This is a genomic window from Pseudomonas sp. NPDC086278, from assembly GCF_050280905.1.
Classification (GTDB): Bacteria; Pseudomonadota; Gammaproteobacteria; order Pseudomonadales; family Pseudomonadaceae; genus Aquipseudomonas.
Window position 1 is genome coordinate 1 of record NZ_JBNNWE010000049.1, and the last position, 44,789, is coordinate 44,789.

The window sequence follows — 44,789 nt, forward strand, 5'->3', positions numbered from 1 at the left end:
ACCTCGGTTACGCCGGGCCGGCAGATCGTCTTCGAACGGGTCAAGGATTACTGGGGCAAGGACCTCGCGGTCAATCGCGGGTGCAGTTATGCTGTGGTGAAGGAGGGTGCGAATACCCAGTCGTTGCCGAAAGGTTATGACGTGCTGGAACTGGGCGAAGATCCATTGGATCTGCAGTCACTGATCGAGGAGGAGCTTCTGCTCGCCTTGCCCATTGTGCCTGCTCATCATCCGGAAGAATGCCAGCAGCCGGCGGGTCTCGATGAGCCCGAACCGAGCGAGGACGAGTCAACGCGGTCCAACCCGTTCAGTGTATTGGCGCAGTTAAAGCGTGACCCAAACGTTTAGGAGTTAATCAATTATGGCTGTTCAGCAGAACAAAAAATCCCGCTCTGCCCGTGACATGCGTCGTTCGCACGACGCCCTGACGGCAAGCACTCTGTCTGTAGAAAAAACCACCGGTGAAATTCACCTGCGTCACCACGTATCGCCAGAAGGCGTATACCGTGGCCGTAAAGTGATCGACAAGGGCGCTGACGAGTAATCACTTGTCTGCTCAAGTCATCGCGATTGACGCAATGGGCGGGGACTTCGGTCCCCGCAGCATTGTTCAGGCCAGCCTTGCTTGCCTGTTGGCTACACCCTCGCTGCACCTGACCCTCGTCGGTCAACCTGCCCTCCTTGAAGAATTGCTCTCTGGCCAATCGGCTATGGATCGCTCGCGCCTGTCGATTACCCCAGCGTCTGAAATCATCACCATGGACGAGAAACCTGCGCAGGCATTGCGCGGCAAGCCCGACTCGTCGATGCGCGTGGCGCTTGAATTGTTGCGTGACGGCAAGGTTCAGGCCTGTGTCAGTGCTGGCAACACCGGCGCACTGATGGCGTTGTCGCGGTATGTGCTAAAGACTTTGCCGGGCATTGATCGTCCGGCGATGGTGGCGGCGATTCCGACGCAAAAGGGTTATTGCCAGTTGCTCGACCTGGGGGCCAACGTCGATTGCAGTGCCGAACATTTGCTGCAGTTTGCGGTGATGGGTTCGGTCGCGGCGCAAACCCTGGGCATCGTTCGCCCGCGGGTTGCCTTGCTGAACATCGGCACCGAAGACATCAAGGGCAATCAGCAGGTCAAGCTGGCGGCCACCTTGCTGCAAGCCGCTCGCGGCATCAACTACATCGGTTTTGTCGAAGGTGACGGTCTGTACCGGGGCGAAGCGGATGTGGTGGTGTGTGACGGTTTTGTCGGCAATATCCTGCTCAAGTCCAGTGAAGGTCTGGCGACCATGATTGCCGGGCGTATCGAGGCCTTGTTCAGGAAAAACCTCGCGTCGAAAATGGTCGGTGCGTTGGCGCTGCCGTTGATGAAGCGTCTTCAGGCCGATTTGGCACCTGCGCGACATAACGGCGCGAGTTTCCTCGGCTTGCAGGGGATTGTGGTGAAAAGTCACGGTTCGGCCGGGGTTCAGGGGTTTCAGAGCGCCATTCAGCGTGCCGTGATCGAGATTCAGGAAAATCTCCCGGAGCGGATTCGCGGTCGTCTGGAGGAATTGTTGCTTTAGGCGTTTTCGTCGGACAATGCTTAAATGTGACCGCTCAGTTCAATTGGCCATCCAACTGTCAGTTTCTTGAGTCCCCCAAGCGGGACGTCATTTCTCCGACGACAAGATCATTAGGGGCTTGTTACATGTCTGCTTCCCTCGCATTCGTCTTTCCGGGACAGGGTTCGCAGTCCCTCGGCATGCTGGCCGAGTTGGGCGCGCAACATCCGGTTGTCCTCGACACTTTCAAAGAAGCTTCCGATGCTCTGGGTTACGACCTGTGGGCGCTGACCCAGCAAGGGCCGGTAGAGCAACTCAATCAAACCGATAAAACCCAACCGGCCATTCTGACCGCCTCGATCGCCTTGTGGCGTCTGTGGCTGGCAGAAGGCGGTGCGCGCCCGGCTTATGTCGCCGGCCACAGCCTGGGCGAATACAGCGCCTTGGTCGCGGCGGGCAGCCTGAGCCTGGGTGATGCGGTGAAACTGGTCGAGCGTCGTGGCCAGTTGATGCAGGAAGCCGTTCCGGCCGGGCAGGGCGGCATGGCCGCGATCCTCGGTCTGGACGATGCTGACGTGCTGGCAGCCTGCGCTGAAGCGGCGCACGGCGAAGTGGTCAGCGCGGTGAACTTCAACTCCCCGGGCCAAGTAGTTATCGCGGGTGCCAAGGACGCGGTCGAACGCGCCATTGAAGGCTGCAAGGCCCGTGGCGCCAAACGCGCCATGCCATTGCCCGTCAGCGTGCCGTCGCACTGTGAGCTGATGCGTCCGGCCGCCGAGCGTTTCGCCGAGTCGATTGCCGCCATCGACTGGCAGGCTCCGCAAATCCCGGTGGTGCAGAACGTCAGCGCCAGCGTGCCGGCCGATCTGCAAACCCTCAAACGCGATCTGCTTGAGCAGCTCTACAAGCCTGTGCGCTGGGTTGAATCGGTCCAGGCATTGGCGGCCAAGGGTGCGACCGAATTGGTCGAATGCGGCCCTGGCAAAGTGCTGGCCGGCCTGAACAAACGCTGCGCCGAAGGCGTGTCGACATCCAACCTCAATACCCCAGACGCTTTCGCTGCCGCTCGTGCAGCGCTGGCCTGAATCAGGAGAAACTTGCATGAGTCTGCAAGGTAAAGTTGCACTGGTCACCGGCGCAAGCCGTGGTATCGGCCAGGCCATCGCCCTTGAGCTGGGTCGTCAGGGCGCCATCGTGATTGGCACCGCGACCTCTGCTTCCGGAGCCGAGCGCATCGCTGCGACCCTGAAAGAAAACGGTATCCAGGGCACTGGCCTTGAGCTCAACGTCACCAGCGATGAATCCGTCGCGGCGGTGCTGGCGAGCATCGCGGCTCAGTTCGGTGCGCCGGCGATCCTGGTCAATAACGCCGGTATCACCCGCGATAACTTGATGATGCGCATGAAAGATGACGAATGGCATGACGTCGTCGATACCAATTTGAACAGTCTGTTCCGCCTGTCCAAGGGTGTTTTGCGCGGCATGACCAAGGCCCGTTGGGGACGAATTATCAGTATTGGCTCGGTTGTGGGTGCCATGGGCAACGCAGGCCAAGTAAACTACGCAGCCGCCAAGGCCGGTCTGGAAGGTTTCAGCCGTGCGCTGGCGCGTGAAGTCGGTTCGCGTTCGATTACGGTAAACTCGGTGGCCCCAGGGTTCATCGACACCGATATGACCCGCGAGCTGCCTGAGGCACAGCGTGAAGCCTTGCAGACGCAGATTCCGCTGGGTCGTCTGGGGCAAGCTCAAGAGATCGCGTCTGTGGTCGCTTTTCTTGCATCCGACGGTGCGGCTTACGTTACTGGGGCTACAATCCCGGTGAACGGCGGGATGTACATGAGTTAAATGTGACGGACTGCTTCAAAAAAATGTCATACGAGCTGTCTAAAATCCGTTATAAAGCTGCAATCTATTTATAGGCAGAGGGCTGTCGGGTTTGAGGAGTGAAGCTTTCAGTTGAAAAGCTGAAAAGTCTTTCTATACACTTACCCACTGGCCAGCTGCCTGAATTTATCCATTAGGAGTGAAAACAAGGTATGAGCACCATCGAATTGCGCGTCAAGAAAATCGTTGCTGAGCAACTGGGCGTTAAAGAAGAAGAAGTGGTCAACACTGCTTCCTTCGTTGAAGACCTGGGTGCCGACTCCCTTGACACCGTTGAGCTGGTGATGGCTCTGGAAGAGGAATTCGAGACCGAAATCCCTGACGAAGAAGCTGAGAAGATCACTACTGTACAAGCCGCAATCGATTACGTTACTAACCATCAGGGTTAATAGCTTGTAAACGTTGCTTGCTGTCATGGAAAAACCGCACTGCTATCACGGCGTGCGGTTTTTTCTTTAGGCCTGATGCAAAAGTCGTCATTTGAAAAAGGAGAGTGCTGTGTCGCGTAGACGCGTCGTAGTCACCGGTATGGGTATGTTGTCGCCACTGGGCACGGATGTGCCGAGCAGTTGGCAGGGCATTCTGGCTGGCCGCAGTGGCATTGGTCTGATCGAGCACACTGACCTTTCTGCCTACTCCACCCGCTTTGGCGGCTCGGTGAAGGGCTTCAATGTCGAGGAATACCTGTCAGTCAAGGAAGCGCGCAAGCTCGACCTGTTCATTCAGTACGGTCTGGCCGCAGGGTTTCAGGCGGTGCGCAACGCAGGTCTGGAAGTCACTGACGCCAACCGCGAGCGCATCGGCGTGGCCATGGGTTCGGGTATTGGTGGTTTGACCAATATCGAAGAAACCAGCCGCACCTTGCATGATTCCGGCCCACGGCGGATCTCTCCGTTTTTCGTGCCTGGCTCGATCATCAATATGATTTCCGGTTTCCTGTCCATCCACTTGGGCGCACAGGGACCTAACTACGCCATCGCCACTGCATGTACCACCGGTACGCACTGCATTGGCATGGCGGCTCGCAACATCATGTACGACGAAGCCGACGTGATGATTGCCGGTGGCGCCGAGATGGCGGCGTGCGGTCTGGGCATGGGTGGCTTCGGTGCCTCTCGTGCGCTGTCGACCCGCAACGACGAACCGACCCGCGCCAGCCGTCCCTGGGACAAGGGTCGTGATGGCTTTGTATTGTCCGACGGTGCCGGTGCGCTGGTGCTGGAAGAGCTGGAGCACGCCAAGGCTCGTGGCGCGACCATTTATGCCGAGCTGATCGGTTTCGGCACCAGTGGCGATGCGTACCACATGACGTCGCCTCCCGCCGATGGCGCCGGTGCCGCACGTTGCATCACCAACGCCCTGCGTGACGCCAAGGTCAACGTCGATCAGGTTCAGTACGTCAACGCCCACGGCACTTCGACCTCGGCCGGCGACCTCGCCGAAGCCTGCGCGATCAAATCGGTGTTTGGCGATCACGCCTACAAACTGGCGGTCAGTTCGACCAAGTCCATGACGGGTCACCTGCTGGGTGCCGCCGGCGCGGTCGAGGCGATCTTCAGCGTGCTGGCGATCAACAGCCAGGTGGCGCCGCCAACCATCAACCTCGATGAGCCGGACGAAGGCTGCGACCTCGATTTCGTGCCGCATACGGCGCGTAACATGGACATCGATGTGGTGCTCTCCAACTCCTTCGGGTTCGGTGGCACCAATGGCTCGCTGGTGTTCCGCCGGTTTGCCGACTGATGGACAGCTGGGTCGACGGTCAGCCGGCTGACACTCTGTCGCTGAAGGATCGCGGCCTGGCTTACGGTGATGGGCTGTTCGAGACCATCGCCGTGCGGGACGGCCAGCCGCTGTTGCTGGATCGGCATCTGCTGCGTTTGGCGCAAGGCTGCACGCGCCTTGCGATTGCTTCCGACCACGAACTGATCCGCAGCGAATTGCTGGCCTACGCCACAGCGCTCGGTGAAGGCGTGCTGAAACTCATCGTCACGCGTGGCGATGGTTTGCGCGGTTATGCCGCCGATCCTTCAGCGACAGGCCGGCGCATTCTGCAAGGCAATCCTCCTGTCGCTTATCCCGCCGTGCATGGCGAGCAGGGCATCCGACTGTTTCCCTGCGCCACACGACTTTCACGCCAACCTATGCTGGCCGGGCTCAAACACCTGAACCGCCTGGAGCAAGTGATCGCCCGCGCCGAATGGCACGACACCGAGCATGCCGAAGGCTTGATGCTCGATCAGGCTGGTCGCGTGATCGAAGGCGTCTTCAGCAATCTGTTCCTGGTGCGTGATGGGGTGCTGATCACCGCCGATCTGAAACGCTGCGGCGTGGCTGGCGTGATGCGCGCCGAATTATTGTTTCAAGCCGAGTCATTGGCGATCCCCACACAAATCACCGACATCACCCTCGATCAGCTGCAATGGGCTGATGAAGTCTTTGTCTGCAACAGCGTGTATGGCATTTGGCCGGTGCGCGCCTATGCTGCGCTGAGCTGGCCGGTTGGGCCGCTCACCCGTAAACTCCAAACCATTGCTCGTGCGCTATTGGATGCTTGATACGTGAGACGTAAATTCTTGCTGCTGCTGGAAACCGGGCTGGTTCTGGCAGGCCTGCTGTTAGGCGCTTCTGCCTGGAAAATCCATTCGGCGCTGGAACAGCCGCTGAACATCACCCAGGAAGCCTTGCTGGACGTGCCCAAAGGCACGACACCCACCCGCACTTTTTATCGACTCGAAGCCGATGGCGTCATCAAGGATGCGTTCTGGCTGCGGGTATATTGGCGTTTCAATCTCCCCAAACAACCGCTGCACAGCGGCGAGTACCGCATGCAACCGGGCATGACGGTCGAAGGCTTGATCGAGCTGTGGAAGCGCGGGGAAATGGTTCAGTACAGCCTGACGTTGGTCGAGGGCTGGAATTTCCATCAAGTCCGCGCAGCGTTGGCCAAGGCTGAAAAACTTGACCAGACCCTGAGCGGTTTGAGCGACAGCGAAGTGATGGACAAACTTGGTCACGCCGGCGTATTCCCGGAAGGGCGATTCTTCCCTGACACCTACCGCTACGTGCGTGGCATGTCCGATGTCGAGCTGCTGAAAAAAGCCTACGAGCGCCTCGACGAGGTGCTTGCCAAGGAATGGGAGCAACGCGCTGCCGACGCGCCGTACACCGACCCCTATCAGGCGCTGATCATGGCCTCGCTGGTGGAAAAGGAAACCGGCGTGCCGCAAGAGCGCGGGCAGATCGCCGGCGTTTTTGTTCGGCGAATGGCGATCGGCATGCTGCTGCAGACCGATCCGACCGTGATCTACGGTTTGGGCGATCGGTACAGCGGCAAGTTGACTCGCGCCCACCTCAAGGAAGCGACGCCTTACAACACCTACGTCATTTCCGGATTGCCGCCGACCCCGATTGCCATGGTTGGTCGCGAAGCGATTCATGCGGCATTGAACCCCGTGGCCGGCAACAGTCTGTATTTTGTTGCGCGCGGTGATGGCAGCCACGTGTTCTCGGATGATCTGGACGCGCACAACACCGCCGTGCGTGAGTTCCAGCTCAAGCGCCGCGCCGACTACCGGTCCAGCCCCGCGCCTGCGACGGCACCCGAGGCGGCGCCGTCCGGTGAAGCGATTCCGGCGGCTTCGCCTGATACGGCGCCCGAAGAGGCATCACCGGTACCGGTAGCGCCGCAAGAATCCGCGCCCGCACCGCAAACAACCACGCCGCAAAGCCCGCAATGACTCTGATTAAGGACTGCCTGTGACTGGCTTGTTTATTACTCTGGAAGGCCCGGAAGGCGCCTTACATCGCTATTAGCCTTCATGTCAACCTTGACAGTTACATCGCTCCCTTCCAATATGTAAACCATTAGGAGTACTAAGAAAAGTACCCAAAAGCTGATGGGGAGTGGTGTGATGGGCAAGGGCTGCATGATCGTGTGTGACGGGAACAATGGCGCAGGTAAGACCACCGTCATCCGAGAGATCGAGAAACAGTTGTTGGCAGCCGGGAAAAAGGTTTTAGTTACCCGCGAACCCGGCGGTACCCCGATCGGCGAAAAAATTCGGGAAGTGGTGCTTAGTCCCGAGACCCCAGAGCTTTGTCCAACCACCGAACTGATGCTGTTCGCAGCTGCCCGCGCGCAGCACCTCAAAGAGAAGATCTGTCCTGCGATCGAAGCGGGGACGATCGTCGTCTGTGATCGCTTCACTCCAGCCACCATTGCGTTCCAGCACTATGGTCGTGGCATCCCCCTTGATCTGGTGCGCACGATCAACGATCTGGCGTTGGACGGATTTTCTCCTGATCTGAACATCATCCTGGACGTCGACCCTGTTATTGGCATGGCACGAGTCACTTCGAGGGGAGAGGGGCTTGACCGTATGGAACAGGAAAAACTCGATTTCTTGGTGCGGGCACGAGACGGATTTCTTGTTCAAGCCCAAGAGAGTCCAGAGAATTTTACGGTTGTGGACTCCTCACAGCCTCTTGAGGACGTGATCGCTCAGGTAAGCCTGGCAGTGCAGGCGTTATTGAATAGAATCGGCTGAGGCGGCTCTGATGCGTTATCTGCAGATGAACCATGAAATCACTGCCGTGACTTCGTTAGATGGCACCTCGATCCCTTGTAGCTATCTGGAACACGCGCTGTTTTCGTTCTCCAATCACCTCTGTGCTGGATTTCACTACGTATTCACGAAGTATGCTCCCGAGCGATCATATTCCAAGGGCTACGGCATCAGGACGGCAATCAATCGGTTTCTTGATTTCGTCGTCGAGCACAGCGGTCAAAGTCATCCGGAATTGCATATTGTTTCGTTTGAGCGGATGGGAGCAGAGGAATACCGTTCGTTTGAACAATACCTCCAACGCAACAACCTCTCTACTGATCTTGCGGTTCGTCTAAAAGGCGCGTTGGTCAATACGGCTAAATCCTTCAATGATGGCATGCCGCTGCTGACATTGCCGCTCATTGCAGCCCCCGCGTCAGTTCCAAGAGAACCATTGAGCGAGCCGGCTTACGAGCAGTTGACGGCGTTTTTGAAAGACTACATCGACAAGCTACGGGTCAAGCTCGAATTCAGAAAGACGGTCGAGCAAGGCGTGCCTTACGAAAAGTATGAGGTGCGAGAGTTTTGCAGGGAGCTTGCTGAACCTCCCACCGAAAAGAACACGAATCAGGAGCGCACTAAAGTCGCCCATCGCCCAATCGCTTGGACAATTGATCCTGTGCGAGCGTTGGCGACATTGCTGCAGTACGGCCATCCGTTTTACGTACCACTTAAGTATTTTACTGCGCGTTACGACGATGCGCTGAACAAAACCTTGAGCTCTACCGGCCGGGAGCCAATGGATTTTGTGTATTCGGTGTGTCGAGAAGGAGGATTACTCAGACGATATTCGCCCGACTCCATCGAGTTTGAAGAGCTCTTGGGCCTCTACTATCCGACACTGACCGATCAAGTGGCGATTGCCATTTTTTTAACGCTGCAAACAGGTTGGAACAAAGAAACGGTTTTGGCTTTAAACAAGGATAACCATCAGCACGTCCTGACCACTTCGATTACGAGTAAAAAGCTACTCATCGTTTCTGAGAAGCAAAAATCGCAAAGTAGTAAGCTTCCTTATTTTAATCCCAAACAATTTTCTGCATTTACTGATAAGGCTGATAAGTATTCAAGTTATAACTTGATTCAATTAGCCAAGGCTCTATCCGAACCTCTTGGTAAACAACCTCGTGACGCACATGCCCCCAATCCAACAAAGATGCCAAACCCTCTCTTTCTGGGTATTCGAGGTGTACGCGGATGGTTGAATGTATCGGAAAAACACCCCGGTAGAATAGTTTCGCTTACATCCCAGACAGGCTGGAATGACGCTGTCAGAGAGTTGTTAAACGCAGCAAATATTATTGATTCGGGTAATCGCCTGGAGTCGGCTGAGGATATTGACGGAAGGCTGCGGGTCACCTGGATTCAATACGTCCGGAACAAACGTGGCCACCCTCTGAGCTTGATTGCACTAGCGCAAGGCCATAGCGAAGTCGAAACGACAGATGTCAGTTATGACAGTTCAGGAGCTGCAATGGCCCGTCGTCGTGTGAGATTGCGAGCTGCTCAAGAAGAGCTGATGGATATGTTTCGCAATGGTGAGTTCCAAGGCTTGCTCGCTAATCATAACTTCGACGCAGTCAAAGTGTCTCAGTTTCGACTCTTTACGATTCCAGGTCATGAGAAGCCGCTGTGGGCTTGCATGGATTCGTATAATCCAACATACCCAGGGGTTATTCCGATAAAAGATGCGCGCTGCTCTAGGATTGAAAAGTGCCTTTTTTGCAGCCAAATCTATATTTTGGAAGATTCGCTGCCCTATCTAATGGAGCGGCTAGCTCTGTTGCAGCGCAATGCAGAGCGCAATCCTGACTTCGATCCGGATGCCATTGCAGAGATGACGATCATTCAATATGTGCTGGACAGCTGGGGTGATCAGGAAGCATTGGATATCGCTCGAAGCTACTTGCGCCATTACGATGCGCTTTTACCTGTAGACATGCGTTCCTTGCGTATTTTTTTCGAAGATTAATGAGGGTTGAAGGATGAAAGAAAAAGACGAATCCTTTGATGCGCTCATCGAAGAAATTGAAAGCCAAGCGCGTGATGCAGCTAAGGCATACTTCGCAGAGCTGAACGAAGTCGCTCAAGGTACCAAGGTTCAGGTTATCAGTGGGCTGCTATCCAAGCTGAAGTTGAATCCTGGGGGCGATTTTCCGGTATCACAGTATGCGCAATACCATGAGGATCGCTGGGTTTTGTTGCGCCGACCCGGTCAGACTATTGTTCAAGTACTGTTCAATAGCGCCATGGCTGGCAGTAATGATCTCAAAAAAGTCATGGTCTATCATCTGATCCCTAACTTTCATCCATTTGGGACTGTTCGTAGTTTTATTTCGACGCAAACATATGCGACATCTCATGGCTATCTTGAGCAATTTCTATTGCGCGAAAACGATCTCAGTGCCAGGCCTGAAGACCTGCAAGTGATTACGACTCAGATGGTCAATCTTGCGTTGGACGATGCGCGAGATAAAGGGGCTGGGCGCGCCTATTGGTTGTTGTTTTTTTATATTAACTTTTGGATCTCCTTGTCAGAGCAGAAGTTGATTCCGCAAGAATATCGTTTGCAGGTCAAGGCTGTGGACGTGAATACTAAGGAGAGACAGCAGGATGTGTACGCGAGAATTGAATCGCAAAGTACTGGCTGGACTCCCTTTTCTGAAGATGACTTAAAGTCTTTACTGACATACGCGTTTCATTGGACTGAAAAAGCCATTCCAGTGGTAGAGCAAGCTCGCGAGTTTCTCGAAGGGTGGGGAGCACTAGAAAGAGTCTCGGCGACAAATCGAGCGCATATTGATGAAGAGTTTGAGGCAGCTTTAAGCAAAACCATTGACGGAGAGTCACCAGTCGTAGGTTATTCCAGGACTCAAAGTGCTACAGGCTACTACACTTACTTCTGGCGGGCATCATATGGCTTAGCGTTGGATAAAATACGGAATGGTATTTTTATATTGTTTTCCCTGATGACAGGGCTGCGTGTTAGTGAGCTTTCATTAATTGAGTTTGATGACGTTTTCCAAAAGGCGGATGGTCTTTGGTATGTCAGTATTACCCGGTTCAAAACCGCATCGGATCCGAACTACTTTGGAGAAGTGGATGAAATATCCATTCCCGATTTTTTAGGGGAGCAAATTTTTTCGTACCGTGCTCTTCGGGAGTTTGGCGGGTTCTTACGCAAAGGATATTTGTTTCAACCAGTCAGTAAGCCCAAAGAAGTTAATTTTGTTGACCGTATGATTAAGAATTTGGCGTCGAATCTCAGTGCGGAGGTTGGTGTCGATTCGATCCATCCTCACAGGTTCAGGAAAACGATTGCAGAAATGCTCATCAACCGTTCTGAGCGCAATATTGATCTGATCCGCATGTTGTTTGGACACAAGTCTTACAAAATGTCGTTAAGGTACATTGCGCGCAACCCGTACCTGGTGGCTTCGATCGTTGAGGCTATGAAAGAGCATTACACGGCCGATTTTGTGAATGTCGTTCGGGAGATCCAAGCGGGAAGGTATTCAGGGAATTCGGTTGATAAGCTCGCAACGGACGTACTGTCCCGCCCTGAACTGTTCACAGGCAAGATGCTGCGTTTGACGGTACTGGATTACGTCTCCCACATCCTGGACGGGGGTGGAGCATTTTTCATTCAGCGTACAGTACTCAATACGTTCTGCTTGACAGGGGACTCGCTCGATGAAGGGCCAATGCCTCCTTGCTTGGAAGGCAAGGTTGACTTGATTTACCCGTTAAAACCGGATGTTTCCAACTGTAAAGTTTATTGTCAGTACGTCGTAGCGACGGGCGAGTCCGAAGAATCCCTTCAGCACAACATTAAATTTTACCGATCTGTAAAGGCCAGTCAGTCAAAGCTATCCAATGCTGCCGCTTTTGAGTTAGAGAAAAAAATCGAGGCCAATGAGCGTCTGTTGGCAGACTACGAGCGACATAAACAATTGAACCAAATGGCTACTAATAAAGGCGTTGAATATGGCCGTTAGTGACACTGAAGCGAAGATCGTGCAGATCATTACCGATCATTATTTGGGCGGGGCTCAGGAACGGCTGACCATACAGGTCGTGTCCGAGCGAGCGAAAATATCTCGGCAGGCATTTCATAAAAACTACCTTCATCTGAAGCCTTACATTACCGGTGAAAAGCCGGTTGATGAGCTTTTGGTAAGAGAAACGTTGCCGGCAGAGCACGTGATTTTTCAAAGTCAGCAATTGATACGTAGTTTACAAGAGACGATAACCAAACTTCGCTCTGGCATGCAAGCGGAGGTGGAAAAGATAAAGCAGAGTTACATCACCACTTTAATGAATCGCGACCTCAGCATAAAATACTCTGATTTGTTACGTGAAGAGTTAAAGAAGAAGGCCCTGCAAGTCGAGATTCTTAAAGGGGAGAAAGATGAGCTCAAGAACCAGCTATCATTGGTATCCAGTGGTGTCCACCTGAACGATGCTAGAAAACAGGGTGAGGTCATCGCTGATATTGTTTTGACGTACGAGGCCGATTTGAGTGGTGCGAAAGCACTTTATGCCAAAGATCAAGATATTGAAAATTATCTTGAACTCAAGAGAGTTGCAATACAGAGCACGCAGGAAAAAATTAACAAATTTCTTCGAAAAGAATCCATGCCAGTGGTTATTTTTCAGGAGCGATATCTAAATCGATTCGATAAGTTTGTAGGTGGTGAGTTTGCGCGCGCGACCAGTCCTAGGGTTGTAGCGTGCATTCCGTTATTTTCTAGAAGTGAAATGAAAGTGTTCGTGGCCGGTCTAAAAGGAGCGACGACGATAGAGGTTTACGCGCCGCACAATGATAGCGATATTATTATGAAGGCTCAGCGCAAATTTTTATTTCATGATGTTCCGGAATTTGAATTTAAGACTGCCGATAAGGAGCCGTACCCTACGGTGTACGATGGTTTTAGCCGTGTAACTATTTTTAAAGTGGAGCAGGGTGATTAAATGCTCCAGATTTCACGCGAACTGATTTCGTACAAAACGGTTAGGGGTAAGGAGGTCTCTCATTACGTATTGATCGCTCATGAAGGTAAGAATAGGGTTTTAATTAGTCACGTAAATTTGTATTTGTACGAGAATACGCGCGCCTCAAACGCCACGTCGAACAAATACTCAAGCGTGCTCTCCGGCTTTTATTCTTACTTGTCTACGCTTGATAAATTCAAACTTGTACCTGTGGGTAGTTATCACACTCTTGCTGATAATGAGGATATCAAGAGTTGGCAGGAGGCTAGGCAAACCGCCCGCGTTAAAACACAAAAAGCCTTTCCAACGTCTGAAACCATATTCAACGACGCGCAACGTGTAGTCAATTTTTTCGCGTGGTTAAAGAAAGAGCATTTTGAGATATGTGTTGATGTGCAGTTCAGAACTTGGATAGCCAATTTCAAAAGTGACCAGTTGTTGAGTCATATTCAACGCAAAGCAGAAGTTACCATTGATTTTAAAAATATCACCGTGCTCGATCGTGAAAGACGGCAACAACAGTCGTATTCGCTTATCACGAATGACGAAATCAAGACACTGATTCGGAGTTATCCAGATCCGGTATACGCGGCGCTATTCAAATTATCCTTGGGCACGGCTATGCGCCCCTCAGAGCTTTGCAAGTTTCCATACATAGGTAACGGGGCGAATAGCCATATCCAACCTTATGAGAATATGGTCAAAGAAGGCGCGACTGTCCCCTATCTCATAAGTCTCAGTAAAGGATTCAAGTCCCGTACCATACGGGTCAATTTGGCCGATTTAAAAGCTTTGGAAGAGCATTATATCAAGCCGCATTATCACGAGCGTGCCAGGTTGTACAAGGAGCGGTACGGAAAAAAGTGTCCACCGTCCATATTATTTCTGACGGCGCAAGGAGTACCCATTACATCTAAAATGATTTCAGATCGAACTCTTGCGGCGAAAAAACTCGCGATGGCTACTAACAGCCAATTTAGGGAGTCCGTGGTTTTTTATGATGCCAGGCATTGGTGGCCAACAATGTTTTTGATCAAGCGGTTCAAGCAAGGCCTGCTTGAGGACTCTACCGTTGTGAGGGATATGGCTGCTATTCAAGCTATCACTCAACAGATGGGGCACGATAATTTTAGTACAACCTATAACCATTACATCGACCAAGCCAGGCTGCTTCTATTGGCCCAAGAAGGTTACGTAAACGACCTGGTAACGAATCCCGACCAAAGTGTGGAAGAATTTATTGAGTGTTCTTCGTGATGGTGTGACGTAGGCGCCGTCCACCCAGCTATCATTTGTCCGTGCTCCGTGCTCCGTGCTCCGTGCTCCGTGCTGCGTGCACTGGAGAGTTGGGGCGTTTTTTATTTTTTGTGTCCTGTGCACCTGTAGCGCAGACGCTGATGATTCGAAACGTCGCAATCAGCGACGCCTGCTGCCATGCATACAGGAGTTACCCTATGACCAAGCAATCCCCCAAACGAAGTAACCACAACGCCGACATCAGCAATCGCAACAAAGGTACGCCCGGTACGAATGTTACCGTGGACAAAAACCAGGGCAATCGCAGCAAACAACTGACTGAAAATCGAATTAGAAATTAATCAGCGAGGGGAGGCGGGCACGAACTGCCCGCCGTTATGAAAGTGGCTTTCCGAGGAGAGCCCGCGCCTTTCGAAACTCGTCAGCGTAAGTATCAAACACCTCCTGAATGTGCCAGCAGGGCAAATCCTTCTGCATCATTTCTCGAAGCAGCACCGCGTTGAGCCAAGCAAATTTGAATTTTCTGTTGTGTGCTGAGGCGCTGCTCCACAGACCGCCATGCTGATCGAGCAGGGGTTGCACAGCCTCCAGCAGAGTCTCCAACACTGAATCGCGAGGTTTGCCAGGGTGCGCTTCTTCCCAACGCCTCAGCGTCCGTTGCTTATCGGAAATGTCTAGATAGCGGCCGGCTAAAACCTCCCCCAAAAACGCGCTCGCCCTCCCGTTACTACTAAAGCCGCTGTCCTGCGCTAAGCCACGCAACTGCTCGGCAATGGGGCGGCTCCAATGGCCTGATTGCTCATTAAACTGAGGCACTAGATTCTTCAGTAGAATTTCGTTTGATAGCCCGGCGTCAATAACGGCCGCCCAGTCCCGCACGCTGATTTCCGCGACTACCCATGCACAGAATCGGATAACGACGGCAAACATGTCAGCGATTCTGTTGTGCTCAAACAAAGGTGAGTCGAGCAGACCCGGCTCCTTATTTCTCCAATCGTAAGCCGACATCCTGGATACGCTACCCAAGCACCCCAGCTCCCGAGTCAACCTGGAGAAAACGACCGTGCGAACCTTCTCGCCAGTGGTAATGCAGGCCGGAAGTAGCTCGCATCCGAACTTTCTATCGAGCTCTATCCAAGTCCTCCAATAAGCATTTGATCGTGGATCTCGTAGAAGCTGTGCGTGAAGAAGGCCTTTCCATTCATGCTCTGATTGCCAAAGAGCGTCCGCGTCGGCCGGGAGATCAAGCGCCGCGTTGTCCTCTATCATCGAGTTGATAGACGCAATGCTCGAAGGTCTCACGGGAGGCTGTGCGTCCGAGGAGAGAAACCATTTGTCCAGGCTCTTCCAACTGGGCCATTCCGGCTTTTTTAGGTCTGAGTTTTCATAGGTGCTTTCAAGCGCCGTAGTCCCGTACACCAGTGTGATCAGGGTGGACACGGGGATAAAAAACAGAAAGCCAGGGACATGGGGAAGCTGTCGATCAAGCGATTTATTGGCGTCCATATTATTCCGCATCCGTGAGTGTGATCAGCGGCAGGAGTGAGCTCCCGACCAGGATAGGTGACGGTGCTTTCCAACAGCTGGCGGCGGGAATACGATGGCTTTTGGATATCCCAAAGCCAAGGATAGCGTCATGATAAAAAACATCATCCTACGAGGTGTGTCGAGCTATTCACCTGACAAGAACTCAACCATTGGCCCGTTGACGAAAGTCAATGTGTTCTACGGACACAACGGCACTGGTAAGACCACCATTGGTAACTACCTCCAAGATCCTGCAGATCTGGTCTACCACCAATGCAGCGCATTGCCTTCAGATGCAGAACGTGAGGTGCTGGTATACAACCACATCTTTACGGAAAGCAATTTTCACGCTAGCTCTCAACCAGGCGTTTTTACACTGAACGAAGGCAACATCGAAGCAGGGAAGGCCCTAGAAGCTGCCGAGTCTGCACTCAAGAAGCTCACAGAAGAACGCCAGGCTGTGGTGGTGTCAGGAAATTCGCTTGGTGAGGCTCAGAAGGTCAACAAGGGTGAATTACAAGACCGCATCTGGGCATTGAAAAAGACTTTTGACAACGCGCCCTTGAAGTACTGTTTTGCCTCCCTGAACACCAAGGAAAAACTGACAGAGAAAGTGGTCGCGCTCAATCTGGTTCCGACTTCCGATACATATGAGTCACTCACGGCAGAGGCTGAGCAACTGCAACTAGCCAGTGATGCTGTGCTGCCGGGGATACCCGTACTGAGCTTTGCTGAGGGTGAAATAGAAGGCCACGTCTTACTCATGGAGACCATTACCGGGTCAGGTGACTCGTATTTGTCGGCCCTGATAAGCGAATTAGGCAACTCCGATTGGGTCAAGCAAGCCTTGGGTTTTGTACCCAAAGGGGAGGAGCGCTGTCCCTTTTGCCAGCAACAACTGCCTGTCCAGTTTTATGATGAAGTCAGAAGGGTTTTCGATAAAACGTATGAGCAACGAATTGGACAACTCACTTCGCTAAAAAGCCGATACGAAGCTGGCGTAGCTCGCCTGCAGTCCCAGTATCGTCGCACTGAATACCAGCTGCCTGCATTCCAACCGCACATCGCGAACCTGGAAGCGAAACTGCGTCTGAACATTCAGAGCCTCTCAGCTAAAGTTGCCAGCCCATCTGTCCCGATCATGCTGACATCAACTGCAGATGCCCTTGCAGACCTCAATGCCCTGATAAGGATTGAGCAAGCAAAAATCGATGTGATCAACCTCAAGGTAAGGGACAAGAAAACACATTTGGAGCAGATCAAAACGCGCTTCTGGAACTACTTTCGCTCGAACTGCGATGCGTTGATAACCTCGGCAAGAAAGGTACACAACGACTATTCATCGCAGCGGGAAGAAAAACGCAACGCATTGGAAGCCATTCGCGCGCAGGAACAACTCCATCAGGACATCATCAACGACAGCAGATCAAAAATCACGAACATCGATCAGTCCATCGATAGCATCAATGCTTCCCTCCACATGCTTGGACTGAAAGGTTTTACGGTGGTGAGGGAGGAGGGCGAGCTTCCTCGGTATCGACTCCAACGACCGGGTCAGCAGGCGGGTGTTTTCAAGACGCTCAGTGAGGGTGAGAAAACCCTCATCTCCTTCCTCTACTTTCTGGAGGTCTGTAACGGTGAGTTGGACGGCAAGGGCGGCAAGCTTAAAAGCCACCGCATCATCGTCATCGACGATCCCATATCTAGCCTTTCCCACAACTACATCTACGATATCGCTTCGATGATTTATCGTCGCGTGCTCAGCCCTAAGGAACGTTTCAAGCAGGTATTCATCCTTACCCACAACCTGTTCTTCTTCCACGAAATGCTAAAGCACCTGAGGAAGTCAGACGAGTTTTCCCTGTTCAGGATTACCAAGGCGGTGTACAGCTCGATCACGCCGATGAAGTCCACCGACGTGCAAAACGACTACCAGTCTTTTTGGCAGACAATCAAAGATGCGCAGGAAGGTCGCACCTCCGTGACAGTCATTCCGAACATGATGCGCAACATCCTTGAGTATTACTTCGCCTTCGTGCACCGCCAAGATGTATTACAGAGCGCATTGCTGGAGCTTGCTGACGAGGACGCAGAATTTAGAGCCTTGTACCGTTACGTTAACCGGGAGTCTCATTCTGACGCTGTCAATATCACTGACTTCGGCGAAATTGCTCCTGAGCATTTTATAGAGAGATTTAAGCAGGTTTTCATCAAAACAGGCTTCGCTGAACACTACGAAAAGATGATGGGCTAATTGTGTGCCCGATCCTCCTCCTTGGCCTTCTTGGGGGATCTACCGCTGTTTGCAGGGCTGACAGCCAGTGACCGATAGAAAAGTCATTTTAGTGATCTGTATATATTTTCCAATAAAGATTGTACGAGTGATCTTCTGGCATTTTTATTAATATGTCTGGAGGAGGGTTGTCATTATATTATCTATGTTGAATACCGCAATTTTCTGTAAGTATGACAATATATTAAAATGTTCTTGGCTGGTTGTCGGGTAACTTTTTTTGAGTATTGTCATGAGGAATTGTCAATTGATTGATATTATCTAGTGAGCAAGATTCGGTAGACTTTTTTTATTTTAGAAAGTTGTTGACATTACTTTTTCGACCTAACATTCTCCCGCCCAGATTACCAAAAAAATTCATCTCGATTCATCGAGTGAGAACGTGTTCGCCCAAAAAAAAGGTACTGGAAGTTGAAGAAGCGCATCGTGATAGTGATCCTGTTGCTCTCCCTCTGGCCCACCTCCTTGGATGAGCTAGCCGTCTGTAAAAGTTATACGGAGAGTTCTGTTGAACACTGCAAGCCTGAGATTGAGCGCTTGGGACAGTTGAATCACTTGAGTTGGAAGTTGCCCTAGCTTGCTACTGCACGTGATATGAGAGGCATTAACTCATCGGTTCACTCGGCCAACCCAATTCTTCCTAGGGCTGAATTTCCTTCTAGGGCAAGCGGCAGCAAAAGCCTTTATCAGCGTTCGATAGTGCGCGGCCTTGGTGCTGCGAATACTCTCCGCTTTCGGCACGCCGCGATTTTCGCCTAGACGGGCCACAGTAGAAAACGCGAAGTCCAAGCTTCCACTGTCCGCATGTTCCTGGCACACCAGGAATATGGCATCCAGGGTTCGCTGCGTTCGTGCTGTGGCGTTTTTCTTTAGGTGTTCCAGGGTAGCCTTCGGACTCATCAGAAAGCGCTCAATTCAAGTGCGTATAACATGGCTTGGTTATTTGGTCGTTACGACGCATACCAGCTCTCGATCAACCCAAGGCGCGGTCTGCGGAGTGGGAGAAGGGCGAATCCGTGAGACTGAATTCGCGAAAAGCCCAACGAGTAGGGGCAGTTATTGTCCCGCTACACGTTGGGCTCAATTCGCTCCTGACGAAATCACCTCATCAGGAAAACGCCGGCCTATCAGCGAAGGCTTGCGAACGCTGCACGGACTTCAGCAACGAACAGTGCAGGTTGCTCGAAGGCTGCGAAATGGCCGCCTTTTGATACCTTGTTCCAGTAGATCAGGTTGCTGTAAGCCTGCTCGGCCCAAGCCTTCGGCGGTGTGTAGATTTCACCGGGGAATACCGATACGGCGACCGGCAAATCAAGTGGAACCGCACCAAAGTTGAGACCGGGATGTTCGGCATACATACGAGCCGAGGAAGCACCGCTATTGGTCAGCCAATACAACATGACGTTGTCCAGGATCTGGTCATACGAGAAAACATTCTCGGCCTGGCCATCGCTGTCGCTCCACGAAGCGAGTTTTTCATAGATCCAGGCGGCTTGGCCCACCGGCGAATCGGCCAGCGAAAAGCCGATGGTTTCCGGCCGTGTAGTCTGCAAGTCGTGGTAAGCAATGCCGTCAGAGGCGAACAGCATGCACTGGTCGATTGCTGTCTGCTCTTCTGCGCTCAGTTCTGCTGGAAGATCCGCAGGCAGAATGAACGGCAGGTTCACATGAATGGCCGCCAGACCATCGAGCTTCAGGCGCCCCATTTCGGTGGTCACCACGCTGCCCCAATCGCCGCCCTGAGCGACGTAGCGGGAGTATCCGAGACGGTTCATCAACTCGTGCCAGGCAGTACTGATGCGAGTCCGATTCCAGCCTTTAGTGGTCGGCTTGTCGCTAAACCCGTATCCCGGGATCGATGGCAGTACCAGGTGGAAAGCATCTTCGGCTTTTCCACCGTGAGCGGTCGGGTTCACCAGTGGATCAATAGTGTCCAGGAACTCGACAATTGATCCTGGCCAACCGTGGGTCATGATCAGTGGCATCGCATCGGCATGAGGCGATTTAATGTGCAGGAAGTGGATCCCCAAGCCGTCAATTTCGGTCTTGAACTGAGGGTAACCGTTCAAGCGAGATTCCAGACGACGCCAGTCGTACTGGGTACGCCAATATTCGACCAGGTCTTGTACCTTGGCCAGCTGTGCACCTTGAGACTGATCAGCGACGGTTTCGCGATCTGGCCAGCGGGTACCGTCTAGACGACGCTGTAAATCGTCGAGTTCAGCCTGCGAAATCTCAATTCGGAAGGGATTCAATTGGGTGCTATCGGACATGATCAGTTCCTGCTCTCATCGCTACATCAACAGCAAATGCGCCGTCGATTCATGTGAGGTCACTATGCCGAAGCCCTCCACGAAAATAAGCCAGCATAAGGGCAACGCTCTGTCTCCGTGACGGCGACAAAGTTGACGAGGTCGGACACTTCACTCGCACATGTCGCATGCTGTTTTGTAGTTGATGTACATCTCCCCTGAAGCGCTATGAGCATCATGGATGTGAGCGGGGTGATAGTGACCTTTGATGCATTCAGGTGGGATGTTCTGACCAATGACGTAGCAAGGCGCTGATCCCATACTGAGCGCTCGTCTCGTCTGCAATTGTCCCCACGCAGCCAGGATAGTTTTGGCGAGCGACAACTGTTGGCGGTGAGTAAGGTAAGACACGGGAATATCAACTTCCAAGACGGTCGGGATACCAAGGGTGCGCAAGCGCTGCCTGTAATCTTCATCCGGGTTGGAGCGAGTAAGCTTTGTAGCGAGGCCTAACAGGTACTCACTTCCATGGATGACATAGTGGCCAAATCCATTGATCATTTTGCCGTCGTCGGCAGTGAGAAAGATTTTTCCGGGTTCACCTCCAGATTGACTCTGCTCGATAGCGCGGTCGATTTCAGCAGGACTAACATCAGCGAAAATCTCCCTGAATTTACTAGCAATGCGCTTACTGTCTTGCCCTAGAAGCCCATGCGAATAATAAAGCGTGAGGCTTTCAGGGCGACAGCCGTGGAAAGCTTTCACGTGGGTGTAATACTTGGACATCCGTTCACAAAACGCTGGTACGAGAACTTCATGATTTGGCAACCAGGCCGGATCGTCAGCCCAACAGTTTGGTCGTTCGCGTTGCAAGTATTCGCGGGTTTGTTCCGGCAGTAGATCGTGAGCGTAAAAGCGAATCGAGTTGAGCCAACTGCGCCGATTGCGCCAGTCGAGTATTCGTTCCTTCATTCATCGAGTCCTAGAAAATTGCTGTACACAGGGCGCTGAGTATTTCCGGAAAGCTGTGAGAGTAGAGCGCGGTTTCGTGATGACCCAGAAAGTGGCCGGTCTCGGAGGCAGGTGTCAGTACAGGGAGTTTTTGAGGCAGCGCGACGCGGCTTAATCCTGACGATGCCAATGGCGCCGAACCGTCGATTCCGCCATCACCAATTCGCGTGCGATATCCGCTTGCGAGAAGCCTTTTTCCTTCAATGCTTGGACTTTCTCTCGGGTCTTTGCCGCTGCAGCGACACCCGGATGCGGTTTTGCTTCAACCTCCAATGGAATGGCGACCTTGAGCAGCGAGATTGACTGGAGATCTTTTTTGGCTAGCTCCAGGACGTCGCTGGCCGTCAGCTCATCTTGCGCCGCGCACACGAGGGCCATCAGCGCGACGGGGCTTAGCTCCATCGTTCTGGCGAGCTCAATGATGGCTTCAAGGCTGGGCGAGGTTTTTCCATTTTCGATTTGGCTCACATGTGACTGAGTGATATTTCCACTCAATGCTTCCTGCGTGAGTCCTCGCTTTTTTCGCAAGACCTTTAGCGCTGTGGCGAATGCGGTGCGCACAGACATTTTTCCGTTCCGTTAAAACAGAGTTGTATGCCCCGTTTGCCATCCGCCACTCAAATCTATATATTTATATTGATGGCGGTATCGGTTCGGTGTGCCCGTTGATGGCTCGCGAAAACCGACCATACCTCTGGGTTCGCTCTTTCAATTTAGCTGTAAATCGAGATCAGGCCATTGATCAAGCTTCATGTGCTCTCAGATCTGCACAACGAGTTTTCGCCCTATGTGCCCACATCCAGTACTTTTGACCTGGTGATTTTGGGTGGGGACATCGATGTCAAGGCGAGGGGCGTGACGTGGGCAAATGAAGTCTTTCAGTGCCCCGTCATCTACATTTGCGGGAATCACGAGTTCTATGGCGGTCACATTGATCACACACTGCGCAATATGAAGGAGGCCGCCTTACCGAACGTCCATGTCCTGGAAAACGAGACCTTTGTTTGGAATCAAACACGGTTCCTTTGTGCCACCGGGTGGACTGATTTTTCGTCGAGTGGAAACGTCGTTGCGGCAACCCAAACAGCATGGGATTGGATGAATGATTTTCGCGTGATCCGAATCGATAACAACTTTCGCCGGCTGCGCCCATCCGACCTCATCAGTCGAAACCACGCGTCGCTTGCTTGGTTGTCCAAGGCGCTCGATGAGCCATTCGATGGCAAAACTGTGGTCGTTACGCATCACGCACCCATACCCGAGGTTGCGGGTGATAAACATGAAGGGGATTTGAGTGCTGCTTACTCAAACCGTTGGCACGAGCTTCTGGATAAAGCGGATCTTTGGATTTTTGGACATACCCATCGTGCAGTTGATATCACGCTGGAGGGCTGTCGTGTGGTCTCGAACCCGAAGGGTTACCCAGGTGAGCAAACGGGCTTCGATCCCGGCTTTGTGATTGACCTCCCCTAAGGGCGCGCGTACCCATGCGTTGTGAGAAGGGCAGTTTCTATATTGATCGTTACGAGGGCTGAAGAATGTGTGAAGTAGGCAACGAAATGCGTGCCCCGGCTGACCTTGCAGCTGTGCTGCTTGATGACTGAGCAACAGCTTGCATCGTCCATTCCGGCAGCGGTTGCCGTGGCAATGGGAAAGGATTTCGGTATGCACGTTACCGCGTTCCTGTTCGCAGCCGTCGACAGTCCACCCGTCATCATGGGAACGATTTATGGCGATACCACAGGTCGTTTTCGAGAGGGTGCGAGTATGCGAACGTCCCGGATAATGGGCGTCACCTTTATCGACGGTTATTCATTATTTCAAACTGTGGGAGGCAGCCAATATCTCGTCGTGAGTTGGGCGATTGGCGGCGGCAATCTCTACATGAACCGCATTTATCACTGAGGGATCTGCAAACGCGGCGCGAAAAGGCTTTCGGGTTATCTAGGTATCAACGGGGATAGGGAAAATAATTCCTGTCTGATACTCGCGGGAAGAGCAGGTTAAAGCGAGATTATGAATACAAGCGTTACCGATACAGACCTGCTAGGCGATTTGCTTTTTGGGCCTGCGCAATCTCTTGGGGGGTCAAAGCTTGGCGATGATGAGTTGATCAAACTGGCCGCTGATAACTTCACAGAAAAACCATTTTGCATCGTTCGGCGGTGGCTGTTGTTGGATGTCATGCTCCCGGATATTCAAGAGAGGCAACTCAAAGCTAAAGGCCTTGAGGCGACTGTCTTGTATGCCCAAGCGGCGGTGTTTGACAGCCAGAGCAAACATCAACCTGGCGATAGTATCGTAACCGGTCACCTGCGCGACTTTGACGGATGCATATTCGAGACCGACGACAAAGTCTTCATCTTGGCCGGCCGTGGTGCGAGAAAGCACGTCAGTGCGCCTGCTTTTGAAGCGTTACGTGCTTTTAAAGATGCTGATGTTAATGAACGAGAGGCGTGAGCAGCCTGCATGGAAATTCGCCAGGGCTCCCCGTGTAGGCTTGCGGGAGATTGGAAAAAACACTTTGCAGTGGCAATGCCTTACTCGCGCTTGGATTGAATCGGGACGCTGATCGAAAAACTACTCCCCACTGTCCAGGAGTACCGACAGCACGCCAGAAACTCTGCGCACTCATATAAATCAAGGCACAGTGAGGCTTCGGTAATTTGCCGAGAGGTATGGAATCCATAACGCTTCAAATTCACTCGGATGGCCGTTGGCGCGATGCACTGGTACTCAGCTTCGACTCGCCTAGAGATAGCCTGCGAAGCCGATGCACAATCAACTACCAGCCCGAATACCTTGTGGATCAGTACATCCAACTGGGTACGGTTAAAGCGCCGGCCATCAGCGCGAACCTCCCGCTGGAATGGGATATTCGGCGTGAGCCTGCCCCAGCTTTTCTGCGAGATATTATCCCGGCCGGAGCTGGACGTCGGCACCTGTTGTCGAGAGCGGTAGTACCACCAGGGATGTCGATTGATCTCTTTCTGCTGCAGCAATTCGCTGCTGCTCCCATTGGCCATATGCGTATAAAAAGTGCCGCTGGAACGCTGTGTTCCGCACAGAAATTGACTGGTGGGTTTAACCGAGACGAGGTTATTCAGGAAGGCATGGGCATTCTCGACCAGGCCATGGAATCGGGAATGGTGATAAGGGGTGCCCTTGGCGCCGGCGGCGAAGCTAAAAAAATGCTGCTGGTCGAAGATGCTTGGGGGCAGCTTTATCCTGAAGGAGCGCTACGCGACGTTGATGTGTGTCGGCATTGGTTTGTTAAGTTCCCGCGTAACACTGCCACTCAATTAGATCGAGACATCCTGCATAGCGAATACTGCTTTTACCGCGCGCTGGACGAGTTGGGGATCGACACGATCGCCGCCGAGGGGCTGGCATACGAAGCAGCGAAGATACCTTGCATTTGGATGCAAAGATTTGACCGCAAGGTCTCTCCGGAAGGAGTGGAGCGAATCGCAGTGGAGTCGATGTATTCATTATGTGACGTCAGCGACCGAGGCAGTTGTTTGAATCATTTCGACGTCGTGGATCGGCTAGCAGAAACATGGATTGCTGCCGGCCAAGAGTCTGAAATACCGGACATGATTAGCGAATACTTGCGACGGGATTTGATCAATCAGGTCACCGGGAACACCGACAACCACGGCGGAAATCTATCGATCCTTCGGGGCAAGGAGCGAGTGAGCTTTGCACCGGTTTACGATCTTGCACCCATGGTGCTAGATGTTGAAGGCATAGTGCGGATCACCCGGTGGTCAGCACAGATAGAACGATTAGGTTCGGTCGATTGGGGGGCTGTGTGTGCTCGCTTCGTTCATAGGGCAGATCCGCAATGGATGTTCGATCGCTTGCAGGCGGATGCTAGGTTGCTGCTGGCGTTGCCGGATTTGCTACAGGATCTGGGGTTGCCCCAGGAAGTTTGGCGCTCGCCGATGATTCCGTTGAATCGTCTGGAGCATACGTTTCGTCGTTGGAAGTTGATGTGATTGATCCACTTCCAGTTACGAGATATTGAGCTCAAGCCAATGATCACGCCCGACGCAGTCAGTGTTCAGGGCGGATGAAAATGCCTGTTGAGCGCGAACGCAAAAGGGCGGTCAAGTCAGTGCAATTGCCTTGGTTGAGCACTTGTCCACGTTGCATCAACTCCACGACACAAGCCGCTCAAATTAAGGGAGGAGAAGAAACCTATGGTTGAAAATTTATTGCCTATCTTGCGTGAACGCTACCCGGAGTTTTTCTCCAGCGCTCCGCTTCGTGAAATTGGGTGTTTGCCAGGCTGGCTGAATTTAATCGATGAGCTCTGCCGCACGTTGAAGGCTCACTTGGACGCGCACCCGGAGGTACCTCAGATCAAGGTGCGTCAGGCGAAGGAAAAGTTTGGCGGTTTGCGCTTCTACTATTCTGGCGGTGATTCGGCATGCCGTGAAATGGTTGCCGCTGCAGAACAACGGTCGATGTCGACCTGCGAGGTGTGTGGGCAGACAGGGACTTTAGGGGGCGAACATTGGCTGAGTGTGCGTTGTTCCGACCATCTGGATTGGTCACCCTCAGACGAGGGTAAGTGAACTCGTAGGTAGCAAACCGTGAGAACAGACATCTGGGCCGTTTTGCATGTGCCTTTGCCAGGTTCTGAACATCACGACTTCCTTCGTCGGCAAATTCCTCATTCTTCATTTCAAGCGTTGGCAGACCTGCTGTGTATGGATCAAAAAGCGCTTGGAACGTACTTGGGGATATCGGATGAAACGTTGATTAAGAGGGCGAAGAAAGGTTTTTTTTCAGTACGCGAAAGCAAACGCCTTGAAGCGTTGATTGCTGTTGTACAGTCATCCGTTGAGCTGTTTGAGGGCGATGTCCAGGCGGCAGCTGCATTCTTGCGTTCGCCATCGCGCGCTTTCAATTCGAAGGCACCGCTGGAGATGCTTGATGCAGGGGGCGACGCTGGTGCCATTATTGATTTGATCGGCCGGCTTGAGCACGGGATCGTCGTCTGAATGCATCGCTTTTTAATGGGTGAAGATCACGGGGTAGCGACGCGAAGCGCCTCCTTGGACGAAGATCAAGACGTTATCCAGATGCTGGGATTTTTGGCGGCTGACATTCGACGCCGTCCCGACTCAAAGCTGCCGCTCGCGAAAGGGGACCCTAGCCTGCCGATATAAACCTGCGCCACTGAACCGCGCCATGGGACGGCCTGTCCTTTTGCCATGCATTAGAACCGGCAGCGGTTTATCTCCATCGTTATCTTCCTCATGGGTTGCTCGACCGAGTTTTCGGCGCGCGTCGAAATAGTGCGAAATGAAAAAATAGATGGCAATTGAAAAAACAGGCTCACTCAAAGAGCGTAAAAGAGAAATTGTGTGCGCCAAAAGGAAATTTCTTGGTGTTTTTACACCTTAAGACTGAGCTTATTGCTATTTCACAAGGGGCTACCCGCATTGATAGAAAATTTATTGAGTCAAAGAACGTTAAGTGCGCGGAGACAATTAGCAGTGCCTAAAAACTGTATAGATGCACTATGCGGGCCCAGTAAAATTTGATACCTGCCTAAAGAGCTGTATATGGCCGGGTAAGTTTTGAATTATAAATTAATGGCTCGACGTAAGCCTCAAATCCGAATGTTAAATAACTTTCAGTTACCAGATGATTTTATCGTGAAGTCATCTACGAAATTGACAACGTTGCCGCCAACACTAGAGTCTATGTCTTACATATCTATCGATAGTGAATCGAAGTTTCTAAGCTGACAGACGGCAATTTTGTCGCATTCGAATGTTTTACTTGAAAATCACCTTGCAGGGGAGCGGGCAATGTATCTACGAAGGTTAAATATAGCTAAGCGCATGCTGGCATGTTTTGCAATTATGGCCCTGCTGGTTCTAATACTAGGTGGCTTCAGCTTAATACAGCTTTCAAGTATTCGCGATGAGGGTTTGAACATTGAGCGTCATGCACTGCCTGGCATCATTTACGGCGATCAGATTGCACTAGCATTTTCTAATACTCAAAATGATGTGCTGAGAATGTTTTCCGCCCGAGACTCTGCTCAGCTATCCCAGGCCTACACTAAATTGCTGAATGGCGAGAGCACATTCGCTAAATCATTGGAGGCCTATGAACCCCTGGTATCGTCACCAAGCGAGCGGGATTTGGTCGATAGCTTTAAAAGTAGTTACAAAAGCTATAGCAGCTACGCAGAAAAGGTTCATGATCTATTAAAAAATGGGCAAGGTGACGCAGCTGTTCAGTTTGTATGGATAGAGATGGCAGCAATCGTAAAGACAATGACAGATAACTTGAATGCCCTCAAGAAACTGAATGACGACACCACAGTGATATCGAGCACGACCGCAACTGCCGTTTACGAAAATGCAAAGGTGATCACTTGGCTGAGTATGATTCTAAGTTTGTTGCTCACGCTGTTAACGGCTTGGCGTTTAACTACTAGCGTAGCGGGTCCGATCGGTCAGGCCTTAGCCGCAACGAAAGCTGTTGCCGCCGGCGATCTACGCCCCACACATGTCGAAACCAAAGGCACAGACGAGGCGGCTCTTTTGCTGCAGTCCATAGAGAGCATGCGAGGCAGCCTGCATGACACCCTTAATCATGTCGCTGACGCCTCGAAACAGCTATTCCAAGCCACGGAAGAAATGAGCTCTCTAATGCAGCGTAGTAACACTGATTTACAGACTCAAAATAGCGAAATAGAAATGGCAGCAACGGCTGTTACCGAGATGAGCCAGGCAGTGGATGACGTTACTCGTAATGCGGTGACTACATCCGAAGAGTCGAAGGCGTCATTGCGAGCTGCACAGCAGGGCCAATTAGAACTCAGTCAGACGGTGAGCTCGATTGTCGAACTGACAGAGAGCGTTGACAACGCATCGCAGCAAGCCCAATTGCTCGCCACACACACACTGGAGATCACCAAGGTGCTTGATGTGATTCGTTCGGTGTCCGAGCAGACTAATTTGTTAGCCCTCAATGCTGCTATTGAAGCGGCCAGAGCGGGTGAGGCTGGACGTGGCTTTGCTGTAGTCGCTGATGAAGTGCGAGCACTTGCACATCGTACGAGCGAGTCCACCAATGAGATCGAAGCCATGGTTGGACTGGTACAGCAGGGAAGTCGGCAAACTGTTAGCGCTCTTGCGGTAAGCAGCCAGCGTGCGCAGCGCACCAAAAATGAAGCAGAGTCCGCCAGCGCGGCATTGGCATTGATCGGCAATTCAGTTTTGGTCATTGATGACCGCAACACGGTTATTGCCAGCGCATGTGAGCAACAGGCTCAAGTGGCTCGCGAGGTGGACTACAATTTAGTACGCATCCGCAACCTATCTATGGAGTCAGCAATGCGTGCCGATCAGACCTGCGATGCGAGTAAGGCTTTGACCGAGTTGGCCTCTGGCCTGAATGAAAGACTGAATCATTTCCAAATAGAGTAACGATGTCGTCAAAACCCGGTACCACCACTCACCATCGCGTCGGCGCTACGCCAGTAACCCTCTCGATTTTTCATAAAAGGTCACGCTCGTCTGGCCGACCGACCGGGTCAAATTCGTGATCAACTCTGCGCGTAGCGAGCCCACGCTTACCTTCACCTCGAAGGTAGCAATCATGAAGGTGCATTGCTCGGACGGTGAAGCGCTTACGGAAAGCTAGTCGGCCGGCCCTTGAAATCACGCCATCCGAGATTGCCGGTCCTGTTATCCGAAGCAAGAGGCAATACGGTACACGGCGGTACGCCCAGAATGCTCTGACTCTTCACGATAGGAGTCGTAACACATCAGGAGCCAACCTAAGATGGCTGGGCCAATTGCGGCGCCGAGTGCGCGTCCGCCGAGCGGAGCGTGAAAGGTTAAACACCGTGAGTTTCCTGTCCACGCCTCCGCACAGTCTGATCCGCCCGAAATGCTTGGGCAGCCTCCAAACAGACAATCTAACTCTGCGATAACTCAATCAATTGCAATACCTGTATGCATTCACGCACAGCTTTTATACGTTGGCTGCGACGTGGCGGGGGCGGCCATGTCGCAAACAGAATGAAAAGGACCTCTTCAGCGAGTGGGAAGGTTGAACGCAAATATCCACAGGGGGGGCTGGCGGGCGACGCAGCCTCGGGAGATCTATATTCCCCAAAAAGGCGCAGCAATGTAGCTGTTACTAGCGAATATAGTACGTCACTGAAAGCTTGGATCAGGGCATGCTCACGGCATGCGCTTGGGGAGGGGAGGTGAGAGCCTGAGCGACTGACGGCAAAAAGCCCTGCAGCATATGTAATACCTCAAACTGCGCTGGAAGCCGCGATGGTTACCTGCTGTTACTGGCTAGCGGTCCAAAGGATCGAGCCATGATCAATTTCCCCTACTAACCAGCACTTAATTGGCCATGCGTACGCGACAGGCCGCGATGATGCGACGCAGCGTCTTTGCATTCCGCTATGTATATACAGGTTGGTTTGAATGCCTACTAAACCTTATTCCAATTTGTTCCGAAGTGGTCAATGGCTGAAATCCCGCGACGAGAAGGCTGTAAAACGCCGACGTTACCAATTTTCGCACTGCTCCACATCGGCCTGTGTACAAACTGCCCATCCTCCCGTGTTTGCGCCTATCTCTGAAAAATGCTTTTCAGGAAAAGGGAGGCTTCACGGCCTTTAAGCTCGCGCTTTTCGCAATTTCTTATGGGGAGCCAAGGAGTAGGCACGCTATGTGCTTACCTGTATATACCAGTAAAGGAGATGTGGGCCTGAGCAACGTGAGGGCTTTCGTTTTCAGAGAATACAGATGGCATGGATTGTGGATTTATTAGGGAGCGTATCCCACCACCTGTGACAGGTCGTGGATCGTTACACCGATGTAAGACGAGCAATTTGAAGGCGACCAGGTGAGGCTTGTGTTCAAAGTCTCACGAGGTCACTCGCGTGTGTTTTAAAAAAACTCGACGCGCAAACGTTTGCGGATTCTACGAAGCTCCAGCGTCTTCGATAATCACAACGTTCCGTTGTCATTTTTACAGGCCTAGCCAACAAAAATAGTAGAGAGGATTTTTCATGCCAGACTTACGTTCGTCTGCTTCGGCTGCCGAGGGAGAATCTGGTCGACAGCCAACGGTTCCGACCAAGCTTTCAATAGAAAATCTCAGTGCCCACTTCGGATCTGTGGTCGCATTGAATAATGTCAATCTAGACGTGGCGGAGGGTGAGTTCGTTTGCATCCTTGGCGCGTCGGGTTGCGGGAAGAGCACTCTCTTCAATGCGGTATCTGGCCTGCTTCGAGCGACGTCAGGCCGGATCCTTCTTGACGGTCGTGACGTAAGTAACCGCCCAGGAGAGGTAGGTTACATGCTTCAAAAAGACCTCATGCTTCCTTGGCGGACCGTAAGAGGAAATATCACGCTTGCCGCCTCCTTAACCCGAGGCGCCACGAAGCAGGACGAGGAAGAAGCAAACGAATTGGCCGGACGATATGGTCTTGGAGACTTTCTTGATCACTATCCGCACGCTCTTTCTGGCGGTATGCGTCAACGGGCCGCAATGATGCGGACGATTGCTGCTGGTCGCCAAGTAATGCTACTCGATGAGCCATTTGGTGCGCTTGACGCCCAAACTCGATTCAGTATGCAAGAGTGGTTGCTCCAGGTTTGGAAGGATCTTGGAAGAACAATCCTTTTCGTCACGCATGATGTGGACGAGGCAATTTTCTTGGCTGACAGGATTGTTGTGATGACTCCACGTCCCGGGCGCATAGCCGAAATTTTGGACGTAGATCTGCCACGACCTAGAACTCTCGAAAATCTTACAACTGACTCTTTTACAAAACTGAAGAGGCAAATCATGGCACGTCTCTACCATGATGAGCATGCAAAAGGAGCAAGCCAATGAATGCGAAAATTGGAAGCGGCGCTAGCTCGGTTTTTATATGGGTTGCCGCGATGGCTCTTATAGCCGTGACTTGGCAATTAGTTATTTGGGTTTCAGGAATTCCGCAGTATGTCATCCCCTCACCTGCATCAGCGTTCTCTACGCTAGCCGAGAACTGGCCACGCCTGAAAATTCTGACAGCCCAAACGCTGTATGAAACGGTAACTGGATATGTAATAGGTGCGCTAGTTGGGTTTGTTCTTGCACTTATTATGGGTCAAAGCCGCTTCATTCTTAGGCTGGTGATGCCTGCACTTATCGTTTCTCAAGCGGTCCCGATCGTCGCCATCGCTGCACCACTGGTTATCATTTTTGGCTTCGGGCTGACCCCCAAACTGATCATTGTTGCCTGGATTGTATTCTTTCCTGTTGTCGTGAACGTCCTGGACGGCATGGCAAGCGTTGACCGAGATATGATTAATTTGGCTCGCCTAATGGGAGGAAGCCGCCTACGAGTCTTTCTCATTGTTAGATTGCCAGCTTGTGTAGGACCACTCTTCTCAGGATTGAAGATTGGCGCGACGTATGCGGTCACCGGTGCGGTCATCGGTGAGTGGACGGCATCTGCGGGACAAGGACTCGGCACCTACCTGATCACTGCAAACGCACAGATGAACACTGCTGGGGTTTACGCGGCGATGCTTCTACTCACCGCTATTGGCGTCGGCTCTTTCCTTATTATTCTTGGGCTGGAAACCATTGCAACTCCATGGAGGTCTCGCTCGACAGCTCCGAAATGGCTGCGATAGCCTTTCGTCATCTGGAGCTGGGTTAGTTCTAATAACTCAATAACAACAAAATAAAGGTGAAACAATGAAATCAGCAATTCTGAAGAGTGGACTGGTATCGCTATTTCTGGGTGTCCAATTGATGGCGGTAGCAACAGCCGCAGATTTGACACCTGTCCGTTTCGTTTTTAACTGGTCTACTGCTGACCACGAGCTAATTCCAGTTGTTGTCGCTCAAGAAAAGGGTTTCTATGAGGCAGAGGGACTCAAAGTCGATGTTATTTTACCCCCCGACTCTCAAACAACCGCCCGTTTACTGGCAGTTGGCCAAGCAGACATTGGATTTGAATCAACAACCGACGTAGTGTTTGGTGTCGATCAGGGTTTACCAATTGTTTCGGTGGGTGTTTATGCCCAACGTAACAACTGGGGGCTTTTTGGTCGCCCCGGAGAGCCTGTTTCTCTAAGCAACTTAAAAGGTAAGTCCATCGGTATTTTTACCGACTCCTGGACAAAGGCTATGATGCCTTTCGTTTATAAGGCTGCGGGTATTACTGAAAACGATGTGCAACTCATTATTGCACATGATAGCGACACGCCTCTTCTGTTGGCTGGTAAAATTGATATCGCAACTAACACCGCGAACTATCTTGTACCAACTGTCCAGACAGAGCTTCGGAAAGACCCGACAGGGCTCGTTGGGAAAGAGGCCGGCGTCCCCGACGTCCCTGTTTGGGCCTATACAGCTAGCACAGACTATCTAGCGAAACATGGTGATGTAGCCAAAAAATGGATGAAAGCCACTGTTAAGGCGACCGAATGGGCGGCTGAACACCCAGAAGAGGCTGCAGCTCTTGTCACCAAACTGTATCCGGATAGCGGCACTTTGGAATACAACACTCTTGGTTGGAAATCATTGATTCCATACCTTAAAGGAGCTGACGGCTACATGGTGCAGAACGATGCGCACTGGCTCCCTATTGCCCAAGCACTGAAAGATACTGACCAGTTGAAAACCGTACTTCCTGCCAACAAGTACTACACCAACGATCTGCTGAAATAAAAGTTCCTTCTATATCTAAAGTAAACGTTGCGGATGGCTGCGTGCCGTCTGTGGAGGACGTATGGCAAAAGAAAAAATAATTATCGACTGCGATCCTGGAGTCGATGATGCAGTCGCTATCCTGTTGGCTTTCGCTTCTCCCGATGATATTGAGGTGATGGGAATCACAACGGTTGCTGGGAATGTTTCGCTGGAGTTTACGACGAAAAATGCACTAAAGATTTGCCAACTGGCAGGAAAAGCTAGCTTTCCCGTGTATGCAGGTTGTCAGCATGCAATGTTCCCCACACCGCCTACCACGTCCTCAGTTCACGGTGATGACGGTCTTGGAGATGTTGAGCTTGAGGAGGTCACATCATCGAAGCAGTCTCAGCATGCAGTAGATTTCATTATTGAGACTGTAAGGCGTTTCCCGGGAGAGATTACGCTCTGCCCGATCGGGCCGATGACAAATATAGCGATGGCTTTGCTTAAAGAGCCTGATATCGCATCCAAGATAAAGAAAATTGTCTTCATGGGCGGAGCAGCTTTTTGCCCAGGCAATACAACTCCTGCTGCCGAGTTTAATATTTGGTTCGACCCTCATGCTGCACAGATCGTGCTTACATCAGGCGTTCCTCTAGTAATGTTGGGGTTGGATGTCACAAATAAGGCAATAATGACGGCCGATAGAATCAATGTACTACGTGGGTCGGAATCAAATATCGGGACGAAAGCAGCCGCAATGATGACCAGTTATGGTGCATTTGACCCTTGTCTCCATGATCCATGCGCTATTGCTTATGTTTTGGATCCTTCGATTTTCGCAGGGGTGCTTGCGAAAGTAGACGTCGAATGTGAATCTCTTTTCAACAGAGGGAGAACAACCGCTGCAATCCAAGAGCGTCATCGACCAGGAGCAGGCACAACCTGCCAGGTTATTACAGATGTCGATGATGAGCGGCTTTTTGGACTTCTGAGTAATCGCCTACTACAACTTTAAAAGTCGGCCATCGCTATATAGCTGACTGTTGGAGTGCGTGCTTTTTAACAATGGGTGATCATAGGATTACCCATTGAACTAAAAAGCTCTGCTGGAATCAAGTTTCAGTATCTCAGTGGCGGAACTAGGCGAACTTGTTGTCTTTTTGGCGAGGCAATTTCCATCATGTGCAAAATTAAGCATCTCATTTAGCAGATGAGATGCTTCTTTTAATTTGCGTGGCGCTAGGGAGCAGTAGCTTACTGCAGTGCTTATACGTCTACTCGATTAGAATCGAGCAGTTGGTAATTATTCTAAGCTTCAGTGCAAAGCAGAGAAATGACTCTGACTAGGGTGAGTATATGATACTTGTAATCGGTTCAATCAATCTTGATTTTCTAACATCTGCGTCCCGCCTACCCACTCCTGGCGAAACAATTTTAGGAACGGCTTTTGAAGTCTTTCCGGGAGGAAAGGGTGCAAACCAGGCCCTTGCATGTAGGAGAGCTGGCTCTGCTGTTATGCTAGCCGGATGTATAGGTGCTGACGAGAACGGTGAAACAGCTATTCAATATTTGCGCGAGGCCGGCGTCGATCTATCGTTGCTAAAAGTAACTGACGCACCCACAGGGACAGCATCCATTTTCGTCGGTGAATCGGGCGAAAATATGATTATTGTAGTGCCAGGTTCCAACGGCGCTTTTGAGGAAACTGCGGCCGAGCAGGCTCTAGAAACCCTCCGAAAAGATGACGTTCTTCTTCTTCAACTAGAAGTCCCTATCCACATTGTCAACAGTGCCCTAGTTCGAGCCAAAGAGGTTGGGGCTCGTTCAATACTTAACATTGCACCCTACATGGAAGAAGCATCGAAAGCCTTCACGATGGCTGACTATGTAATTATGAACGAATCTGAGATGGAGTCGCTAGCCGCTACAGCTGAGCTATCAGCGACTGACAACTTGGAAATGTTGGGCAAACTTCGCTCCAATACAAATCAAGTTCTTGTTCTGACACAGGGCAAGGACGGTGCAATCGCTCTAGATGGAGATAAGAGTTTTTTCGCACCGGCGGTGAAAATAACTCCAATCGACACAGTTGGTGCTGGCGATACTTTCGCAGGCTATTTTGCGGCAGGCCTCGAACAAGGAAATGATATAAATACGGCAATGAGCAGAGCAGCTGTTGCAGGCTCGTTGTCATGCCTCACAAGAGGCGCACAACAAGGAGTTCCATTCGCTCGGGACTTGGATATTTTTGTTAATGGCTCGGATCATCACTGACTGGAAATCTAACTGTTTTGAAATTTGTCATTACTATACGAGCTCTAGCTCATTAATACGCAGGCTCATTTTCAGCAAGATTCGGAAGGCTCGACTCAGTAACATCGGAGCGGGTTCTATTGGCTATTTTGCAGTCACGCAGACAATTGTATTGCGGCTTTCTAATAGGATTTCCTTTCTTTTGAAGAGACATTTTGATGAGCAGTTAACAGCTAGATCGCTTACCTTACAGAGGTGGCGGTTAAATCGTGTAATCGAATACATTCATAAAAATTTAGGTGAGCCAATTACACTGGCCGCTATGGCCGAAGCCGCATCGCTGTCTCCGATGTATTTCGCCGCCCAGTTCAAAGCTACCACCGGCTACCGACCGCGTAGCTATTTGCTAATTTGCAGGATAGACCGAGCCAAAATATTACTTTGTGATAGCGATATGCCGATAATTGAAATTGCTATAGAAGTCGGCTTTAGGACTCAAGCTCATTTTACTACTGTGTTTAAGAGAGTAACTGCATTCACACCAAATAACTGGAGATGGATTGCAAGGCGGTCAGTTCCGCAGCAGGCGATGCTTTAGATGTAAGTATTGCTCACGACTTTTGCCGGTATTTATAAGACTCGCCATACATAATTAGCTGTTAGAGTCATTGATTTTTGTGCGGTGAATTTTGTCCCCGTCTACGTAAAAATTTCGATTGCAGCTGAAATCGCTACGTCAAGGATGACAAGGCAACGTTAGAATTGGGCTGATGACCGCCACGGAGGCGGTTTTTTTTTGAGATACCTATAAAGGGTTTGGAGTAGCGGCTAGATAAACTGGAGATGCAACGGTGCAGCCAATTTGTGCGCGATCAAATACCTCCTGCCGTTAGCAGCATTTCGCGACGTAAGGATCCAGCACGTTGAGGTAATGGGCTACACAGAATATAGAGGGGCGGATAGGCGGGTATGCAGCCATCACGGTGCGCCTTAGAAGAAATGTCATCGAAGTACATAGGGACGGAGTTCGGGCTGGTAGCTCTGGCACGAACTGTTTTTTTGAGAGCCCGAAACTGTGCATGACTTGTTGGTTTTTTTATGCAATTAGCTGTCGCGATAAGCTCCGTTGACTGGCATACGGCTACCCAAGCGATAGCGAGATGAGGGATGAGTAAGACGAACGTAAGTCACTATTTTTTTCTGAGTCCAAGTACGACGCACTAGGATCAGGCATGGCTCATCAGCATCGATCTGCATATGTTTGCTTTCGTCGATGCTAGGATGACCTGCCTCGACAATGTGTTCCATTTCATCAGGTCTGATGACCTGCAAAAGATATCGAGCGGGCTGCAGGTGTTCTCCGAAATCTTGGTGTATGAAATCAGGCACCAGTTCCGGGTTCACGTAACGATCCTCAAGCTGCACTGGAACACCTTCTTCGCTGTGAACGCAGAGCAAGTGATACACCGAAGAGCCCGTGGGTAGTGATAGTGCAGCAGCTACAGACAACGAAGCCGATTCTCGGCCAAGGTGTAAGACTCTGCAGGAATAGCTGTGCCCTCGGGCGATGATTTCATCAGCAATATTGGTGATGCGAAGCAAGTTCGATTGCGGTTTGTTTTCAGCTACGAATGTTCCGACACCGGATATCCTTACCAAGAGGCCTTCTTCAGTCAGTTCACGCAAGGCGCGATTGACGGTCATGCGCGAAATTCCCAGTTCCTGCACCAGGCGGTTTTCCGATGGGATAAGGTCTCCAGGTTTCAAGTCACCAATGCGTATTTTATCTTGCACAAAATCCTTCGCGCGCCGATAGAGGGCTTGCGGTGCGTTCTTATTCATAGCTAGTCCGTATATTTTTGAGTGGCAAGATAACCTGCCAAGGCTTTTAGAAAAAAGTCGTTATCCTCACAGCTACCGATGGACACACGCAAGTGCTGTTTGTATCCATCCTCACGCCAGGGCTTAATGATGACTCCCTTTCGCAGTAAAGACTGACTGATTTCTTCAGCAAGATACGGGGTGCTGAAGTACAGAAAATTGGCTATGGATGGGTAAGGGTTTAACCCTAGATTTTGAAGGGCGACCACCATGTGTCGCCGCTCATGTGCAATGTGCGCAATGGAGGCCTGAAGGTGATCTTCGTCCGCTAATGCCGCAATTGCAGCCGCCTGTGCCACGCAGTTGACGTTAAATGGGGTGCGCAGCCGATCGATCAGGTCGGCCAATATCGGATCACTTACGATACCGTAGCCAATGCGCAATCCTGCCAAGGAATAGGCCTTGGAAAAGGTGCGCAGCAAAATGAACGGCTTTCCGCTTGCCTGGATGAGACCAAGACAATCGGGGTAACTCTCATCAAAGTTAGCGTATTCGTAATATGCCTCGTCGAACACCAACAAACACTTCGGAGGCATTGCCTCAAGCAGTTGCTGCAGTTTTTCGGCGCTCAAGATGCAGCCTACTGGATTTGACGGGCACGAAAACATCAGTAGCCGCACCCTCGGCGTCAGAGCCGCAATCATCGCCGGTACGTCGAATTCGCCTTCACCGGTCATCGGGATACCCAGCACTCGGGCTCCCGCTGCCATGGGATAAATTAGGTGTAAGCCGAACGACGGCACTACTGTGACGACTTCGTCTCCGTCGCCCAAAAATACGCGGCTGATAATACTCAGCAAATCTTCGGAACCATTACCAAACACTAGCTGATTCCTTGGTACGTCCAATTTCTCCGAGAGTGCCTCGCGTAATTCTAAGCAACCGGCATCGGGATAGAGGGAGATGCTTGAGCTCGCTGAATTCATTGCGGCGGCAACAGCGATTGAGGGACCCAAGGGATTTTCGTTGCTGCCTAACTTGGCTATGCGGGTTAGTCCGAAACGAGCGCGTACGTCTTCCGCGCTTAGGCCGGCGTTGTAGCTGACGAGGTCGCGCACGCTTGGGCGGGCGAGAAGTTGTAGTTCAACAGCATTCATACAAAAAAGCCTCTTTGCTGTACTGCCGGCGGGCACTGGGATTCGGATATACCTGCAGCAGATGCTTCAGAATGGGACGATGCCGAGGATGAATGGCTCTCCACACTCTGTTGCACCTGCACCAAATTAGTCTCGGTGTCGCGTTCAATCATCGCGTTGTAGCGAGTGGGTAGAATGGACGCGGACAATGGTTTCAGTACGCTGTCTGTTTGGTTGGACTGCCACCCATGTGCAAGGCTGCAGAACGATTCCACCAAAGGCATGGGGCTAGTACTGAGCCATCCGCAATTTCTGAACACGCGTCGCAATAGGTGTCAGGATATGCCGAAGATTCGACGCATGCCCCCTAGACGAACACCTATTCTGCCTTAAATGTATATACCGGTATATTTATGATTCAATTGCTACGCTCGTCAATACCGGTAACCCCGGGTTTTCCACCTTACTGATCACCGGCTACTTGCTCCATTCAGCGAAATAGCGTGTCGCTCGCCGCCAACGGATGCTCCTGAACCCGATTGCGCGACGCATATCAAGACTCAAATCTCGTCATACCCTAAAGCCTCACGCCACCTATTCCGACAAGGTACAAGGGTTGAACCCCAGTAATCTTGGCCATCGCCCCCCACTCAACAATCTCACGCTATTCCTGTCTAAACGTCATGGGTTTCCGTACACCCCAGACGTGTAAAAAAGGAACGTGGCCGATGCGAATTTCGGTTACACATTTCATTGTCAGCTTCTGAAATGGGTGTTCTCTCCAACCGCCAGATGTATCTAGACCGTGTTTTCCCGTAGAGATGTGATGCTGGCCCGCATATTGCTATTCCTGTATATACAGGACTATATGACCTTTCTGCCCACCCTCTGCAGGACTATGCGATGCACACCTCTCTGCTGATCAAACCCGGTCAATTCACACTCGATCAACTGCGCACCATCTATCAGAGGCAATGCGCCATTGAACTTGACCCGGCAGCCCGTAAAAATGTCGATGCAAGCACGCGCACAGTGAATCAAATCATCGCGAATGAGCGCACTGTGTATGGCATCAATACCGGCTTCGGCCTACTCGCTAGAACGTCGATACCGACCGAGTCACTGACCAAACTGCAGCGCAACCTATTGTTGTCACACTGCACTGGCACCGGTCCGCTCCTCGATGACGCGAGTGTTGGGTTGATAATGGCTTTGAAGGTGGGCTCCCTAGCGCGAGGGTTTTCTGGCATTCGCTGGGAAGTAATTCAGGCTCTTGTTCAACTGTATGCCGCTAAAGTCTATCCCTGCATCCCATCCCAAGGCTCCGTTGGAGCCTCCGGTGACTTGGCGCCATTGGCGCATATGTCTGCTGTACTCATCGGTGTAGGCCGCGTACGCCACAACGGACGGGAGATGGACGCAATTGAAGGTTTAGCGATAGCCGGTCTTGAGCCGCTGGTGCTGGGGCCTAAAGAAGGCTTGGCATTGATCAATGGAACCCAAGTTTCCACCGCGCTGGCACTCCGTGGATTGTTTGCCGCCGAGAAACTGTTCACCGCCGCCGTAGTGGCGGGCAGCCTTTGCGTGGAAGCCTTGAAAGGCTCCGCCGTCCCCTTCGACCACCGCATCCAAGACGTACGAGGTCAATTGGGGCAAATCGATGTAGCCGAGTACTACCGAGAATTGTTGGGTAACAGCGAGATCCGTCAATCTCATATCAATTGCACACGGGTTCAGGATCCCTACTCGCTGCGCTGCCAGCCACAAGTGATGGGCGCCTGCCTGGATCACATACGCTTTGCCGCCGGAGTTTTCTTGCGTGAGTCCAACGCGGTTTCGGATAACCCACTGGTGTTTAGCGCTGATGGCGATGTGCTGTCGGGTGGTAACTTTCACGCGGAGCCGGTGGCAATGGCCGCTGACGTATTGGCTTTGGCGATTTCCGAAATTGGTGCGTTATCGGAACGCCGTATTGCTCAACTGGTTGATCCTGCACTTTCGGGCCTGCCTGCCTTTTTGGTACGCGAAGGCGGCCTGAACTCGGGCTTTATGATTGCTCAGGTGACCGCCGCCGCGCTGGCGTCGGAAAACAAAACATTGGCACACCCTGCATCTGTCGACAGTCTGCCTACATCTGCCAACCAGGAAGACCACGTGTCGATGGCGACCTTCGCGGCCCGTCGCCTGCTGGATATGGCCGGGAATAGCAGTGCCATCGTAGCTATCGAACTACTCGGTGCCGCACAGGGCGTGGATCTACACGCTCCGCTCAAGACATCGACAATCCTCGTTGAGGTAATGGCGATGATTCGAAGCGAAGTCGCGCATTACGATGAAGACCGTTACTTCGCCCCCGATATCGCCACTGCCAGGGCCTGGGTAGAACTTGCTGCTTTCGAGCGCTGGCTGCCCGCTCAACGGCTATATGCCTGACAGCAATAAAGTTGGCGCAGCTTTGCTGCGCCAACTTTATCACGCCATCGGCATTGCTCCGCTCGTGAATATCCATGAGTGAATGCTTATCAGACGCTCAAAAGGGATTGTTCGAACTCTCTCTTGCTGTAGTTTCGCTCAAATAGGCGCTAGTTTTAAATGCGACGAGCGCATCGGCAATGCTGCTGGACAACTGATCAAACTCTAGCAGCAATCAAATAGAGCGTTGGAATGTAGATAGTTAAACTATATAAATAAAGTTTAACCTAGCGTATTCCGGCTGCTTTATTTTCGCTTTAGATGAAGGCGCCAGCGACTTTAAGAAGCTATAGCTATCACGCTGAAATTCTTGCTAAGCGCTAATTTATGGATGCTCTGAAATTATTGCGGCAACCGAAAACCACTGCATTCCAACTGTTCGCTGCAACATCTCACGTGCAGCTTGAATTGTTTTAATTACGAATTAAAGGTGAAACTTGCAATGAACAAGCTGGACCAACTTAAGCAATATACAACAGTCGTAGCTGATACCGGCGATCTTGGAGCAATCGAACGCCTGAAGCCTCACGATGCAACGACCAATCCTTCGCTGCTGCTCAAGGCCGCTTCAATGACGGGCTACAGGGAGCATCTGCATACTGCCTTCAACGAAGCTCAAGGGGATATTAAACTGGCGTGCGATCGATTTGCTGTCTCAGTGGGGAGTGAAATTCTTAAGATTATCCCAGGCCGCATTTCAACTGAGGTGGATGCTCGACTTTCGTTCGATGAGAAAGGAACCTTGTCACGTGCCTACCAGTTGGTGGAGCTCTATGAAAATGCAGGCATAAGCCATGACCGAGTATTGATCAAAATTGCGTCGACCTGGGAAGGTATTCGGGCTGCTGAGAAACTGGAAAAAGATGGTATCAATACCAACCTGACACTTCTCTTTTCCTTTGCTCAAGCTGTTGCTTGCGCCAACGCAGGAGTTTTCCTTATCTCTCCTTTTGTCGGTCGCATATACGATTGGCACAAAAAAAACACGGGACAAGATTTTGAAGGTGCCGAGGATCCTGGCGTTGAATCGGTCGCTCGAATCTTTCATTACTATAAGGCCAACAGTTACCAAACAGTCGTCATGGGCGCGAGCTTCCGAAACCTTAATCAAATTGAGCGCCTTGCCGGTTGTGATCGATTGACGATAAGCCCGGAGCTGCTACAACAATTGACCGAGAGCCAAGGCAACCTTCCGCGATCACTACTAGCGCAGGACGGTGCCGAGCCAGCGATTTTCTTGGATGAATCTGAATTCCGCTGGCAACATAATGAAGATGCCATGGCCACAGAAAAACTTGCTGAAGGAATCCGTCAGTTCGCTCGGGACCAAGAAAAGCTCGAAGTGTTAATGCGAGCCGCTGCCAAAAATATAGCCTAGGCCACAGCTTCCGTTACAGCATCTGTTGATGCCGCACCGTCAATGTTGCACGACAACTGACATGGACTATTAAGGAACTTAATCGATAATGGCGTATAATCTTCCGCTCGATGTAACCCAACTCAACGCTTGGCGTGCCCTGCGCGAACACCGTAATGAAATGCAAGATTTTAGAATGCGTGACGCATTTAATTCGGAACCGGAAAGATTTCAAAAGTTCTCACTAAGCAGTAGTGGCTTGTTCCTTGATTACTCCAAAAACTTGATGAACGAAGAGACTAAGGCTCTTTTGGTTAATTTGGCTCGCGAAGTTGGCTTGGAGGAGGCTATTGACGCATTATTGGCTGGCGGCGAGGTTAATGCCTCTGAACATCGCTCAGCTTTACACACAGCTCTTCGACGGCCGGTGGGTGAGAAAGTCCTAGTAGGTGGTCAGGACGTAATGCCCGAAGTCCATCGGGTCTTGAATCAAATGACCGAGTTGGTTGCTCGAGTTCACGATGGTCTGTGGCGTGGTCACACTGACAAACCGATTACCGATGTTGTAAACATTGGTATCGGTGGATCTTTTTTGGGGCCACAATTAGTTTCTGAAGCTCTGTTGCCTTTTACCCAGCGCGGGGTTCGCTGTCATTTTCTGGCGAACATTGATGGTAGTGAGTTTCGTGAGTTGACCGCGAGATTAAGTGCTGAAACGACGCTATTTATTGTCTCATCCAAAACCTTCAGTACATTGGAAACACTCAAAAATGCCCAAGCCTCTCGTTCTTGGTGCCTAGCTCAGGGATGCCCAGAGCATGAGTTGCATAGACACTTCATTGCAGTGTCCAGCAACGTAGAGATGGCCGTTGAGTTTGGTATCGCTAAAGAAAACATCTTTCCCATGTGGAATTGGGTCGGTGGGCGCTATTCGCTCTGGTCGGCCATAGGCTTACCAATCGCCATGGCGATTGGCCCTTCCAATTTCAAGGCACTGCTGGCGGGTGCTTATGAGATGGATCAGCATTTTCTGAACGCCCCTTTTGAACAAAACATGCCGGTTCTATTAGGTTTGTTAGGGGTGTGGTATCGAAATTTCTGGGACGCTCATAGCCAAGCGATTCTCCCTTATGACCACTATCTCCGCAATTTTGTAAAGCACTTGCAGCAACTGGACATGGAGTCGAACGGCAAAAGTGTCCGCCAAGATGGTACGCCGGTACGATGCGAAACTGGACCAGTGATCTGGGGAGGTGTTGGATGTAATGGCCAACACGCCTACCACCAATTACTGCATCAGGGCACTGCATTAATTCCTGCAGATTTTATTGTTCCAGTTGTCAGTTACAACCCTTTGGCAGACCATCATCAATGGCTTTACTCCAATTGCCTTTCGCAAAGTCAGGCATTGATGCGCGGTAAAACTATCGAGGAAGCCGAAGTAGAGCTGCGGGAAAAAGGTTTGAACGAGGAAAGCATCGCTAAGTTGGCGCCACACAAGGTTATTCCAGGGAACCGCCCGAGTAATACTTTGGTGCTTGAACGTGTCTCTCCCCGCCGTTTAGGCGCACTCGTCGCCTTATATGAGCATAAAGTATTCGTTCAGAGTGTCATTTGGGGGATCGACTGCTTTGACCAATGGGGCGTTGAGTTAGGTAAAGAACTTGGCAAGGATGTCTATCAACACCTCATGGGGCAGAGCGGTAGTAAAGCGAACGATAGTTCAACTCAGGGACTAATCGATTACTTCCGCGGACGTCATCGAGGTTGATCGAAGATTAGATCTTCACACGTATTTTAACTTGACCCCTCTTTTTACTTAGGAGTAAGCATAGTGCCAAGCAGTCGTGAGCGTGCCAATGCAATTCGCGCATTAAGTATGGATGCCGTACAAAAAGCCAACAGCGGCCATCCCGGTGCCCCGATGGGTATGGCGGATATCGCCGAGGTGCTTTGGCGCGACTACCTCAAGCACAACCCGAGCAATCCATCGTTCGCCGACCGTGACCGCTTCGTGCTGTCTAACGGTCACGGCTCGATGTTGATCTACTCGTTGCTCCACCTGACCGGCTACGACCTGTCGATCGAAGATCTGAAACAGTTCCGCCAACTGTACAGCCGCACGCCGGGTCACCCGGAACTCGGCTATACCCCAGGTGTTGAAACCACCACCGGCCCACTGGGTCAGGGTCTGGCCAACGCCGTGGGTTTTGCCCTGGCTGAAAAAGTCCTAGCGGCGCAGTTCAACCGTGCTGGCCACAACATCGTCGACCACCACACCTACGTGTTCCTGGGTGATGGCTGCATGATGGAAGGCATTTCCCACGAAGTCGCTTCCCTGGCCGGAACCTTGGGCCTGGGCAAGCTGATCGCTTTCTACGATGACAACGGCATCTCCATCGACGGCGAAGTCGAAGGCTGGTTCACCGACGACACGCCGAAGCGTTTCGAAGCCTACAACTGGCAGGTGATCCGCAACGTTGACGGTCATGACCCGGAAGAGATCAAGACCGCCATCGAAACCGCGCGTAAAAGCGCTCAGCCAACGCTGATCTGCTGCAAGACCACCATCGGTTTCGGCTCGCCGAACAAACAGGGTAAAGAAGACTGCCACGGCGCCCCGCTGGGTGACGCGGAAATCGCCTTGACCCGCAAGGCCCTGAACTGGAACTACGCGCCGTTCGAAAT

At 51.6% G+C, this 44,789-nt stretch carries 40 protein-coding genes; 33 read left to right on the forward strand and 7 right to left on the reverse strand.

Annotation, left to right across the window (positions count from 1 at the left end):
- The 15 genes from ACQKP4_RS16475 to ACQKP4_RS16545 all read left to right on the forward strand — a co-directional run.
- Window positions 1–348: YceD family protein (locus ACQKP4_RS16475; RefSeq protein WP_427634725.1), on the forward strand; the 348-nt coding region annotated here is incomplete at its 5' end.
- Between the two features lie 13 nt (window positions 349–361).
- A complete protein-coding gene (gene rpmF / locus ACQKP4_RS16480) occupies window positions 362–544 on the forward strand; it encodes a 50S ribosomal protein L32 (protein WP_008152339.1) in 183 nt (60 codons plus the stop codon).
- Between the two features lie 4 nt (window positions 545–548).
- Complete coding sequence (plsX, locus tag ACQKP4_RS16485) at window positions 549–1,559, forward strand: phosphate acyltransferase PlsX (protein WP_427634726.1); 1,011 nt, start codon at window positions 549–551, stop codon at window positions 1,557–1,559.
- 125 nt (window positions 1,560–1,684) lie between these two features.
- Window positions 1,685–2,623 (forward strand): ACP S-malonyltransferase, encoded by a 939-nt coding sequence (fabD, locus tag ACQKP4_RS16490; RefSeq protein ID WP_427634727.1) that lies wholly within the window; start codon window positions 1,685–1,687, stop codon window positions 2,621–2,623.
- 16 nt (window positions 2,624–2,639) lie between these two features.
- Entirely contained in the window at window positions 2,640–3,383 is a 744-nt protein-coding gene (fabG, locus tag ACQKP4_RS16495) for a 3-oxoacyl-ACP reductase FabG (RefSeq protein WP_427634728.1), read from the forward strand.
- A gap of 191 nt (window positions 3,384–3,574) precedes the next feature.
- On the forward strand, window positions 3,575–3,811 hold the full coding sequence (acpP, locus tag ACQKP4_RS16500; protein ID WP_427634729.1) for an acyl carrier protein: 237 nt from the start codon (window positions 3,575–3,577) through the stop codon (window positions 3,809–3,811).
- A gap of 109 nt (window positions 3,812–3,920) precedes the next feature.
- A complete protein-coding gene (gene fabF / locus ACQKP4_RS16505) occupies window positions 3,921–5,165 on the forward strand; it encodes a beta-ketoacyl-ACP synthase II (protein WP_427634730.1) in 1,245 nt (414 codons plus the stop codon).
- On the forward strand, window positions 5,165–5,980 hold the full coding sequence (gene pabC, locus ACQKP4_RS16510; RefSeq protein ID WP_427634731.1) for an aminodeoxychorismate lyase: 816 nt from the start codon (window positions 5,165–5,167) through the stop codon (window positions 5,978–5,980). The genes fabF and pabC overlap by 1 nt, the downstream gene beginning before the upstream one ends.
- A gap of 3 nt (window positions 5,981–5,983) precedes the next feature.
- Window positions 5,984–7,162 carry an endolytic transglycosylase MltG gene (gene mltG / locus ACQKP4_RS16515; RefSeq protein ID WP_427634732.1) on the forward strand — a complete coding sequence of 393 codons (1,179 nt, stop codon included), beginning with the start codon at window positions 5,984–5,986 and terminating at the stop codon, window positions 7,160–7,162.
- Window positions 7,163–7,336: 174 nt separating this feature from the next.
- Window positions 7,337–7,972, forward strand: a complete 636-nt coding sequence (tmk, locus tag ACQKP4_RS16520) for a dTMP kinase (protein ID WP_427634733.1) — start codon at window positions 7,337–7,339, stop codon at window positions 7,970–7,972.
- A 10-nt stretch (window positions 7,973–7,982) separates the two neighbouring features.
- On the forward strand, window positions 7,983–10,004 hold the full coding sequence (locus tag ACQKP4_RS16525; protein ID WP_427634734.1) for a hypothetical protein: 2,022 nt from the start codon (window positions 7,983–7,985) through the stop codon (window positions 10,002–10,004).
- 13 nt (window positions 10,005–10,017) lie between these two features.
- Entirely contained in the window at window positions 10,018–12,030 is a 2,013-nt protein-coding gene (locus ACQKP4_RS16530; RefSeq protein ID WP_427634735.1) for a tyrosine-type recombinase/integrase, read from the forward strand.
- Window positions 12,020–13,006 (forward strand): hypothetical protein, encoded by a 987-nt coding sequence (locus ACQKP4_RS16535; protein ID WP_427634736.1) that lies wholly within the window; start codon window positions 12,020–12,022, stop codon window positions 13,004–13,006. Before ACQKP4_RS16530 ends, ACQKP4_RS16535 begins: the two co-directional genes overlap by 11 nt.
- Window positions 13,007–14,284 carry a site-specific integrase gene (locus ACQKP4_RS16540; RefSeq protein WP_427634737.1) on the forward strand — a complete coding sequence of 426 codons (1,278 nt, stop codon included), beginning with the start codon at window positions 13,007–13,009 and terminating at the stop codon, window positions 14,282–14,284.
- A gap of 197 nt (window positions 14,285–14,481) precedes the next feature.
- Window positions 14,482–14,625 carry a hypothetical protein gene (locus ACQKP4_RS16545; RefSeq protein WP_427634738.1) on the forward strand — a complete coding sequence of 48 codons (144 nt, stop codon included), beginning with the start codon at window positions 14,482–14,484 and terminating at the stop codon, window positions 14,623–14,625.
- A gap of 34 nt (window positions 14,626–14,659) precedes the next feature.
- Here the strand turns inward: ACQKP4_RS16545 and ACQKP4_RS16550 are convergent, their stop codons facing one another.
- Complete coding sequence (locus ACQKP4_RS16550) at window positions 14,660–15,790, reverse strand: hypothetical protein (RefSeq protein WP_427634739.1); 1,131 nt, start codon at window positions 15,788–15,790, stop codon at window positions 14,660–14,662.
- A 130-nt stretch (window positions 15,791–15,920) separates the two neighbouring features.
- Here ACQKP4_RS16550 and ACQKP4_RS16555 point away from each other — a divergent pair, with 130 nt between their 5' ends.
- Window positions 15,921–18,065: an AAA family ATPase gene (locus ACQKP4_RS16555; RefSeq protein WP_427634740.1), complete on the forward strand. Its 2,145-nt coding sequence runs from the start codon at window positions 15,921–15,923 to the stop codon at window positions 18,063–18,065.
- Window positions 18,066–18,713: 648 nt separating this feature from the next.
- Here ACQKP4_RS16555 and gmtX read toward each other — a convergent pair.
- The 4 genes from gmtX to ACQKP4_RS16575 form a co-directional block, all read right to left on the reverse strand.
- Window positions 18,714–19,004 carry a gamma-mobile-trio protein GmtX gene (gmtX, locus tag ACQKP4_RS16560; protein ID WP_427634741.1) on the reverse strand — a complete coding sequence of 97 codons (291 nt, stop codon included), beginning with the start codon at window positions 19,002–19,004 and terminating at the stop codon, window positions 18,714–18,716.
- A gap of 227 nt (window positions 19,005–19,231) precedes the next feature.
- A complete protein-coding gene (locus ACQKP4_RS16565) occupies window positions 19,232–20,377 on the reverse strand; it encodes an epoxide hydrolase family protein (protein ID WP_427634742.1) in 1,146 nt (381 codons plus the stop codon).
- A gap of 150 nt (window positions 20,378–20,527) precedes the next feature.
- On the reverse strand, window positions 20,528–21,328 hold the full coding sequence (locus tag ACQKP4_RS16570; RefSeq protein ID WP_427634743.1) for a hypothetical protein: 801 nt from the start codon (window positions 21,326–21,328) through the stop codon (window positions 20,528–20,530).
- 150 nt (window positions 21,329–21,478) lie between these two features.
- On the reverse strand, window positions 21,479–21,934 hold the full coding sequence (locus ACQKP4_RS16575) for a helix-turn-helix domain-containing protein (RefSeq protein ID WP_427634744.1): 456 nt from the start codon (window positions 21,932–21,934) through the stop codon (window positions 21,479–21,481).
- Between the two features lie 174 nt (window positions 21,935–22,108).
- On the opposite strand from ACQKP4_RS16575, the gene ACQKP4_RS16580 reads away from it, so the two are divergent.
- The 13 genes from ACQKP4_RS16580 (at window position 22,109) to ACQKP4_RS16640 (ending at window position 35,913) form a co-directional block, all read left to right on the forward strand.
- On the forward strand, window positions 22,109–22,840 hold the full coding sequence (locus ACQKP4_RS16580; RefSeq protein ID WP_427634762.1) for a metallophosphoesterase: 732 nt from the start codon (window positions 22,109–22,111) through the stop codon (window positions 22,838–22,840).
- 123 nt (window positions 22,841–22,963) lie between these two features.
- Window positions 22,964–23,272, forward strand: a complete 309-nt coding sequence (locus ACQKP4_RS16585) for a hypothetical protein (RefSeq protein ID WP_427634745.1) — start codon at window positions 22,964–22,966, stop codon at window positions 23,270–23,272.
- 111 nt (window positions 23,273–23,383) lie between these two features.
- Window positions 23,384–23,827 (forward strand): DUF6957 family protein, encoded by a 444-nt coding sequence (locus ACQKP4_RS16590; RefSeq protein ID WP_427634746.1) that lies wholly within the window; start codon window positions 23,384–23,386, stop codon window positions 23,825–23,827.
- Window positions 23,828–24,171: 344 nt separating this feature from the next.
- The gene (locus ACQKP4_RS16595; RefSeq protein ID WP_427634747.1) at window positions 24,172–25,368 is read left to right on the forward strand and encodes a HipA domain-containing protein; all 1,197 of its coding nucleotides are present in this window, start codon (window positions 24,172–24,174) and stop codon (window positions 25,366–25,368) included.
- A gap of 204 nt (window positions 25,369–25,572) precedes the next feature.
- Window positions 25,573–25,950, forward strand: coding sequence for a hypothetical protein (locus ACQKP4_RS16600; protein ID WP_427634748.1), 378 nt, complete (start codon window positions 25,573–25,575; stop codon window positions 25,948–25,950).
- An 18-nt stretch (window positions 25,951–25,968) separates the two neighbouring features.
- Window positions 25,969–26,379 (forward strand): antitoxin Xre/MbcA/ParS toxin-binding domain-containing protein, encoded by a 411-nt coding sequence (locus ACQKP4_RS16605; RefSeq protein WP_427634749.1) that lies wholly within the window; start codon window positions 25,969–25,971, stop codon window positions 26,377–26,379.
- Window positions 26,380–27,195: 816 nt separating this feature from the next.
- Complete coding sequence (locus tag ACQKP4_RS16610) at window positions 27,196–28,827, forward strand: methyl-accepting chemotaxis protein (protein ID WP_427634750.1); 1,632 nt, start codon at window positions 27,196–27,198, stop codon at window positions 28,825–28,827.
- A 1,607-nt stretch (window positions 28,828–30,434) separates the two neighbouring features.
- Entirely contained in the window at window positions 30,435–31,265 is an 831-nt protein-coding gene (locus ACQKP4_RS16615; protein ID WP_427634751.1) for an ABC transporter ATP-binding protein, read from the forward strand.
- A complete protein-coding gene (locus tag ACQKP4_RS16620; RefSeq protein ID WP_427634752.1) occupies window positions 31,262–32,053 on the forward strand; it encodes an ABC transporter permease in 792 nt (263 codons plus the stop codon). The genes ACQKP4_RS16615 and ACQKP4_RS16620 overlap by 4 nt, the downstream gene beginning before the upstream one ends.
- A gap of 64 nt (window positions 32,054–32,117) precedes the next feature.
- Window positions 32,118–33,095 carry an ABC transporter substrate-binding protein gene (locus ACQKP4_RS16625; protein WP_427634753.1) on the forward strand — a complete coding sequence of 326 codons (978 nt, stop codon included), beginning with the start codon at window positions 32,118–32,120 and terminating at the stop codon, window positions 33,093–33,095.
- Window positions 33,096–33,156: 61 nt separating this feature from the next.
- The gene (locus ACQKP4_RS16630; RefSeq protein WP_427634754.1) at window positions 33,157–34,077 is read left to right on the forward strand and encodes a nucleoside hydrolase; all 921 of its coding nucleotides are present in this window, start codon (window positions 33,157–33,159) and stop codon (window positions 34,075–34,077) included.
- A gap of 341 nt (window positions 34,078–34,418) precedes the next feature.
- On the forward strand, window positions 34,419–35,336 hold the full coding sequence (locus ACQKP4_RS16635) for a ribokinase (RefSeq protein WP_427634755.1): 918 nt from the start codon (window positions 34,419–34,421) through the stop codon (window positions 35,334–35,336).
- Between the two features lie 301 nt (window positions 35,337–35,637).
- Window positions 35,638–35,913: a helix-turn-helix transcriptional regulator gene (locus tag ACQKP4_RS16640; RefSeq protein ID WP_427634763.1), complete on the forward strand. Its 276-nt coding sequence runs from the start codon at window positions 35,638–35,640 to the stop codon at window positions 35,911–35,913.
- Between the two features lie 506 nt (window positions 35,914–36,419).
- Here ACQKP4_RS16640 and hutC read toward each other — a convergent pair.
- Both hutC and hisC read right to left on the reverse strand, forming a co-directional pair.
- Window positions 36,420–37,157: a histidine utilization repressor gene (hutC, locus tag ACQKP4_RS16645; protein WP_427634756.1), complete on the reverse strand. Its 738-nt coding sequence runs from the start codon at window positions 37,155–37,157 to the stop codon at window positions 36,420–36,422.
- A gap of 2 nt (window positions 37,158–37,159) precedes the next feature.
- Window positions 37,160–38,293, reverse strand: coding sequence for a histidinol-phosphate transaminase (gene hisC, locus ACQKP4_RS16650; RefSeq protein ID WP_427634757.1), 1,134 nt, complete (start codon window positions 38,291–38,293; stop codon window positions 37,160–37,162).
- An 882-nt stretch (window positions 38,294–39,175) separates the two neighbouring features.
- Between hisC and hutH the strand changes: the two genes are divergently transcribed.
- The 4 genes from hutH to ACQKP4_RS16670 all read left to right on the forward strand — a co-directional run.
- Window positions 39,176–40,705 (forward strand): histidine ammonia-lyase, encoded by a 1,530-nt coding sequence (gene hutH, locus ACQKP4_RS16655; protein WP_427634758.1) that lies wholly within the window; start codon window positions 39,176–39,178, stop codon window positions 40,703–40,705.
- A 481-nt stretch (window positions 40,706–41,186) separates the two neighbouring features.
- Window positions 41,187–42,122 carry a transaldolase gene (tal, locus tag ACQKP4_RS16660; RefSeq protein WP_427634759.1) on the forward strand — a complete coding sequence of 312 codons (936 nt, stop codon included), beginning with the start codon at window positions 41,187–41,189 and terminating at the stop codon, window positions 42,120–42,122.
- Between the two features lie 88 nt (window positions 42,123–42,210).
- Window positions 42,211–43,872: a glucose-6-phosphate isomerase gene (pgi, locus tag ACQKP4_RS16665; RefSeq protein WP_427634760.1), complete on the forward strand. Its 1,662-nt coding sequence runs from the start codon at window positions 42,211–42,213 to the stop codon at window positions 43,870–43,872.
- Between the two features lie 63 nt (window positions 43,873–43,935).
- Window positions 43,936–44,789, forward strand: an 854-nt coding sequence (locus ACQKP4_RS16670; RefSeq protein WP_427634761.1) for a thiamine pyrophosphate-dependent enzyme, incomplete at its 3' end; no start/stop codon positions are given.

What these genes read in the sequence shown, in the direction of transcription:
- ACQKP4_RS16565 (WP_427634742.1), bottom strand. Translation starts at nt 20,377, where the DNA reads ATGTCCGATAGCACCCAATTGAATCCCTTCCGAATTGAGATTTCGCAG.
- acpP (WP_427634729.1), top strand. Translation starts at nt 3,575, where the DNA reads ATGAGCACCATCGAATTGCGCGTCAAGAAAATCGTTGCTGAGCAACTG.
- ACQKP4_RS16590 (WP_427634746.1), top strand. Translation starts at nt 23,384, where the DNA reads ATGAATACAAGCGTTACCGATACAGACCTGCTAGGCGATTTGCTTTTT.
- hisC (WP_427634757.1), bottom strand. Translation starts at nt 38,293, where the DNA reads ATGAATGCTGTTGAACTACAACTTCTCGCCCGCCCAAGCGTGCGCGAC.
- ACQKP4_RS16545 (WP_427634738.1), top strand. Translation starts at nt 14,482, where the DNA reads ATGACCAAGCAATCCCCCAAACGAAGTAACCACAACGCCGACATCAGC.
- hutH (WP_427634758.1), top strand. Translation starts at nt 39,176, where the DNA reads ATGCACACCTCTCTGCTGATCAAACCCGGTCAATTCACACTCGATCAA.
- ACQKP4_RS16530 (WP_427634735.1), top strand. Translation starts at nt 10,018, where the DNA reads ATGAAAGAAAAAGACGAATCCTTTGATGCGCTCATCGAAGAAATTGAA.
- ACQKP4_RS16555 (WP_427634740.1), top strand. Translation starts at nt 15,921, where the DNA reads ATGATAAAAAACATCATCCTACGAGGTGTGTCGAGCTATTCACCTGAC.
- fabD (WP_427634727.1), top strand. Translation starts at nt 1,685, where the DNA reads ATGTCTGCTTCCCTCGCATTCGTCTTTCCGGGACAGGGTTCGCAGTCC.
- ACQKP4_RS16625 (WP_427634753.1), top strand. Translation starts at nt 32,118, where the DNA reads ATGAAATCAGCAATTCTGAAGAGTGGACTGGTATCGCTATTTCTGGGT.
- tal (WP_427634759.1), top strand. Translation starts at nt 41,187, where the DNA reads ATGAACAAGCTGGACCAACTTAAGCAATATACAACAGTCGTAGCTGAT.
- ACQKP4_RS16610 (WP_427634750.1), top strand. Translation starts at nt 27,196, where the DNA reads ATGTATCTACGAAGGTTAAATATAGCTAAGCGCATGCTGGCATGTTTT.
- ACQKP4_RS16570 (WP_427634743.1), bottom strand. Translation starts at nt 21,328, where the DNA reads ATGAAGGAACGAATACTCGACTGGCGCAATCGGCGCAGTTGGCTCAAC.
- hutC (WP_427634756.1), bottom strand. Translation starts at nt 37,157, where the DNA reads ATGAATAAGAACGCACCGCAAGCCCTCTATCGGCGCGCGAAGGATTTT.
- ACQKP4_RS16615 (WP_427634751.1), top strand. Translation starts at nt 30,435, where the DNA reads ATGCCAGACTTACGTTCGTCTGCTTCGGCTGCCGAGGGAGAATCTGGT.
- ACQKP4_RS16585 (WP_427634745.1), top strand. Translation starts at nt 22,964, where the DNA reads ATGACTGAGCAACAGCTTGCATCGTCCATTCCGGCAGCGGTTGCCGTG.
- ACQKP4_RS16600 (WP_427634748.1), top strand. Translation starts at nt 25,573, where the DNA reads ATGGTTGAAAATTTATTGCCTATCTTGCGTGAACGCTACCCGGAGTTT.
- ACQKP4_RS16575 (WP_427634744.1), bottom strand. Translation starts at nt 21,934, where the DNA reads ATGTCTGTGCGCACCGCATTCGCCACAGCGCTAAAGGTCTTGCGAAAA.
- pabC (WP_427634731.1), top strand. Translation starts at nt 5,165, where the DNA reads ATGGACAGCTGGGTCGACGGTCAGCCGGCTGACACTCTGTCGCTGAAG.
- ACQKP4_RS16635 (WP_427634755.1), top strand. Translation starts at nt 34,419, where the DNA reads ATGATACTTGTAATCGGTTCAATCAATCTTGATTTTCTAACATCTGCG.
- ACQKP4_RS16525 (WP_427634734.1), top strand. Translation starts at nt 7,983, where the DNA reads ATGCGTTATCTGCAGATGAACCATGAAATCACTGCCGTGACTTCGTTA.
- ACQKP4_RS16630 (WP_427634754.1), top strand. Translation starts at nt 33,157, where the DNA reads ATGGCAAAAGAAAAAATAATTATCGACTGCGATCCTGGAGTCGATGAT.
- ACQKP4_RS16535 (WP_427634736.1), top strand. Translation starts at nt 12,020, where the DNA reads ATGGCCGTTAGTGACACTGAAGCGAAGATCGTGCAGATCATTACCGAT.
- tmk (WP_427634733.1), top strand. Translation starts at nt 7,337, where the DNA reads ATGGGCAAGGGCTGCATGATCGTGTGTGACGGGAACAATGGCGCAGGT.
- ACQKP4_RS16540 (WP_427634737.1), top strand. Translation starts at nt 13,007, where the DNA reads ATGCTCCAGATTTCACGCGAACTGATTTCGTACAAAACGGTTAGGGGT.
- ACQKP4_RS16640 (WP_427634763.1), top strand. Translation starts at nt 35,638, where the DNA reads ATGGCCGAAGCCGCATCGCTGTCTCCGATGTATTTCGCCGCCCAGTTC.
- pgi (WP_427634760.1), top strand. Translation starts at nt 42,211, where the DNA reads ATGGCGTATAATCTTCCGCTCGATGTAACCCAACTCAACGCTTGGCGT.
- gmtX (WP_427634741.1), bottom strand. Translation starts at nt 19,004, where the DNA reads ATGAGTCCGAAGGCTACCCTGGAACACCTAAAGAAAAACGCCACAGCA.
- fabG (WP_427634728.1), top strand. Translation starts at nt 2,640, where the DNA reads ATGAGTCTGCAAGGTAAAGTTGCACTGGTCACCGGCGCAAGCCGTGGT.
- ACQKP4_RS16620 (WP_427634752.1), top strand. Translation starts at nt 31,262, where the DNA reads ATGAATGCGAAAATTGGAAGCGGCGCTAGCTCGGTTTTTATATGGGTT.
- rpmF (WP_008152339.1), top strand. Translation starts at nt 362, where the DNA reads ATGGCTGTTCAGCAGAACAAAAAATCCCGCTCTGCCCGTGACATGCGT.
- ACQKP4_RS16550 (WP_427634739.1), bottom strand. Translation starts at nt 15,790, where the DNA reads ATGGACGCCAATAAATCGCTTGATCGACAGCTTCCCCATGTCCCTGGC.